Consider the following 56,895-nt stretch of genomic DNA (forward strand, 5'->3'; position numbering starts at 1 on the left):
GGACCGGCGACGCCCGCGAGTTGCTGCTGGAGACCGCGCTGACCAAGTCGCTGCTCGGCGTCGGCTCGGCGGAGGTGGCGCACTGATGGGCACCGTCATCCTGTTGACGCTGACCGGGCTCGGCCTGGCAGCGCTGTACTTCCTGGTCGCCTCCGGGCTGTCCCTGGTCTTCGGCCTGGCCGACGTGCTCAACTTCGCGCACGGGCTGTTCCTCGGTGTAGGCGCGTACGCCACCTGGTGGGCGGCGGGCAACCTGCCGGGCGCCGGTGGTGACGGGTTCGGCTTCGTGCTCGCGGTCGCGTTCGGGGTGGCCGCCGGCACGCTGGTGGCGGTGCTGGTCGAGCTGGTGCTGATTCGCCCGCTCTACTCCCGCACCATCGAGCAGGTGCTGGTCACCGTCGGCCTGTCGCTGGCCGGGGTGGCGCTGCTCCAGGCCACCTGGGGTGCGGACGCCCGACCGTTCCCCCGCCCCGACTGGACCCGGCAGGTCACCGGGATCCTCGGTGCGCAGGTGCCGAACGGCGGCCTGCTGCTGATCATCGCGGCGGTGCTGGTGCTCGGCGCGCTGCTGGCCTTCCTGCGCTGGACCCGGTACGGCCTGGTGATCAGGGCCGGAGTGGAGAACCGGGAGATGGTGACCGCGCTCGGCATCGACGTGCGTAAGGCGTTCACCCTCGTCTTCGCGATCGGTGGGGCGGCCGCCGCGCTCGCCGGTGCACTCGGCGGGGTCTACTTCGGCACCGTCTCGCCCGGGCAGGGCAGCTCACTGCTGATCTTCGCGTTCATCGTGGTGGTGATCGGCGGGATGGGCTCGGTGGTCGGCTCCGCGTACGCGGCGGTCGTGGTCGGGCTGGTCCAACAGTTCGTCAACTACTACGGCACGTCCGGTCTGGGCGACATCTGCGTGGTCGGGCTGCTGGCCGTCGTGCTGCTGCTGCGTCCGCAGGGCATCGCCGGAAAGGTGGCAACGGCATGACGAACTCCGTGGTCGACGCGCCCCCCGCGCAGGTACCCGACGAGCTGACCCCGCAGCGGGGGCGGTGGCACCGTGTCCGTCCGTTCCTGCCGCTGGTCGCGCTGGCCGTCTTCGCGATCCTGCCGTACTCGACGATCTCCCTGCCGGGGATCTTCGAGGGGCCGGTCAACTCGCCCGGCACCCTGCAACTGCTCGCCATCTGCCTGATCTTCGGCGGGCTGGCCGCCGGGTACGACCTGCTCTTCGGCCGGACCGGGATGCTCTCCTTCGGGCACGCGCTGTACTTCGCCGCTGGCGTGTACGGCACCGACATCCTGGTCACCCGGGCCGGCCTGCCGCTCTGGCAGGCGGCGCTGTTGACCGTCACCGGCGGCACGATTCTCGCCGCGCTGCTCGGCGCGGTGGCGCTGCGTACCGTGGGCATAGCGTTCGCCATGGTCACGTTGGCCTTCGCCCAGGTCGGGGCGATCCTGGTGGCACGGGACTTCGGCGGGCTGACCGGCGGCGAGGAGGGCCTGCCGCTGGATGTGTCCGGGCTGCCCGCCGGGCTGGTGGGGGTGACCAACACTGTCAACCTGTACTGGCTGGCGCTGGCGTACCTGACCCTGGTGGTCTTCGTGGTGCACCGGGTGAGCGGTTCGCCGACCGGGCGGGTGCTGGCCGGGCTGCGCGACGACGAGCGGCGGATCGGCGTGCTCGGGCTGGACCCGTACCGCTACAAGCTGGTGGCGTTCACCCTGGCCGGCGGGCTCGCGTCGGCCGGCGGGGTGGTCTACTGCCTGATCGTCGGCGGCGCGTCGCCGCACATCACGTCCTCCGAGCTGACCCTGTCGCTGCTGGTCATGGTGGTGCTCGGCGGGCCGGGCACCCGGTGGGGGCCGGTGCTCGGCGGCGTCCTCTACATGTACCTGGACCACCGGCTCACCGCCTTCGGCACCTCCGACGCGGTCGACAAGCTGCCCGCCGTCCTGAGTCACCCCCTGAGCCAGCCCCTGTTCGTCCTCGGCACCGTCTTCATCCTGGCCGTCTACTTCTTCCCCGGCGGCCTGGCCAGCCTGGCCCCCCGCCTGTCCCACCTCCGCAAATCCCTCCGCCCCTCACGCTGACCCCCCACCCCCTCACGCTGACCCCCCACCCCGTCGATCATGAAGTTATTGCCACGACGCGCCGTGGCCGAGGGCGATAACTTCATGATCGACGGGGTTCTCTGCATGGGGAGGTCGGGAGATGGACGGACGGGTTGCGGTTGTTAGTGGGGGCGGGACTGGGATTGGCGCGGCCGTTGCGGGGGTGCTCGCGGGGGATGGGTACGACGTTCTGATCGTCGGGCGGCGGGCGGACGTGTTGGCGAATACCGCCGAACGGATTTCCGCCGGCTGTGGTCGTACCGACGCCGTCACCACCGTTACCGCCGACCTGACCGACCCGGGGCAGCTCGGTCGGGTTCTCGCGGCGATCGGCGACCGGCGGGTCGACGTGGTGGTCAACAACGCTGGCGGCTACCTCGGCGGGGACACCGGCACGCTCGCCGGGACGGCCGCGCACTGGCGGGCCAACCTGGACGCCAACGTGCTCACCGCCGTGCTGCTGACCGAGGCGCTGCGTCCGGCCCTGCGTCGCCCCGGCGGCCGGGTGATCCTGGTCAGCTCGATCGCCGCCCAGCGCGGCGGCGCCGGGGCGTACTCGGCGGCGAAGGCGGCGCTGCACGGCTGGGCGTACGACCTGGCCGCGCAGTTCGGCCCGGAACAGATCACGGTCAACGTGGTGAGCCCCGGCTATGTCGCCGAGACCGAGTTCTTCGGTGCCCGGATGACTGCCGAGGGGCACGCCAAGCGGGTGGCGGCGACCCTGGTCGGGCGGGCCGGAGTGCCGGACGACATCGCCGAGGCCGTTCGCTATCTCGCCAGCCCGGCTGCCGGTTACGTCACCGGTCAGGTGCTCGGCGTCAACGGGGGCTCGGTCCTCGGCCGCTGAGCACACAAGCGTCCAGGTACGACAGAAGGGGCGGCGGCCCCCCGTGTGGCCGCCGCCCTCCCTGCGTCGTGGGTCAGTTGTTCAACATCTCGTACGCCATCTTCGGTGCGTTCGTCGCGGCGGCGCCGGTCGGAACGCTGATCTTCGGAGTGCTGCCGTAGTCGGCGTACGTGACCACGTAGTCGTACGCCTTCGCCTTGCCAGCGGCCGGGATCTTCAGCGTCAGCGAGGCCAGGTGCTTGTCCGCACCGACCACGGCGGTGAACGGAACCTTCTTGGCGGCCTCGCCGAGCGCCGCCGCCTCACCGTCATCCAGCGCCTTCGCCGCTTCCGTGTCGCTCACGTCGATGAATCCGACGTACCGCCCGGCGCTCTGCTCCTCGACGGAGGTTGCCGCCTGGATGAGCGGACCAGCGTTGCCCTGGTCCACGCCGTCGTAGGTCGGGATACTCCCGCCATCGGTCAGCTTCGTGCGGTCCAGCTTCATCCACTTGTCCGGGAACTTCGGCAGGCCCGGGCGGCCGCTGAACTTTGCCTTTATCCAGTTCTCGTCCTCGATCACCAGGAACGACATCTTCACGACGATGCCGTCGGAGTCCGGCGCCATGGTGGTGTTGAGTTCGAACGCCTTCGCCTCCGGGTCGATCCGGCCGCTGAGCGTGCTGGACGAGTCCTTGCCGCTGAACCGGAACGCCCCCTCGGTGCCATCCGGAACGGCGTCCAGGAGCGCGTCCTTCGGGCTGGCACTCGGGCTGGCGGTCGGGCTGCTCTGCGGTGCCGCGGTCAGCTCGTCCTTGGACCCGCAACCCGCGAGCAGGGTGGTCGTGGCCAGCACGGCGGCGACCGTGCCGACCGTCCGTCGGATGGTGCCGGCGGTGCCCGTTGCCTGTGTCATCGCACTTCTCTTTCTCGCTGCGTGGCTTCTGCCGACGACGAGGTTGCCGGCCGGCACGGCGGTCCGGCTGCCGATATGCTGCCGTCCGGCTGCCGGGCACTGCCGTCCGGCGCCCTCGGGGGTGTCAGGAGCGGAAACTCGCATGTCAGGAACGCTGCGTTTCGAGATCCTCGGGCCTCAGCGGGCCTGGTACGCCGACCGCCAGCTCGATCTCGGCCCCGGTAAGCAGCGCGCCGTGCTGGCCGTACTGCTGCTCTCCGCCGGTCGCTCGGTCTCCACCGGACAGATCGTCGAGGCGGTGTGGCCGGACGATCCGCCCGCGAACGGCCCCAACGTGGTGCAGAAGTATGTCGCTGGACTGCGTCGGGTGTTGGAGCCCGACCGGTCGCCGCGTACGCCGGGGCAGGTGTTGAGCCTCACCGACGCGGGTTACCTGCTCCGGGTGGATCCCGAGGCGGTGGACGCCGTCCGCTTCGAACGGGGCGTCCAGGCCGCACGGCAGCGGCACGCGGCCGGACGTACGGAGCAGGCGCTGGCCGAGCTGACCGCTGCCCTGGACCTGTGGCGGGGAGAGCCGTTCGCCGGCGTCCCCGGAGGAGTCTTCGAGGCTGCCCGGCACCGACTGGTGGAACTGCGGGCCGTTGCTCTGGAGACCCGCGTGGAGCTGGAACTGGACAGCGGGCGGCATCGCGAGCTGGTCGGCGAGCTGGTCGAGCTGGTGGCCGAGTTCCCGGTCCGGGAGCGGCTGCGCCACCAGTACATGCTGGCGCTGTACCGCAGCGGACGGCAGGCGGAGGCGCTGGCCGCGTATCGGGAGATCGACAGCTTCCTCCGCGAGGAGTACGGCATCGGGCCCGGTGCGGCGCTCCGCGAGCTGCACGGGCGGATACTGCGCGCCGACCCGACCCTCACCGCTGGCGTCCCGGAATCGGGGTGGCCCGCTTCGGCTCCCGCCGCACAGCAGGTGGAGAGCATGGTGCCCCCGGTGCCGGCGCATCCGTCCGCCGACACACATCCGACTGCCCCGGCCCTCAACCCGACCGTGCCGCCCCCCGCTTCACCGCCCGCCTCGACCGCCCCGATCCAGGCGTCGGCCCCGCCGTTCTCGGCGGCCGTTCCGCCCTACGCGGATCTCCCCTCGCCGCTGTACCCCGCGCTGGGTGGTCTGTCCGCCGGCCCGCCTTCCCCGTTCGGGGTCGACCAGCCGCGCCAGGAGCGGCACCCGCTGCCGACGTGGGTGAGCACCACGGCCACCGTCGCCGGCACCCTCCTGCCACTGCTGTCGTTCGGCACCGGGACCTGGCTGGTGATGCTGGCGTACGCGGTGCGGCGGCGCAGTCGACGGCTCGGCCTTGCGGCCGTCGGCTATCTCATCACCGCGTCGCTGCTGGTCTACATGATCGCCACCGACGACCTCGAGACGGAGGACTCGGCGGCGGAGGCGTTCTTGGGGCTCGGCGTGATCGGTCTCTGCTGGGTGGTGGGCGCCGCGCACGTGGTACTGCTCAACCGATGGGTCTGGGGACGGGTCACCGGGCGGCCGCTCGTGGCCCAGGCGCGCGACGAGGAGCGACGGGTTCGCCGCCAGCAGGCGCGGAACCTGCTGCACCGCTACCCCTCGGCGCGTCAGGAGTTCGCCATCGGCCGACCGGACCTGGCCCGCGCCTTCGACGACGGCGGGCTCATCGACGTCAACGCCGTACCCGACCACGTACTCGCCACACTGCCCGGGCTCACCGACGCGCAACGCCGGCAGGTGGCGATGGACCGGTGGGTACGCGGCCCGTACGCGTCGATGGAGGAGCTGGCCGCGCGCTGCCCGCTGCCGCTCGCGGTTACCGACGCGCTTCGCAGCGTCCTGCTCTTCCTGCCGCCACCCGCCCCGCCCACAGGCACCCCCGCGGCGGTGAAGGCGGAGCCAGCCGGGCCCCGATGATCGCGGGGTTTTCCGGTGGGGCTGGTAGAAATGCCGGGTGAGCGAAGAGCGGGCGGCGGTACGGGAGCGGGCCGAGGCGGTGCTGCGCCGGCTGGCCGGTGACCATGCCCGGCTGCGCGAAGATCAGTGGCGGGCCATCGAGGCGCTGGTGGTCGACGCGCGCCGGGTGCTCTGCGTCCAACGCACCGGCTGGGGCAAGTCGGCGGTCTACTTCGTGGCCACCGCGCTGCTACGCCAGGGCGAGCGCCCCGCCGGCCCGACGGTGATCGTGTCGCCGCTGCTGGCGCTGATGCGCAACCAGGTCGAGGCGGCCGCCCGGGCCGGCATCCGGGCCCGCACGATCAACTCGGCGAACCTCGACGAGTGGGACGAGATCACCGCGGAGATCCAGGCCGGCGCGGTGGACGTGCTGCTGATCAGCCCGGAACGGCTGAACAACCCGGATTTCCGCGACGGGGTGCTGCCAAAGCTCGCCGCGACCACCGGGCTGCTGGTGGTCGACGAGGCGCACTGCGTCTCCGACTGGGGGCACGACTTCCGGCCGGACTACCGGCGGCTCCGCACGTTCCTCGGCAACCTGCCCGAGCGCACCCCGGTGCTGGCCACCACCGCCACCGCCAACGCCCGGGTCACCCAGGACGTGGCGGAGCAGTTGGGGGACGCCCTCGTCCTGCGCGGCACGCTGGACCGCGAGTCACTGCGCCTCGGCGTGCTCGACCTGCCCACCCCGGCGCACCGGCTGGCCTGGCTCGCCGACCACCTGGACCAGCTGCCCGGCTCCGGCATCATCTACACGCTGACCGTCGCGGCGGCGGGGGAGACGGCCGAGTTCCTGCGTACCCGGGGCTACCCGGTGGCCTCGTACACCGGGCAGGCCGACGACGCCGACCGGCGGGCCGCCGAGCAGGACCTCCTGGACAACAAGATCAAGGCGTTGGTCGCCACGAGCGCGCTCGGCATGGGCTTCGACAAGCCAGACCTGGGCTTCGTGGTCCACCTCGGCGCGCCACCCTCGCCGATCGCGTACTACCAGCAGGTCGGCCGCGCCGGCCGGGCCGTCGAGCACGCCGAGGTGCTGCTGCTGCCCGGCGCCGAGGACGCCGCGATCTGGCGCTACTTCGCCTCGCTGGCGTTCCCGCCCGAGCAGCAGGTCCGGGCCGTACTGGCTGCCCTGCACAGCGACCGACCGCTCTCCACCCAGGCACTCGAACCGCTGGTCGACCTCCGTCGGGCCCGGTTGGAGCTGATGCTCAAGGTGCTCGACGTGGACGGCGCGGTCCGCCGGGTGCGCGGTGGCTGGCTCGCCACCGGCGAGCCCTGGGTCTACGACGAGGCCCGGTTGCGGCGCGTCGCCGAGGCGCGCACCGCCGAGCAACAGGCCATGCGGGAGTACGCGACCACGTCCGGCTGCCGGATGCGGTATCTGCGGGAGTGCCTGGACGATACCGGGACAGCCGACTGCGGTCGGTGTGACCGGTGCGCTGACCCGCTGTTCTCCTCGGACGTGTCGACGGCCGCGCTGACCGCCGCGCAGACGTTCCTGGGCCGACCCGGCGTGGAGATTGCCCCGAAGAAGCTCTGGCCGACCGGGCTGGACGCGGTGGGCGTACCCCTGAAGGGCCGGATCCCCCCGACGGAGCAGGCGCTGCCGGGCCGGGCCGTCGGGCGCCTCTCCGACCTGGGGTGGGGTGGCCGGCTGCGCGGCCTGGTCGGCCCGGACGCGCCCGACGCGCTGGTGCCCGACGACGTGGCCGGCGCCGTGGTGGAGGTGCTGAAGGCGTGGGCGCACGGCGACGACCCGTGGCCTCGCCGCCCGGTGGCGGTGGTCGCGGTTGGTTCCCGTCGGCGGCCCCGGCTGGTCGGCTCGCTGGCCGAGCGGGTCGCCGCCGTGGGCCGGCTGCCGCTGTTGGGCGAGGTCACCCGGACCGGTCCGGGCGGCCCCGGCGGGCCGCGCGGCAACAGCGCCCAGCGGGTACGCGCGCTGCACGACGCGTTCACCGTGCCGGCCGAGTTGGCCGACGCGCTGGCCGAACTGGCCGGGCCGGTGCTGCTCCTGGACGACCTGGTCGACTCGGGCTGGACGATGACGATGGTGACCCGCGCCCTACGCCGGGCCGGCGCGCCGGACGTGCTCCCGCTCGCCCTCGCCGTGGCCGGCTGAGCCCGCCGCGCGCTCGCGGCGGAAAAGTTCCCGGGCAGGACGGATTGCGACCGTCGCCACGCCGTCCCGACGTCGGCCGGGCCCGGCCCGGTGCGGCGGTACCGTGGGCAGCATGACCGATCAGCCCGTCGACGAGGCCGGCCACGCGTTGGACGCCGGCGGTGCCTGACCAGATCTCCGCCGCGCCGGACCGGAGCACGCTCCGACTGGCGCTGGTGGTCGGTGGGCTGGTGCTCGCGGTGCTGCTCGGCTTCGGCCTCGGCCGGATGAACGCCGACGGCGCCACCACCGCCGGTGGCTCGGCGCTGGCCGCCGACCACACCCACCCGGCGGGCACGGAGCCGCACGACCACGGCAGCGCCACGGGCACGGACCAGGGCGTGGGCAGCGAGCCGGGTGGCCTGTCGGTCAGCTCGGCCGGGTACACCCTGGCCCCGCTGGCCACCGAGTTCCTGGCCGGTCGCCCGGGGCAGCTCCGGTTCCAGGTACGGGACGCGCAGCGCCGGCCGGTCACCCGCTTCGCCGTCGTGCACGACAAGCCGTTGCACCTCATCGTGGTCCGCCGGGACCTGACCGGCTACCAGCATCTGCACCCGACCATGGCGCCGGACGGCACCTGGTCCGTGCCGCTGACCCTCGCGCAGCCCGGCGTCTGGCGGGCGTACGCCGACTTCACCGTGGTCGCCGACGACGGCGGCCAGACCGCGGTGACCCTCGGCGCGGACCTGGTCGCGCCCGGCGGGTACCAGCCCCGTGCGCTGCCGGCGCCAGCCACCTCGACGACGGTGGACGGGTTCACCGTCGGCTACCAGGGCAACCCGCAGGCCGGGGAGACGGTGCCGCTGACCTTCCGGGTCGACGCCGCTGGCGGCGCCGCACCGCTGGAGCGCTACCTCGGGGCGTACGGGCACCTGGTGGCGCTGCGCGAGGGCGACCTGGGCTACCTGCACGTGCACCCGGAGCCGGAGTTGGTGGACGGCCAGGTGAAGTTCTGGCTGACCGCCCCCGGCCCTGGCCGCTACCGCCTCTACCTCGACTTCCAGGTCGCCGCCAAGGTCCACACCGCCGAGTTCACCCTTACGGTCCCCTGACCCCGGCGGGGTAGGTCAGCCGGCGCGGCGGATGGGGCGGCGGGCCAGGTAGCGGAGGAGATCGCGGATGTGGTGCTTCTCCTCGGCGGGGACGGTGGGGTCGGCGAGCCGGTCCAGGATCGCCCGAACGTCCGCCTCGACCGGGCCCTCGTCGTTACGCCGGCGGGGTGCCGGGCCGGCGTCGGGCAGCCCGAGCGCCCGGAACGCGGCCGCGACCGGCAGGTCCAGTGCGGCGCAGAAGCCGCGGACCTTGGCCAGTTCGGGGTAGTCCTGCCAGTCACCGGCCAGCCAACGGAACACCGTGGAGCGGCCCACACCCGTGTGGGAGGCGAGGTCGGTCACCGTCCACCCGCGCTCGTCGCGAGCGTCATCGATGGCTCGCCGGACGAAGCGGGCGAACGCCATCTGCGGCGAAACGTCTGCGGAAGCCATCCTCGCGGGTCTTCTCCTCCCGGCCGGAGCACTGGGACGATGCGCCTTCCGAGGGTAGTACGCCCACAGCCGGAAACAATTGACTGACCGCACAAACTGTCCCGTTGATGGGACTTGTCTCAGGCAGCGAGCGACCGGACCCCGCCGAGGCGCCGTCCTCGTCAGGCGGCGGGCGGCTCGTCGGCGGCCAGCAGCGTCTGCAGCCGGGGAGTGACCCGCCACTGGTCCACCAGCTCGCGGTACTCCGCGCGCTGCGGGTCGGTGGCCCCGGTGCCGGTACGGCGGGCCCGGATCAGCAGGTTGCGCGGCGTGTGCTGGGAGTCCACGAACTCCACCACCTCGGCCCGGTACCCGTGCACCCGCAGCAGCCCGGCCCGCAGGGCGTCGGTGAGCACGTCGGCGAAGCGCTCGCGCAGGATGCCCTGTCGGGTCAGCAGCTCGTACGGGGCCGGGGCGGGGTGGGCGCGTAGCTGCTTCGCCAGGTCGTGGTGGCAGCAGGGCGCGGCGAGCACCCAGCGGGCCTCCCAGCGCACCGCGCGGGCCAGCGCCTCGTCGGTGGCGGTGTCGCAGGCGTGCAGCGCCAACACCAGGTCCGGTGCGGGGTCGACGACGGCGTCGGCGATCGTGCCGGCCACGAAGGTGACCCGGTCGGCCCAGCCCAGTCGCTGCGCCAGCTCGGTGTTGCGCCGCCGCTGGTCCTCCCGGACGTCCACGCCGATCAACTCGACGTCGAGCCCCCGACCGGAGAGATAGCGGTACGCGGCAAAGGTCAGGTAGGCGTTGCCGCAGCCCAGGTCGACCACCCGCAGCGGGCCGGTCAGCTCGTCGGGCAGGGTCGCGGCCAGGGCTCGCAGGAACGCGTCCACCTGGCGGCGCTTCGCCGCCGAGCCGCCGATCTCGGTGAAGATCTCGTCCCCGGGGTCCAGCAGGTACTCCTTCGCCCGGTCGTTCCCGCCCGGTGTCGCCGCCGGCCGCGCCGTCGCGGCCCGGTGCACCTGCGCTTCGCCCGACTTGGTCACCCGCAGCTGGAGCGTCGCGTCGGCCGTCTCCAGGTGCCAGTTGCCGAATGGCTCGGCCAGCAGTTCGTCGACCGCCGCGGCCGTTTCCGGTCCGGGGGCGACGTTGCGGGTGTACGGGCGGGCGCCGTCGGAGGTGGTGATCTGGAGCCGGGGCCCGGCCTTGAGCGTCACCGGCCGCAGCTCGGCCCGGACCACGGTGGGGCGGCGTCCGCGGCGGCGCCCGGCGGCGACCGCCCGGGTCAGCGCGGGGTCGAGTAGCAGCGCCCGGACCTCGGTGAGGGCGGCGTCGAGCGGTTCGGGCATCGTTCCATCTTCCAAAGGTGGGGTGGGAAGGGAACATCCCCCGTACCGCGCGGGGCGGTGCGGGGGATGTCGGGTGTGGCTGTGGGTCAGTCCGCGGTCGCCTCGGCCGGCGTACCCGCGCCGGAACCGCCACCACGGCGACGCCGGCGGCGACGCGGCTTCGACGGCTCACCGTCGGCGCTGGCGGCTGGCTCGGCCGGAGCCACCTCGGTGGAGATCACCGCGGTCGGCTCGCCCGCGACCGCCTCGCCGGCCCGGCGGCGACGCCGGCGGCGCGGGGTACGGGTGCCCTCCTCGTCGGCGGCGGTGTCCGCGGGTGCCTCGGCGGCCGGCGTGCCGGCGTCGGTGCTGTCCCGGCGGTCATCGCCCCGGCCGCGGCGCTCGCCCCGGCCGTCGCTCCTGCCCTCGCCGCGGCTCTCACCGCGTCGGGAGCCCCGGCCACCGCTGTCGCCCCGGCGGGAACGCGTCCCGCCCAGGTCCTCCTCGATCTCGGCCGAGAGCCCGGCCCTGGTCCGCTCCGCGGTGGGCAGGGTGCCGGCGACACTGGTGGAGATGAGCAGGTCGGTGTAGAGGTGCGGAGACGTGTGGTACGTCTCCGGCGGCTCCGGCATCTCCAGACCCAGGGTCTTGTCGATGATCCGCCAGCGCGGCATGTCGTCCCAGTCGACGAAGGTCACCGCGACACCGGTCGCGCCAGCCCGGCCGGTGCGGCCGATCCGGTGGGTGTAGGTGTCCTGGTCTTCCGGGCAGTCGTAGTTGATCACGTGGGTGACGCCGGTGACGTCCAGCCCGCGGGCTGCCACGTCGGTGGCGACCAGGATGTCGATCTTTCCGGCCCGGAACGCCCGCAGCGCCCGCTCGCGGGCACCCTGGCCGAGGTCACCGTGCACCGCGGCGACCGCGAACCCGCGGAAGTCGAGGTCCTCGGCGACCCGGTCGGCGGCCCGCTTGGTGCGAGTGAAGATCATGGTCAGCCCGCGCCCCTCGGCCTGGAGGATCCGGGCCACGATCTCGACCTTGTTCATCGAGTGGGTGCGGTAGACCAGCTGCTGGGTCTGCGGCGACGGGCCGGTCTCGGCGGTGTGGCCGGCGTGGATCGTCATCGGCTGGCGCAGGAAGCGCCGGGACAGGGTGACGATCGGGTCCGGCATGGTGGCCGAGAAGAGCATGGTCTGCCGATCCTCCGGCAGCATCGCCAGGATCTTCTCGACGTCGTCGAGGAAGCCCAGGTCGAGCATCCGGTCGGCCTCGTCGAGCACCAGCGCGTGTACGCGGTCCAGACGCAGGTGCTTCTGCTTGGCCAGGTCGAGCAGCCGGCCGGGGGTGCCGACCAGGACCTCGACGCCCTTGCGCAGCGCGTCGATCTGCGGCTCGTACGCCACGCCGCCATAGATCGGCAGCACCCGGACGCCCCGCGTCCGGCCGGCGGCGGCCAGGTCCTTGGCGACCTGGATGCCCAGCTCACGGGTGGGGACGACGACCAGTGCCTGCGGCACGCCGTCGCTGCCCTCGTTCGGCGCGAAGACCCGCTCCAGCAGCGGTACGCCGAAGCCGAGGGTCTTGCCGGTACCGGTGGGTGCCTGGCCGATCAGGTCGACGCCACGGAGCGCGATCGGGATCGCGTACTCCTGGATGGCGAAGGCGCGGGTGATGCCGGCCGCGGCCAGTGCCTCGACGGTCTCTTCGCGGGCGCCGAGTGCGGCAAAGGTGGGAGCCTCGGGTCGAACCGGGGCGGTGGGGGCCAGTTCCTGGCCGTCCATCAGATCTTGAGTCAGCTCGCTCATATGGATTTGGGGGTGCCCTCTCGTGGGTGCGCCCCATCATGTCCTCAGGGCGCTGTCGGTATGACGCGGGCCACACGGTCGGGGGCAGACTGCCGAGCCGGACCGGGCCGCACGCGCGCCGCGGGCTGAGCTTCGATCAGATCGGCGCCCACGGCAACTGCTCTATGCTACCTGAACAGGCAGGCACCCGTCCCGATTCCCCGTCGGGCACCCGCCACGCGGGGGCATGAGATGTGACCTGCGTCACATGGTGGGTCGATGTCTGGGTCGTACCACGCGCGGGCCACACCACCGGGCCGCGCACGGTAACCTGCGCTCGTGTCCGCGCCGACCACCCCCGGTCCCGCCGTCGCCGACCTGCTGGGCCTGGTCGCCTTCGGTGAGTTGCTCGCCTTCGAACGGATGGCCGGCGACGCCCGGCTCGCGCCCGACCTGCGCCGCCGTGCCGCACTGAGCGAGATGGCCGCGGCCGAGATCGCCAACTACCGCCGGCTCGCCGACCGACTCACCGCGCTGGGCGTGCCGCCCGAGGACGCGATGGCACCCTACGTGCGGCCGTTGCAGGCGTACCACGACTCGACCGAGCCGCGGGACTGGGCGGAGGTGGTGACCAAGGCGTATGTCGGCGACGCCATCACCGACGACTTCGTCCGGGAGATCGCCGACGCGCTGGACGAGCCCGACCGGCAGTTGGTGCTGGATGTGCTGCACGACTCCCGGTACGCGGAGTTCGCCGCCGCCGAGATCCGGGTGGCGGTCGCCGCCGACCCCCGGGTGGCCGACCGGCTCTCCATGTGGGCCCGGCGGCTGGTCGGCGAGGCGCTGTCCCAGGCCGGCCGGGTCGCCGCCGAGCGGGCCGCGCTCACCACGTTGATCGCGCAGGGCGACCGGGTCGACGTGTCGGGGCTGTTCCGGCGGCTCACCGCCGCGCATACCGCTCGGATGGCCGCCGTCGGGCTCAACAACTGACCACCCGGGCCGCCGGGTGCGGTGCCGGCCCGCGGCAGGTGGGCCAGCGCCGACCTGCCGCGACGGCCGGACCGGTCAGCGGACGGTGAAACCGACCGCCCGGGGCGACGCTTCGGCGATCTCGACGTACGCGACCTTCTCGACCGGCACGATGACCCGCCGGCCCTTCTCGTCGGTCAGGGAGAGCGTGCCGCCGTTGCCGGCGAAGGCGTCGGTCACGATCTGCTCGATCTCGGCCGGCGACTGCGCGCTGTCCAGAACCAGCTCGCGCGGCGCGTACTGCACGCCGATCTTGACCTCCACTGTGCCTCCTCAACTGGGGCGAAAGAACCGCCCTGCGAAGGCTATCCGATCACGGGGGCAGTGGTCAGGCTGACTCACCTTGCAGCGGGAAGCTCGCGATGCCCCGCCAGGACAACGCGGCCACCAACGCCTCGGCCTCGGCCTTCGGCACCTGCCGGCCGCCGGCCAGCCAGAACTGCGCCGCCGTCTCGGCCGCACCGACCAGCCCGGAGGCGAGCAGCTCGGCGTGCGCCCGGCTCACCCCGGTGTCGGAGATGATGGTGTCGGTGATCGCGGCGATGCAGCCCTGCTCGACCCGCTCGACGCGTTGCCGCACCGCTGGGTCGTTGCGCAGGTCCGACTCGAAGACGAGCCGGAACGCCTCGCTCTCGTGATCGACGAAGTCGAAGTACGCCCGCACCGACGCGCCGACCCGCTCCTTGTTGTCGTTGGTGCCGCGCATCGCGTCGTGCACCTTGGCGACGATGGCGTCACAGTGCGTGTCCAGCAGAGCCAGGTAGAGATCCATCTTTCCCGGGAAGTGCTGATAGAGCACCGGCTTGGAGACCCCGGCCCGCTCGGCGATGTCGTCCATCGCGGCGGCGTGGTAGCCCTGCGCGACGAAAACCTCCTGCGCCGCCGCCAGCAACTGCTTGCGGCGCGCGGAACGAGGCAGGCGGGTGGGCCTGCCGGCGGTCTGCGCACCGTTGCCCGCAGCGGTCATGGGTTCCTCCGAGTTCTGCGTACGAGCCGGCATTTTCCCCCCAGACCGGGCGAAGCCCGTGACCCGCGTCGTGGAAATGGCCCGCCGCTGTAACTTATCGCCACTGTCACCACACGGTAGCCTCAGCGAGGGCGACCAAGGAGCGCGCGGTGAGTGAAACAGGGCAACCCGGAGTCCCCACCCCGGGAGAGCACGGCGACGGAGCGGGTCAGCACGACGACCCGGGCCGTCCCGTCAGCGGGTGGGCGCCCTCGGCGGGCGGATGGTCCCGCGCTGCCGAGCACGAGGGTGCCCAGGAGCAGACACCGCGTTGGCAGCCCGACCCCGCGTCCGGTTGGCGCACCTCTTCCTCGCGACACGGCGACCTGCCGCCACCTGTGTCCGGGCTGCCCGACGACCTCCAGCCGCCGGCCCGGGTCAACGGCCACCACGCCAACGGCGTCCGCCACGCAGGCACCGAGGCCAACGGCGTCCGCCGCCCCGGTGCCGAGGCCAATGGCGTCCGCCACCCTGGCGCCGAGCCCTCGGCGGGCCGGCCCGCGCCGGTGAGCGCGCCGCCCGGGTTGACCGCCGAGGACCGGCCCGACCAGGCCGGCGACCGGCTGGTGGTGCCCGCCCAGCGCCCCGCACCGCCGCCGGAGCAGGGGACCGGCGAGCCCGACACCGGCCCCGCCCCGCACTCCACTGCGGACCCGGCCGGCGGCCACAGCGCCCGCTGGGCCGAGCCCGGTCTGCCGACCTCGGCGCCGCCGGACGTCCAGGTGCCGCCCGTCGGCACCGCCGCCTCGGGCTTCGAGGTCCCGCCCGGCTTCCACGCGCCCACCGCCGAGCGGCTGGCCACCGACGAACCGCCGGCCGCGCCGCGCGGCTGGCGGGATCCGCTCACCCCGGACGCGTCGGCTGAGCCGGGACGCACCCCGGACAGGGCCGGGCACGCCGAGGACTCCGATCCGGGTCGCGCCGCCAGGGGCGACCGCGGCGGGGACGTGCCCCGGGCCGGTGAGCCTCCGACCATCGAGCCGGACTGGTCCGGGCCGAGCTGGAGCCGCCCGAGCTGGGGCAGCGGCTGGGCCCCGCCCTGGTCGCGGCAGGATGGCGAGCCGGTTGGCCGCCCGGCCCGGGACGAGCCCGCGCCGGGCTTGGCCGCCGAGCCCAACCGGCCGTACGAGCCGGCGCGCGTGGAGTCACCCCGCCCCTACGAGCCCGTACGCGTCGACCCGCCGCGCGGGCGCGACATCGCCCGAGACGAACCTGAGCCCGAGGCGTCACCGGAGCGGGTCGCCAAGCGCGGCCCGGCCGATCGCCCCTCCTGGGCGGGCGGACGCCCTGCGACGAGCCCTACGAGCACAGACCCGAGTTCGTCGTCCGAGGCCGGACCGGCGGACCGGCCTTCCTGGGCGGGTGGGCCGACAGCCGAGCCGACCAGCGCGCCGCCGACGGACCGCCCGTCCTGGGCCGGTTCGGCGCCGACCGCTGTCCCGCCGGCCGATCGGTCGCTCCGGGCTGGCGGCGCGGACCCGACACCGACCAGCGGGCCACCGGTGCCGCGCGCTGCGCCGCCCGCCACCGATCGCCCCTCCTGGGCCGGCGGCCCCACGCCGATCAGCGGCCCACCGGCCGATCGCCCCTCCTGGGCGGGCGGGTCCGCTCCGACCAGTGGCCCACCGGCCGATCGCCCCTCCTGGGCCGGCGGGTCCGCTCCGACCAGCGGCCCACCGGCCGAGCGGCCCTCCCGGGCCGATTCCGCGCCGAGCAGTGCCGCACGCGCCGATCGGCCGTCCTGGGCCGGCGGTCCGGACCCGGCGCCCACCAGCGGCCCGCCGTCCCCGCCGTCCTGGGCCGGTCCGGCCCCGACCAGTGCCGCGCCGCCCGGCCGGCCGTCCTGGGCCGGCGGTTCGGACCCGACGCCGGCCAGCGCCCGGCCGTCGCGCCCGTCCTTGACTGGCGAATCAGCCCCGACTGGCGGGTCGACCCCGGCCAGCGGCCCGCCAGCCCGGGCCGGCGACCCTGCGCCCACCAGTGCGCCCCCTGTCCAGCGGCCGTCCTGGGCCGACCCTGCGCAGACCGAAGCACCGCCACCGGCGCCGCCCGAGGCGTCGGCCGGACCACCTCCGGTGCTGGCCGACGCGCCACCGGCCCCGGCCGGACCGGCGCTGCTGAGGGAGCGGCCCTCCTGGGCCGGCGGGTCGCCGACGGCCCCGACGACCCCGACCCCGACCCCGACGACCCCGATGCGGGCCGAGCGACCCGACTGGTCCGAGGGACGCATTCCGGCTGGCACCCCGACCGAGCGCCCTTCCTGGCCGGTCAGTCGGTCGGCGAGCACGCCCCGCGCGAGCGGCGCGGATGAGCCGTCCGGCCCGCTCCGGCCCGAAGCCCGGCCGGCCGCACCGTTCCGGCTTCGGTCGGAGACTCCTGAGCCGCCCCTGCCGTCCCCGGTCGAGCCGTCCCGCTCAGCTCCCTCGGCGACCGGCACGTCACCAGCAGCCATCCCGCCGACCTCGACCGGTGTCGCCCCTGCTACGAGCGGGCCCGGGCGCCGCGACCGGACCTCACCCGCGCCCGCCCCGACGAGCGCCCCTCCCTACGCGGCTCGCCGATCCGCCCCCGACCCGGCGTCGCCGACCGAACCGGCCGACGACGGTCGGTCGTCGGACCCGACGTTGGCGGTGCTGCCGCAGCGCGTCCCTGCGGAACCGGACGTGCCCGTCGTGCCGGAGCCGCCAGCCGTGGAGCCACCCGCAGAAACCCCTGAGCTCGCCCGCATCGCCACCCACCTGCGCCGCGACGACGAACCCGCACCGCTGCGGGAGCGCCCCGAGGGGTTCGACGTCAACGCCATCCTGGACGCCGTTCGGGAAGTTGCCGGCGTACGCGACGCGGCGCTGCGCCGTACCCCGGCCGGCGCGCACAGTCTCCGGCTGGACCTGTCCGACGGCGCCGACCCGGCCGAGGTGAGCCGACAGGTGGCCCGGCTGCTTCAGGAGCGGATGGGGCTGGCCGCCGCACCGCAGAACCTGCCCGGCCCGCCGACCACGCCGGTCCCGCCGGTCCGCCGTCGGGCTGTCGAGCCCCGGGCCGCCGAGCGGCGTACCCCGGAGCCCCGGAGCGCCGACCCCCGGAGCGCCGAGCCGCGCGACGCCGGTGCGGAACTCCGTACCGGCGAGGTGCTGCCCACCGGGTCGCCCACGGTCGGTCGGCCGTCGGGTGGTCGGGTCGAGGCCACGCCCGTAGGCCCTGAGCAGGAGGTCGGGGCGGACGGCTCGCGTCGGCGCCGGCCGAGCGCCCCGCACCGGGGTCGCGCCACGGTGGAGGAGCCGGGCTCGGTCTCGGCCGCGCCCGCTGGCGCGGCAACCGGCAGTCCGGCGACGGCCGGTACGTCGTACTCCGGTGGTCAGGTGACCACGACGGAGTCGGCACCGTCCCGACCGCTGGACACCGGCGGCGCGCCGGGGCCGCGGGTGGTGATCGACCACGTCCAGGTCAGCACCTTCGGCCTGGACGCGAACGTGGAGGTCCGGCTGCTGGCCGGCGGCGAGAGTGCCGCCGGGTACGCCACCGGGCCGGCGGTCGACGGCTACGTGCTGCGGCTCTGCGCGGTCGCCGCGGCCGCAGCCGTGGACGAGTTGCTGCGCGGCGCCGAGAACGCCGAGCGGGGGCGCTGCTTCGTCGAGCACGCGGCGGTGGTGCCGTTCGGCAACTGCGAGGTGGCCACCGTGGTGGTGCTGCTGGTCTGTGACGGCTGGGTCGAGCAGCTCGCCGGCTCGGCCCTGGTCGCCGGTGACCCGCGACAGGCGGTGGTCCGTGCGACGCTGGCGGCGGTCAACCGAAGGCTGGAAGCGCTGCTGTCCTGAGTGGTCCAGGGCAGACTGGAGCGATGAAGCGCGCCACCCTCTGGCCGGACCATCTCCTTCCCGAGGACCGGGTCCCGCCGCCGTGGCCGGGTCGGGAGGTCCGCCTCGACGGCGTGGTCACGTACGTGCGGGACACCCCGGCCACCGCCGTCGGCGCGGAGCCGGCGCTGTACGTGCACGGGCTGGGCGGCTCGTCGCAGAACTGGACCGACCTGGCCGGGATGCTCGCCGACCGGCTGGACGGCCAGGCCATCGACCTGCCCGGGTTCGGCCGCAGCGAGCCGGGCCGCCGCTACACCATTCCGGCCTTCGCCGATCTGGTGGTCCGCTGGATCGAGCACTCCGGTCGAGGGCCGGTGCACCTGTTCGGCAACTCCCTGGGCGGTGCGGTCGCGGTCCAGGTGGCCGGGCTCCGGCCCGACCTGGTCCGTACCCTCACCCTGATCTCTCCTGCGCTGCCGTTCCTGGATTTCCGTCGTTCGTTGCAGGGGCGGATGCTGCCGGTGCTGGCCATCCCCGGGGGTGAACGGTTGGTCGCCTGGCGGCTCACCCAGCTCGCCCCCGAGGTCATGGCTGAGCAGGTCCTGGAGGCCTGCGTCGCCGACCTCAGCCGGATCTGCGAGCAGCGTCGTGCCGAGGCGCTGGAGGAGATCCTGGTGCGCTACGAGGCGGAGCACTACGCCTCTGCGTACGTCCGGACGTTCCGCGGGTTGGTCTCCAGCTTCCTGCGGTCGTACCTGCCGGGGCCGGGCTCGCTGTGGCGGCTCGCCGCGGCGGTGCGCGCGCCGACCCTGGTGGTGGGCGGCCGGCAGGACCGGCTGGTCGACGTGCGGGTCGCGCCGCAGACCGCCCGGACCATCCCGGACAGCCGGCTGCTGATGCTCGACGGCGTCGGTCACGTGGCGCAACTGGAGGTGCCCCGACTGGTGGCCCGGGCGGTGGTCGGCCTGCTCGCCGAAACGGAGGAGACCGCCCGGCGGCCTGATCTGGCAGGCTGAACCGGGTGCCGACCCCCGCCCGCCGCCCCGGTCACCGTCAGCGGCGATTCGCGTTGATCGCCCAACTGGTGGCCGTGGTGCTGGCCGTTGGCGCGGCGGTTTCCGTGATTGCCGAAGGGCCGGGCGGGCACCCCGGCGCCGAGCGGCTGGCCGCTGAGGAGATCCGCACACCGTCGCCGGCCGCACCGCCTCCCCTGCTGGCGGCGCCGCTGCGACCGTCGGCCGACCCGTCGCCTGCCGCGCCGCCGAGCCCGTCCCCGGTGCTGCGGCTGTCCGGGGCGGTGCCGACCGCCGGCACCGGCCGGTTCGGTTACGACGACCGCGCCGGCCCGGTGCTGGGCCGCGCGGGAGAGCTGCGGCGCTATCGGGTGGCGGTCGAGTCCGGCAGTGGCGAGGACGCCGCCGCGTTCGGGGAGGCGGTCCAGACGGCGCTCGCCGGGCCGGGCAGTTGGGTCGACAGCGGCCGGCTGCGGTTGCAGCAGGTGCCCGGGGGCTCACCCCGGGACTTCACCGTCTACCTGGCCACGGCCCGTACGGCGGGCCGGATGTGCGCCGACGGCGGGGTGGACATCCGGGTCGGCGGCCGGCCGTACACGTCCTGCCGGACGCCGGGCAGGGTGATCATCAATCTGGATCGGTGGCGGCTGTCCGTGCCGCACTACGTCCAGGCCGGTGTGCCGCTGTCGGTCTACCGGACGTACGTGGTCAACCACGAGGTGGGCCACCAGTTGGGGCACCGGCACGAGCGCTGCCCGGGCTCCGGTCGGCCAGCGCCGGTGATGATGCAGCAGACCCTCTTCCTGCACGGGTGCCGGGTGAATCCGTGGCCGTACCTGGACGGTCGCCGCTACGCCGGTCCTCCGCTCTGAGCGCCTCCACGGCACCCAATCGACGCCTTTATAAGGTGTCTTGCGTTATTAGCGGTGAAAGCGGAGAAATGCCCGATTAATCTGGCAGGCTGGACGTCATGACGCCGTCGTCCCCTTACGGCCCGCCCGAATCGCCCGGCCGACCCGCATACCGGGCGTCGGGCGTGCGGCCTGCGCTGTTCCGGATGCGCCGGCGACGCCGCCGCAGTCTGCTGCTCGGTCTGGTGGTCGTGCTCGCCGTCGGCGCCGGAGTGACGCTGACGTGGGGCGGCGAACCGCCAGCCGAGGCGCCCGCCGCCACCCAGGGCCGGGTGGGTCACGGCGGGGGAGCGGGCGCGCACCCGGCGCCCACCAGCTACCCGTCGGTCGGCGCGGGACGGTTCACCGCGGCCGACGGTGAGACCTCGGTGTACGGCGAGGACGGGCCGCTGCGCCGTTACCGGGTCGTGGTCGAGCACGGCACCGGCCAGGACGCCGACGCCTTCGCCGGCACGGTGGACGAGGCGCTGATCGACCCGCGCAGCTGGATCGCCTCCGGTGAGCTGCGCGTGCAGCGGGTGGCCGATGCGGGGGCCGCCGACTTCACGATCTACCTGGCCACCCCGGTCACCTCCGAGCGGATGTGCGCCGAGGGCGGGCTGACCACCGAGCGGTACACCTCCTGCCGGCTCCCCGGCCAGGTCATCATCAATCTGGCCCGCTGGATGGAGGCGGTCCCCGACTACGGCGCGCCGCTGGAGACGTACCGCACCTACGTGATCAACCACGAGGTGGGCCACGAGTTCGGTGAGGAGCACGAGGGCTGCCCGGGCCCGGGCCAGCCGGCGCCGGTGATGCAGCAGCAGACGTACGGCCTGGAGGGCTGCGTCGCCAACGCCTGGCCCTACCTCGACGGCCGCCGGTACGCGGGGGACCTCGTCCCCTGATCGATGAGTCCGTCGGTTATTCCCCTCCCGCATTGCGGGCCACGTGTCCTCCCTCATGGCCGAGCGGTGCCCCGGCGAGCAACAATGGCGCGGTTCACACCGCCGATCCCGGGGAGTCCACCGTGTCGTTGCCCCCGCTCGTCGAGCCCGCCGCCGAGCTGACCGTTGACGAGATCCGCCGCTACTCCCGCCACCTGATCATCCCGGACGTCGGGGTGACCGGGCAGAAGCGGTTGAAGAACGCCCGGGTGCTCTGTGTCGGCGCCGGTGGCCTCGGCTCGCCCGCCCTGATGTATCTCGCCGCGGCCGGGGTCGGCACGCTCGGCATCATCGACTTCGACACCGTCGACGAGTCCAACCTCCAGCGCCAGATCATCCACGGCGTGTCCGACGTCGGCCGGTCCAAGGCCGAGTCCGCCGCCGCCTCGATCCGCGAGATCAACCCGCTGGTCAACGTGGAGATCCACAACACCGCGCTGGACCGGGAGAACGTCCGTGAGATCTTCGCCCAGTACGACCTGATCGTCGACGGCACCGACAACTTCGCCACCCGGTACATGGTCAACGACGCGGCGGTGCTGCTCGGCAAGCCGTACGTCTGGGGCTCGATCTACCGCTTCGACGGCCAGGCATCGGTGTTCTGGGCCGAGCACGGCCCCTGCTACCGGTGCCTCTATCCGGAGCCGCCGCCGCCCGGCATGGTCCCGTCCTGCGCCGAGGGCGGCGTGCTCGGTGTGCTCTGCGCGTCGATCGGCTCGATCCAGGTGAACGAGGCGATCAAGCTGCTCACCGGCATCGGTGAGCCGCTGGTCGGCCGGCTGATGGTCTACGACGCCCTGGAGATGGAGTACCGCAAGATCAAGGTTCGCAAGGACCCGAACTGCGCACTCTGCGGCGAGAACCCGACGGTCACCGACCTGTTGGAGGACTACGAGGACTTCTGCGGCGCGGTCTCCGACGAGGCCCAGGAGGCGGTGGTCGACTCGACCATCACCGCGTTGGAGCTCAAGGAGTGGCAGGACGCCGACAAGGACATCTTCCTGGTCGACGTCCGGGAGCCGGCCGAGTACGAGATCGTTCGGATCCCCGGCGCCACCCTGATCCCCAAGGGCGACATCATCTCGGGCGAGGCGCTGGCCCAGCTGCCGCAGGACCGCCAGATCGTGCTGCACTGCAAGTCCGGTGTCCGCTCCGCGGAGGCGCTCGCCGCGCTCAAGGCGGCCGGGTTCCGCGACGCCGTGCACGTGCAGGGCGGCGTGCTTTCCTGGATCAAGCAGATCGACCCCTCGCTGCCCGCGTACTGACCGGCCGGCCGGGGCGGCGCACACCGCAGCCCCGGCTCCGGCGTGGCCTGGCCGACGCCGTCCGCCGGCGAATCGACGCAAGTGACCCCGAGCAGCCCTCCGAGCGGAGCGACGCAGCCATTCCCGGCTGGCCGATTCCCCGAGGCGGAATCGTGTCTGCGCAGGTAGCGTCTCCGCCGTGGTCGACTTGGAAGCCGCGATCGGGTTCGTCGTGGCGCACGGAGATGCGGTCGAACGCGCCCGCCTCTCCTGGCTGCTCAACGGCACGCCGGTGCCCGCCGAGCTGCTGGAGACGGTCGAGGTCGCCCCGGCTCCCGACGGCGGCTGGCCGGCGACCTGGGGCGGCGAGATGGCCTCGATCGACGCCACCTGCTTTCGGCTCGCCGAGCTGGACGACCTGGGGGCGCTCGGCCGTCCCGCCGCGCGCCGGGCGCTGGACTGGCTGGCGTCCCGGCAGCAGCCCGACGGGGGCTGGGAGGAGGACCCCTCGCTGGCCGGGTCGGCTCCGGAGTGGGCCCGCCCCGGCGACCCGGAGGCGGGGCTCTTCCTCACCGCCAACGCCGGCTTCTGGCTCACCGTCGCCGGCCTGGACGCCCGTGCCGCCGGTCCGCTCGATCACCGGGTCGGCGGGGCGTACGCCGGGGTGGTGCAGGGGGCGGCCCAGTCGCTCGCCAAGCGGCTGCGCCCCGACGGCAGTTGGCCGTCCTTCCTGGCCGCCGGTTGGCTGAGCGCGGCGGTGCTGCACCGGCAGGACATGTTCCAGGAGTCGGCGCGGATCCAGGTGGTGCTCGCCGAGCGGATGCCCGGGATGTCACCGGGGGACGTGGCCTGGCTGGCGGCCACGCTGCGCCGGGTCGGCATCGACCCGCAGGACTGGATCATGGTGCGGGCGCTTCGCCGGCTGGCCGAGACCCAGCGCAGCGACGGCGGCTGGGAGAGCGACGACGGGCACCAGTTCGACGTGCACTCGACCCTCTCCGCCATCCGGGCCTGCCGGCCGGCGCCGGCCGGCTGAGGCGCGGCCAAAACCGCTAGCGCAGGTGCCCGTCCCCGGTGACCACGTACTTGGTGCTGGTCAGCTCGGGCAGGCCCATCGGGCCGCGGGCGTGCAGCTTCTGCGTGGAGATGCCGATCTCCGCGCCGAAGCCGAACTCGCCGCCGTCGGTGAACCGCGTCGAGGCGTTCACCATGACCGCCGCCGCGTCCACCCGGGCGACGAACTCGCGGGCGGCGTTCGCCGAGTCGGTGAGGATCGCCTCGGTGTGCCCGGTGCCGTAGCGCCGGATGTGCGCGACCGCCGCGTCCAGCGAGTCGACCACCGCGACGGAGATGTCCGCGGAGAGATACTCGGTGGCGTAGTCCTCCTCGGTGGCCGGGACCACGGCGGCGGAGTGTCCCGCGACCTCGGGCGAACCGTGCACGGTCACGCCGGCCTCGGCGAACGCGGCCAGCATCGGCGGCAGGAACGCGTCCGCGACGTCCGCGTGCACCAGCAGCGACTCGGCGGTGTTGCAGGTGGACAGCCGCTGGGTCTTGGCGTTCAGCGTCACCGCGACGGCCTTCGCCACGTCGGCGGCGGCGTCCACGTAGACGTGGCAGTTGCCCACCCCGGTCTCGATCACCGGCACGGTCGACTCCTCGACCACGGTGCGGATCAGTGACGCGCCGCCGCGCGGGATGAGCACGTCGACCAGCCCTCGGGCGCGCATCAGCTCCTTGACCGACTCGCGGGAGCTGGCGTCGAGCAGCTGCACCGCGTCGGCCGGCAGCCCCGCCCCGGCGACCGCGTCGCGCAGCACCGCGACCAGCGCCGCGTTGGAGTGCGCGGCCGAGGACGACCCGCGCAGCAGCGCCGCGTTGCCGGACTTGAGGCAGATCCCGGCCGCGTCCACGGTCACGTTGGGACGCGCCTCGTAGATGATGCCGACCACCCCGAACGGCACCCGGATCTGGCGCAGTTCCAGGCCGTTGGGCAGGGTCGAGCCGCGGACCACCTCGCCGACCGGGTCGGGTAGCGCGGCCATCTGGCGCAGCGCGTCGGCGATGCCGGCCACGCGGCCCGCGTCGAGGGCGAGCCGGTCCAGCACGGCCGCAGTCAGCCCGGCGTCCCGGCCGGCCGCCAGGTCCGTCTCGTTGGCGGCGAGGATCTCCGGGGTACGCGTCACCAGGGCGTCGGCCATCGCGGCCAGCGCGGCGTCCTTGGCGGTACGCGTCGCCACGGCCAGTTCCGCGGCGGCGTCCCGCGCCCGTCGGGCCTGCTCGACGACGCTCATCCTGCACTCCTCACGTGATGACAAGCTGCTCACAGCAGTACGAGGTCGTCGCGGTGGACGACCTCCCGTTCGTACGCCGGGCCGAGCGCCGCGGCGAGTTCGGAGGTGGAGCGACCGAGCAGCCCGGGCAGCTCCACCGCGTCGTAGTTGACCAGCCCTCGGGCGACCGGCGCGCCGGCGGTGTCCACCAGGTCGACCGGGTCGCCGGCGGTGAACGTCCCGTCCACGGCGGTGATGCCAGCCGGCAGCAGCGACTTGCGCCGCCCGACGACGGCGGCAACCGCGCCCGGGTCGAGGTGCAGCCGCCCCCGTGGTGAGGTGGCGTGGGCGAGCCAGAACAGCCGGGCCGCCGGGCGCTGCCGTTGCGGGTGGAACAGCGTGCCGACCGGCTCGCCGGCCAGCGCCGGGGCGGCCAGGTCGGCGGCGGTGAGCACCACCGGGATGCCGAAGCCGGTGGCGATCCGGGCGGCCTCGACCTTGGTCACCATGCCGCCGGTGCCGACCCCGGAACGGCCGGCTTTGCCGATGGCGACCCCGGCGAGGTCGGCCTCGTCGCGGACCTCCGCGATCCGCGTCGAGTGCGGGCGGGCCGGATCGCCGGTCCAGAGTGCGTCCACGTCGGAGAGGAGCAGCAGCAGATCGGCGTGCACCAGCGCGGCCACCAGCGCGGCCAGCCGGTCGTTGTCACCGAACCGGATCTCGTCGGTGGCCACCGTGTCGTTCTCGTTGACGATCGGCACCGCGCGCAAATCGAGCAGCTTGCGCAGGGTGCGGTACGCGTTGCGATAGTGCGCCCGTCGGGTCACGTCGTCGACGGTGAGCAGCACCTGCCCGACGGTCAGCCGGTGCCGGGCGAAGCTGGCCGCGTACCGGCCGATCAGCAGGCCCTGCCCGACGCTGGCGGCGGCCTGCTGGGTGGCCAGGTCGCGCGGGCGTCGGGCCAGCCCGAGCGGGGACAGGCCGGCGGCGATGGCGCCCGAGGAGACCAGCACCACCTCGCGCCCCTCGGCGGCGAGCCTGCCGAGAGCGTCGACCAGCGCGTCGACCCGCTCGTCGGCCAGCCCGCCGCTGGCGGTGGTCAACGAGGAGGATCCGATCTTGACGACGACCCGTCGGGCCGCCGTGACTGCGTCGCGCACCCGCCCATTCTGCGTGGTCGGTGCGGCGCGGCCCGGTCGCGTTCCCATATCGTGGCGGACTGTGACTCCGGACGAGTACGTCGAGGCGGTGCTGGACCTGGTCGAGCGGATCCCGCCCGGGCGGGTGATGTCGTACGGCGCGGTGGCCGACGCGCTCGCCGAGCGCTCCGGCCGTGCGTCGGCCCGGCTGGTGGGCAGCATCATGGCCCGGCACGGCGGCTCGGTGCCCTGGCACCGGGTGGTCACCTCCGCCGGTCGGCTGCCCCCGGGGCACGAGCGGGAGGCGCGGGCCCGGCTGCGCGCCGAGGGGGCACCGCTGCGCGGCGAGGGCGTGGACATCCGGGCCGCGGGTTGGTCGCCGGATGAGGGGATGTGACCGGCGCCATAACGTGAGTAACATTCGGCCCCATGAACCCGCCGCCGGGTGACGCCGGCTCGCCCGCCGCCGGTCCGCTGCCCCGGTCGGTGCACGCCGGGTACTCGCTCGGCTCACTGGCCACCGGCGCGTTCGGCACGGTGCCCGGTCTGCTGCTGCTGCCGTACCTGACCGACACGCTGGGCGTCGCCGCCGGGGTGGCCGCCCTTCTGGTGCTGCTGCCCAAGGCATGGGACGTGCTGGTCAACCCGGTCGCCGGGCGAATCTCCGACCGCACCCGGTCGCGCTGGGGTGCCCGCCGGCCGTACCTGCTCGTCGCCGGCCTCGCCCTCGCCGTGCTCTTCGCGGCCATCTTCGCCGCGCCGTTCGGCAACGGCCCGGCCGCCCCGGCGTACGTGGCGCTCGCCTTCCTCGCCACCGCCACCGCGTTCGCCTTCTTCCAGGTGCCGTACGTGGCGATGCCGGCGGAGCTGACCGACGACTACGCCGAACGTACCCGGCTGATGACCTGGCGGATCGCCGTGCTGGCACTGGCCATCCTGGTCTCCGGCGCGGTCGCCCCGCTGGTGGTGACCGCGAGCGGTGACGGCCTGCCCGGGCACCGGTGGATGGGCCTGTTCGTGGCGGTGCTGATCGCCCTCGGCGCCGTCGGCGCGTTCTTCGGCACCCGGTCCGCCCCGACCGGCACGGTGGGCGGCAGCGAGCCGACGCTGCGCGCCCAGCTCGCCGTGGCCGGCGCCAACCGGCCGTTCCGGGCGCTGCTGATCTGCTTCGTGGTGCAGTCCGCCGGGGTGGCGACCATCCTGGCCGGGGTCAACTACTTCGCCGGGCAGATCCTGCGCGACGAGCAGAGCGGCCCGACCCTGCTCTTCGTCTGCTTCGTCGGGCCGGCGCTGCTGGTGATGCCGCTCTGGACCCGGGTGGGCGCCAGGCTGGGTAAGCGAGCCGCCCTGGTCGCCGCCGCGCTGATCCTCGCCGCCGGGGCACTCGCCCTGGTCGCCGCGCCGGCGCTGCCGCCGGTCGCGGTCTATCTCCTGGTCGCGGTGATCGGCGTCGGCTACGCCGGTCAGCAGGTGTTCGCGCTGGCCATGTTGCCGGACTGCATCGCGTACGACACGGCGCGCACCGGCCGGCGGCAGGCCGGCGTCTTCACCGGCCTCTGGACCGCCGGGGAGACCTTCGGTCTGGCCCTCGGCCCCGGCATCTACGGCCTGGTGCTCCAGTTCTCCGGCTACGTCTCCTCCGACACCGGCACGGCGGCTGCCCAGTCTGACACCGCCCGCCTCGGCGTCCTGCTCGGCTTCACCGTCCTGCCCGCCCTGCTGGTAGGTCTCCCCGTCCTCCTCCTGCGCCGCTACACCCTCACCCCCGCCCTCCTCGCCGCAGCCACGCACAACCGGCGCGTCGATCATGGGGTTGTGGTGGGGGACGAAAGCCATTGACTGTCACGAGAAGGGCACCACAGGTCCATGATCGACGAGAACAGGGTGTGGGCCGGGGCGCTGTCCCGGGACGGGGTGGCGGCGGACGTCGCGTTGGCGGAGGTTCGGGAGCTGCGCGCGGGCGATCGGCCGACCCACGGCGGGCGGCTGTTCGCGTACGTCTACGACCCGGCGGTGCCGGGGCTGGACGACCTCGCCGCCGCCGCATACCGGGAGAGCGCGCACGTCAACGGGCTGGACCCGACCGCGTTTCCGTCCCTGCTGGCCATGGAGAACGCGCTGGTCGGCGCGGCCGGCCGGGTGCTCGGCGGTGGGCCGGGCACGACCGCCCCGGACGTGGTCGGCAGTGTCACCAGTGGCGGCACCGAGTCACTGATCCTCGCGGTCAAGGCGGCCCGGGACGCCCACCCGGAGCTGGCCGCACCCCGGATCGTGGTGCCGGCGAGCGCGCACGCGGCGTTCGCCAAGGCGGCGCACTACCTGCGGGTGGCACTGGACGTGGTGCCGGTCTCCCTGGACACGCTGCGCCCCGACCCGGCCGCGATGGCCGCCGCGATCCGCCCGGAGACGGTGCTGGTGGCCTGCTCCGCGCCGTCGTACGCGCACGGCGTGGTGGACCCGGTGGCGGAGATCGCGGCGGCGGCGGCCGAGGCCGGGGTGCGCTGCCACGTGGACGCCTGCTTCGGCGGCTGGACCCTGCCGTACCTGCGCCGCCTCGGTGCCCCGGTGCCGGCGTTCGACTTCGCGGTACCCGGGGTCACCTCCATCTCGGTCGACCTGCACAAGTACGCGTACGCGCCGAAGGGGGTGTCCGTGCTGCTGCACCGCGACGCCGCGCTGCGCGCCCCGCAGTACTTCGCCTACGCGGACTGGCCCGGCTACACGATGATCAACCCAGTGATCGCCTCCACCCGCTCGGGCGGGCCGATCGCCGCCGCGTACGCGACCCTGCGGCACCTCGGCGACGCCGGGTACCTGGCGCTGGCCGAGCGCACCCGGGAAGCGGTGGCCGGGCTGGCCGCCGCCGTGCGCGGGGTCGACGGGCTGCGGCTGATGGCCGAGCCGGAGTCCACCGTGGTCTGCTTCACCGGCACCGAGGGCGGCCCCGACCTGTTCGTCCTCGTCGACGAGTTGACCGCGCGCGGCTGGCACACCCAGCCGCAGTTGTCGTACGCCGGCCTGCCGGCCAGTGTGCACCTCACGGTGACCGCCGCGGTGGCGCCCCGGGTGGCCGAGTTCGGGCCGGACCTGGCCGACGCGGTGGCGGCTGCCCGGGCGGCCGGCCCGGTCCGGCTGCCCGCGGAGTTGAGCGCCGTGGTCGGCGCCCTCACGCCGGACGCGTTGACCCCGGAGTTGGTCGTCGGCCTGGCCGCCGGGCTGGGTCTGGGGGCCGAGCCGGGTCCGGACGGCGACTCGGGCCTCGGGCCGCTGCCCGAGCGGATGGCGCTGGTGAACACGCTGCTCGACGCCGCGCCGCCGGCGCTGCGCGAGCGGCTGCTGGTCGAGTTCGTCGGCCTGCTGCAACGCCCGAGCTGGTGACGGGAGCGACGGCCGTGCCGCATGCCACCCGGCGTACGGCACGGCCGTCGCGAACCCGTCGAGCGCTTCACCGATAGGCGATCCGGACCACGTTGTCGGCGTCGTGGGTGTCCAGCAGGAAGTTGAACCCGCTGTCCATCGGCCGGGCGTCCACCTCGGCGGTTCCCGTGCCCACCGTGACGCCCTGGCCGGCTCGGAAACTCAGCGTGAGCGTCATCTCGGCCCCTGCCTCCAGCCTGCCCAGGTCGCAGGTCACCGGCTCCTGGGTCGTCTGCGGCTCGTTGCGGCACGGGGCCCAGCCGTCGACGTCCGGGCGCACGACTGGGGGCACGTTCAGCCGCAGCGACACGTACGGGACCGACCCGGCGCCCCGGTTGCGGATCCGTACCGTCGTCGTACCCGTGTGGGAACCGTCCGACGCGGTGCCGAGCACCAGATCGGTGGCGGTCACGGCGAGATCCGCCGAGTGCGGGTTCGGGCCGAAGCTGGTCGGGCCGGAGACCTGGGCGAAGGCGTCACCCTGCCAGCGGTAGCCACGCCACTGCCGCTGTGACCACTCGCTGGGCCAGCCGCCTCCGGGCGCGATGTCGCCGACCTGCACCCGTACCGTGCCGTCGTCGACGACGTCGAGCGCGAACAGCCATTGCGGCTTGTCCTTGGTCGTCGCCACCACCCGACCCAGCGTGACGAGCCGGCCGGTGCCATCCCGGTCGAAGACGACCACCTGCTGCGGACCGCCGGTGCCGAGCACGCACTGCACCAGCGCCACCGTCTCCACCGCGCCGTCCCCGTCGACGTCGCCTTGGTCGAGCGCCTGGAGCCAGTTCGCGCCCTCCCTGGCGTCGGCGGTGAGCCGTACGCCCGACGTCGGGCAGCCGCGTCCGGCCCGCCACGCCGGCAGGGTCACCGGCGCGCCCAGGAGCTGCGACCGGCTGAGCCGGCCGTCGGGTCCGGGCGAGGTCGGGCTGGCGCTGGTCGCGGAAGGGCTGGCGGTCGGGCTGGGTGGGGCGCTCGACGGCGACACCGGCGCGCTTGGCGTGGGCTCGACCGGACCCGGGCGGAGCTCCGGGTCGTTCATCGCCGCGTACCCGACGGCCGACCCGCTGAACAGCGCGAGCACCACGGTGGTGGTCGCCGCCAACCGGCGACGGCCGCGCCCTCGTGCCGCCCGCCGGACGGCGGCGGGTCCGGGCACCTCGACCTCGGCCAGCACGGTACGGCGGTAGTGGGCGAACTCCTCGGCGAGGCCGAGGGTCTCCTGCTCAGACATCCCGCACCTCCTCGTTGGTGTCGCGTAGGTGTGTCGCGAGGGCAGCACGCCCCCGGTGCAGCCAGGACTTGACCGTCCCCTCGGCGACCCGTTCCTGGGCGGCGATCTCGGCGATCGACAGGTCGGCGAGGTAGTGCAGTACGACGGCCCGCCGCTGCTTTGGGGGCAACTGCGCCAGCGCGGCGTCGACGGCGACCCGGTCGGGGCTCGGCCCCGCTACGTGCGTCTCCCGCTGCCGCAGCAGCCACGCCTGGGCGGTGCGCAGCCGCCGCCAGCGGTTGTGGGCGAGGTTCCAGGCGACCCGGCGCACCCAGGCCAGCGGGTCCTCGTACCGGGCCAGCCGGTCCCACCGGGTGTACGCCCGGCAGAACGCCTCCTGAACCAGATCCTGCGCCTGCCCGCGGTCGCCGGTGTACGCGGTGAGCTGCACCACCAGCCCGCGGAAGTGGGCGTGATAGAAGTCGTCGAAGACCAGCTCGGCCGGCGGAGGGACTGTGGTTCCCGGTGGCTCGGGTGGGGGTCCACCCACCCGTACGTCTCTCGTCACAAGCACTCGTCCTCCCCGTGGTGGCCGCAGGCGGTGAGTCCGCCAGCACCGGTCACACAACCGGACGCGCCGGCCGGTTGCGCACGACGGCGGAGGTTCTATGTCGGGTGCGGGACATCCGGGCCCGGCCGTTCTCGGCGCCGTACCCCGATAGAAGTCCACAACGGCCCTCGGGGTTGCCGCCGGACGCTGTGGTTGACTGTCCAGTGGGTGACAGGAGGGGGGCGTCGTGCAGCTACCGGCAGTGCTGGGAGAGCCGATCCGGTTCGTGCTGAACTGGGGGCGCCGCTACTCGCTCTGGGTCTTCAATTTCGGCCTGGCCTGCTGCGCGATCGAGTTCATCGCCACCAGCATGGGCCGGCACGACTTCATGCGGCTCGGCGTCATTCCGTTCGCCCACGGTCCCCGGCAGGCCGACCTGATGGTGGTCTCCGGCACGGTGACCGACAAGATGGCCCCGGCGATCAAGCGGCTCTACGACCAGATGCCGGAGCCGAAGTACGTCATCTCGTTCGGCGCCTGCTCCAACTGCGGCGGCCCCTACTGGGATTCGTACTCGGTGACCAAGGGCGTCGACCAGCTCATCCCGGTCGACGTCTACGTGCCCGGCTGCCCGCCTCGGCCGGAGGCGCTCCTGCACGGCATCCTGCGCCTGCAGGAGAAGATCGCCGCCGAGCAGTCCGGCATCGGCGGGGTGCCCCGCCCGGATCTGCTCGCCGCGCCGCTGGACGCCCCGCCCCGCGAAGCCGCCGCCCCGCGTTCCGTCGACTCGCTCACCGCACCTCCGGTACGCCCGCCCACCGCTGACTGAGACGGCCCCCACCTCGCCCGGTCGGCCCGAGCGGACCAGTCGGTTGTCTGATCACCCGGGGTGGTGGGGCCGGGCTAGCCTGCGGACCATGAGCAACCCCGTGGACCAGCGGTCCGCCCACATCCTGCACGTGCTCACCGAGGAGTTCGGCGCCTCGATGGCGATCGACCCGGCCGCCTTCCGCCGTAAGTTCCGCAAGATGGCGGCGTCGCCGTTCGCGTTCTACCGGGGCAGCGCCGCGCTCTTCTACGCCGACCAGCGCGGCGACTTCGCCGACGACCGGTTCCTGGACGAGCGGACCGGCCGGGTGTGGATCCACGGCGACCTGCACGCGGAGAACTTCGGCACCTACATGAACGCCTCCGGGCAGCTGGTGTTCAACGTCAACGACTTCGACGAGGCGTACGTCGGGCCGTTTACCTGGGATCTGCGGCGGTTCGCGGCCAGCGTGGCGCTGCTCGGCTACAGCAAGGCGCTCTCCGACACGGTGATCGGCAACCTGGTGGCCGGCTTCGCCCGGTCGTACCTGACCGAGCTGCGGGCGATCGCCGCCGGTGGGGACGACGCGATCGGCTCGATCACCCTGGACAACGCCGACGGGGTGCTGCGCCGGGTGCTCCAGCAGGCCCGGCTCAACACCCGGGTCGACCTGCTCGCCACGCAGACCACCATCGACAACTACGAGCGACGCTTCTCCGTGAGCGACGGGGTCTTCGAGATCGACGGGGACACCCGGGCCAAGGTCCTCGCCGCCTTCCAGGGTTACCTGGGCACCCTGCCCACCGCCTCGGCCCGGCCGCGCCCGGTGGCGGCGCAGATCAAGGACGTGGTGCTGCGCAAGGGGGTGGGCATCGGCTCGGCCGGGCTGCCGTCGTACAACCTGCTGCTGGAGGGGCACACCCAGGCACTGGAGAACGACGTCGTCATCTACATGAAGCAGGCGCAGGTGCCGGCGGTGGCCCGGTACGTCACCGACGAGTCGGTCCGGGGCTACTTCCAGCACCAGGGCCACCGGACCGCCGAGTCGCAGCGGGCGTTGCAGGCGCACGCCGACCCGTGGCTGGGCTTCACCGAGCTGGACGGGGCCGGCCAGCTCGTCGCCGAGGTCTCCCCGTACGCCGCCGACCTGGACTGGTCCGACGTCAACGAGCCGGAGGAGCTGACCGGGGTGCTCGTCGACCTCGGCCGGGCGGTGGCCCGGATGCACTCGGTCGCCGACGACGAGTCCAGCCACGACCTGGTGGACTACTCCACCGAGGAGGCGATCGTCGCCGTGGTGGGCGCCGACGAGTCGGGCTTCGTCACCCATCTGGTGGACTTCGCGCACGCGTACGGGCTGCGCGCCCGGGAGGACCACCAGCTCTTCGTGGACCTGTTCCGCAACGGCCGGCTGCCCGGCATCTGAGCCGGCAGCGCGTTGATCAGGAGGCGAACTCCAGCACCACCTTGATGTCGTTCGCCTCGGCGGTGTACGCCTCGGCGTACCGCTCCACCGGCACCCGACGGGTGAGCAGCGATTCGAGCCAGGACTGGTCGGCGCGGGCGAGTGCCTGCGCGGCCATGGTCCAGTGCCGCCGGTTGGCGTTCACCGAGCCGAACACGACGTTGTTCTCCAGCACCAGTGCCCGGTTGAGCGCCCCGGCGTCGAAGTCGATGGTCCGGCCGCCGCTGGACACCCCGGCCAGGCAGACGATCCCGGTCGGGGCCGCCTTGCACATCACGTCGATGACCACCGTGGGCGCACCGGTGCACTCGACGACCACGTCCGGATCGAAGGGCAGGTCGTTGACCGGCACCGCGTGGTACGTGGCGCCGAGCGCGGCAACCAGCTCCGGTTTCGGCCCCGAGGTCGCCCGGTCCAGCACGTGGACGGCGAGCCCGCGCTGGGTGGCGAGCAGCGCGGCCAGCAGCCCGATCGGTCCGGCCCCGGTCACCAGGACCGTCTGCGGCTGCCACTCGGCCCGGTGCCCGATCCGCTCGATGTGGTCCCACGCCTTGGCCACCACGCTGGTCGGCTCCAGCAGCATGCCGACCCGGGCCAGTGCCGGGTCGAGCCCGACCGCGAACTCGGGCTCGATCCGCCAGCGGTCGCGGGCGAAACCGGGCAGCGCCTTGATGCCGTGCTCGGTGTACTGCCCGTTGCGGCACATGTCCCACTCGCCGACCGCGCAGTTGGGGCAGGGCACCGGGTCGGGGTGCCGGACGATCCCGGCCACCAGGTCGCCCGGTTGCAGGGTGCCGGTCGGGTCCTCCAGCACCCGGCCCAGCGACTCGTGCCCGATGATCAGGCGGTCCGCGCCGGGCGGCGCCTCGCCGTAATCCCCAGCGATGATCTCGTGGTCGGTGCCGCAGATCCCCACCGCCAGCGCCTCGACCAGGACCGCACCCTCCTCGGGCGGCGGCTCGGGCTGATCCTCGATGAGGCTCAGCGAGTTGGCGACCCCGGGTTTCACAGTCACAGCGCGCACGCCCCTCATCTTTCCCCGCCGACCGCCGTGCCGTCCGCAAAGCGGGCAGATCGCCGGGTGCCGGCGGTGGACCGGCGCGGGCCGGGCCCACGCGGGACAGACGTCCTAGGATCAGCGGCATGACTCCCGAAGAGGTCGGCGCTCGGCTGGTCGCGCTGCTCGCTCCGGTCGAGGCGACCCCGTCGGTCTCCGGCGGGCAGCGGTTCGCCCGGGCCACCGTCGACGTGCCGCCGGCGAGTTGGCCGGATGCGGTACGCGCCGCCCGCGACGACACCGAGCTGGCCTGCGACTTCTTCGACTGGCTCTCGGCGGTGGACGAGTTGGCCGAGGGCTTCGACGTGGTGGCGCACCTCTGGTCGACCCGGCTGCGGCACGGCGTGTTGCTGCGCACCCGGCTGCCCCGCGGCGCGGCCACGGTGGCCTCGGTGGTCGACGTCTACCCGGGCGCCGCCTGGCACGAGCGGGAGACGCACGAGATGTTCGGCATCGGCTTCGCCGGTCACGGCGAGCTGCGACCGCTGTTGCTGCCGCCGGAGTTCGAGGGCCATCCGCTGCGCAAGGAGTTCGTGCTCGCTTCCCGGGTGGCCAAACCCTGGCCGGGCGCGAAGGAACCGGGCGAGTCCGAGGCCGGCGGTGGCCGTCGACCGATCCGCCCGCCGGGCGTGCCGGCGCCGGGCGAGTGGGGGACCACGCCCACCCCGGCCGGCGCGGGCGGCGTGGGGGAGGGTCCGCGTGGCGGCACCCCGGCCCGGCCGGCCGGTGAGCGGCCCGCGCGGCCCGCTCCGGGGGCCCGTCCGGCGCGTACTCTCCGGCCCGCCGGCACCGCCGACGGCCCGGCCCCGGCCGACCAGCCCGCGCCCGGCGCCGGCCCGGCCCCGACGGACAAGCCCGCGCCCGCAGCCGGCCCGGGGGACAAGCCCGCGCCCGGCGCGGCCGACGGTCCGGCTGCGGACCCGCCGGCGCGCGATGACCGGACCGAGCGCGACGGGGGTACGGCCTGATGCCGCTCTGGGTGGAGCTGGTGCTGCGGGTGGGTGGCGTGCTGGTCGCGTTCCTCACCCTGCCGTTGCTGGTCGGGCAGGCCGAGCACAAGGTGATGGCGCACATGCAGGGCCGGCTCGGTCCGATGTACGCGGGCGGCTTCCACGGCTGGGCGCAGCTCGTGGCGGACGGGGTCAAGTTCGTGCAGAAGGAGGACATCACCCCCCGCGAGGCGGACCGGGCGGTCTTCCGGCTGGCGCCCGCGGTGGCCCTGGTGCCCTACCTGCTGGTGCTGCTCGTCATTCCGCTCGGCCCGAACGACCTGGTCGGGCAGCCGTTGGACATCGGCCTGTTCTTCGTGCTGGCCGTGGTCGGCGTCGGTGTGGTGGCGGTGCTCATGTCGGCCTGGGCGTCGGCCAACAAGTACAGCCTGCTCGGCGGGCTGCGCGGGGCCGCCCAGTTGCTCGGCTACGAGCTGCCGCTGGTGCTGGCCGCCGCCTCGGTGGCGATGGCGGCGGGCACGCTCAGCCTGTCGGGCATCGTCGAGGCGTGGCAGCCGTGGTGGTTGCTCTGGCAGGCGCCCGCGATGATCATCTTCTTCGTCGCCGGGCTGGCCGAGATCCGCCGGCCGCCGTTCGACATGCCGGTGGCCGACTCGGAGCTGGTCTTCGGGTACATGACGGAGTACACCGGCCTGCGCTTCGCGTTCTTCCTGCTCGCCGAGTACGTCGGCATCGTGGTGATCGCCGCGCTGACCACGGTGCTGTTCCTTGGCGGCTGGCAGGGTCCGTTCGCCGACGACCAGCTGGGTTGGCTCTGGACCCTGCTCAAGGTCTTCGCCGTGGCGTTCGTGATCATCTGGCTCCGGGTGTCCTACCCCCGGCTGCGCGAGGACCAGCTCCAGCGGCTCTGCTGGCTGGTGCTGGTGCCGGCTTCCCTCGCGCAGCTGGTGCTCACCGCCGCCGTGCGCATCGCCCTCTGACTCGGCTGCGGGTCAGCGCAGCGGGGTGTGCGCGGGGTCGACGGGCTCGGCCGGGGGCGGTGGCGGCGTGCCGTCGCCGAAGGGACGGCCACTGAGGGCTTCCCGCCCGTGCGGGGTGATCCAGTTGGACAGGTCAGGGCCGAGCGGGACGATCCCGGTCGGGTTGATGTCCAGGTGCACCTCGTAGTAGTGCCGCTTGATGTGATCGAAGTCGATGGTGTCGCCGAACCCGGGGGTCTGGAACAGGTCCCGGGCGTACGCCCAGAGCACCGGCACTTCGCTCAGCTTCTGCCGGTTGCACTTGAAGTGGCCGTGGTAGACCGGGTCGAAGCGGACCAGCGTGGTGAAGAGCCGCACGTCGGCCTCGGTGATGGTGTCGCCGACCAGGTAGCGCTGGCCGGCCAGTCGCTCGGTCAACCAGTCCAGCCGGTCGAAGAGCCGGTGGTACGCCTTGTCGTACGCCTCCTGACTGCCGGCGAAGCCGCACCGGTAGACGCCGTTGTTGACGTCCCGGAACACCATGTCGTTGACCTCGTCGATCTCCGCCCGCAGGTGTTCGGGGTAGAGCTGCGGGGCGCCCTCGCGGTGGTACGCGCCCCACTGCGTGGAGAGGTCGAGGCTCATCTGTGCGTAGTCGTTGGTCACCACCTGCCCGGTCGGCACGTCGACGATCGCGGGCACGGTGATGCCCCGCTCGTAGCCGGGGAAGCGCTTGAAGTACGCCTCCTGGATGCGCTCGATGCCGAGCACCGGGTCCCGCCCGCCTGGGTCGAGGTCGAACGTCCAGCTCCGGGCGTCGTGGGTGGGACCGGCCACCGCCATCGAGATGTCATCCTCCAGACCGAGCAGCCGCCGCACGATGATCAGTCGGTTGGCCCACGGGCAGGCCCGGCTGACCACCAGCCGGTACCGGCCCGGCTCCACCGGGTACCCGTCCCGCCCGTCGGCGGTGATCCGAGTGGCGATGTACCGCTGGTCCCGGGTGAACTCGGCACCCGGCTCGACGTACTTCCCGCGTTTTTCCTCGCCCACGTCACTCCTCCGGTTGCTTGCCGTCTCGTCCCCATCGTCGCGGATTCCGGCCCGCGCTGCGCGCCGGCGTGCGATCCGGCCACGACCGCCTCGCGATCCGACCGGTCCTGCCCGACCAGTTCGGTGCCGGCTAACCTGCCGGGATGACGGATGTGGAGGCAGCAGCCCGGCAATTCATCGCCGACGTGTGGAACGCCCGCCGGGAGGAGTCGGCGTACGAGCTGATTGCCGACGAGTGCCCCGGGCTGGGCGGCACCGGCCCGGAGGCCACGCTGGCCTGGCACCGCGAGCGGAGGGCCGCCTTCCCCGACCTGCGCTACAAGATCGTGGACGTGTTGGCCGCCGGTGAGCGGGTGGCCGTGCACTGGCGGGCGGCCGGCACCCAGGCCGGGCAGTTCGGGCCGGTGCCGCCGACCGGGCAGGTGGTCAGCTACTCCGGGGCGACGTTCCTGCGCTTCGACGCGAGCGGCCGGATCGTCGAGGTGTGGAGCTGTAACGAGCTGTTCCAGCTGCTCCAGCAGCTCGGCGTCGAGATGCTCCCGCCGACCGGAGGTATCGCCGCTACCGGCGCGTGATCCGGTCCAACGGCATGGTCAGCTCTCCCCGCGACCACGGGTACCGCCGTCGACGCACGGGTGGTGGTCGCGCGCGCCGGGGCCACAGGGCAGGATGGTCCACATGAGCGACCCCAGCGAGCACGGCGACCCGGCCGGCGCCAGCGAGCGCGGCCTTCCCGGCGCGGGCCTGGTAAAGGGGCTGGCGGTCACCCTCAAGACGATGACCAGCCGCTCGACCACGCAGCAGTACCCCGACGTCGTCCCCGAGCTGCCGCCCCGCTCGCGCGGAGTGATCGCGCTTTCGGAGGAGAACTGCACGGTCTGCATGCTCTGCGCCCGTGAGTGTCCGGACTGGTGCATCTACATCGACTCGCACAAGGAGGAGGTGGCGGTCCCCGGCGCCGCCCGCCCCCGCCAGCGCAACGTGCTCGACAAGTTCGACATCGACTTCTCACTCTGCATGTACTGCGGCATCTGCATCGAGGTCTGCCCGTTCGACGCGCTGTACTGGTCGCCCGAGTTCGAGTACGCCGAGTACGACATCAAGGACCTGCTGCACGACAAGGACCACCTCGGTCAGTGGATGGCCACCGTCCCGCCGCCGCCCGCGCACGACCCGAACGGCGATCCGGCCAAGGAGGAGACGGCGGCCGCGCGTAAGGCGGCTGCCGCACGCCCGGCCCCGCCGGCGGTACGCCCCGAGCCCGGCACCGACCCGGGTCCCGCGTCGTGACGGCGCGACGCGGGGCGGCCCGAGCTGTGAGGGCGGCCCGGTGACCGGCGCGGACCTGCTGCTGCTCGCCCTCGGTGCGGTGGCGGTCGGCTCCGGCGTACTGGTGGTGACCACCAAACACCTGGTCCGTGCCGGGCTCTACCTGGTGGTCTGCCTGGGCGCGCTGGCCGGCGACTATCTGGTGCTCAGCGCCGAGTTGGTGGCCTGGGTGCAGGTGCTGATCTACGTGGGCGCGGTGGTGGTGCTGCTGCTGTTCGCGGTGATGTTGACCCGGGCGCCGATCGGCGCCTCCGACGACCTGGACCGGCCCGGCTGGCCGGCCGCGCTGATCGGTGGCGGTGCCGGGCTGGGGCTGACCGTCCTGCTCGTCGACGCGTACCGGTGGAGCACGGTGACGCTGCCCGGGGCGGGCACCGCCGAGCGGCTGGGGGAGCAGATCTTCCGGTCCTGGGTGCTGCCGTTCGAGGTGCTGTCGGTGTTGCTGCTGTCCGCACTGGTGGGTGCGGTGGTGCTGTCCCGGCCCGATATCGGCCGGCCCGGCCCCGGCTCGGACGGCACAGCCGAGCCGGGCGAGGTCGACGTGGAGACCGGGGGCCGACGGTGAGGCCGGTCATCCCGTACGTCACCGCCGCGCTGCTGTTCGGCCTCGGCGTCTACGGGGTGCTGCGCCGGCGCAACGCGGTGCTGGTGCTGATGGCGGTCGAGTTGATGCTCAACGCGGTGAACCTGATCCTGGTCACCGCGGACACCACCGCGCGTTCCGTGCTGCCGCACTCCGGTCAGGTCTTCGCGCTCTTCGTCATCGTCCTCGCCGCCGCCGAGATCGGGGTGGGGCTGGCGATCGTCCTCCAGCTCTACCGGCTACGGGCCACCGTGGCGGTGGACGAGGTGCCGTTGACCGAGCCCGCCGAGTCGCCACGGACCGCCGGCAGCACACCGCCGGTCGCCGCTAGCGCCGGCCAGCACCCGGAGGTGGGCCGGTGACCGGGTTGCTGGGGGCGCTGCTGCCCGCCGTACCGCTGGTCGCCGGGCTGCTCGGCCTGCTGCTGCCGCCGGCCCCGCGCCATCCCACCGCTGGCGCGGGGAGCGGTGACCGGGCCCGACGGGTGGCCGTCGCGCTCGGTGTGACCGGCGCTGCCGGCGCGCTGGCGCTGGCCGTCGCGCTGCTGGTCACGGTCGACGAACCGGGGGAGACGTCGACCACCTGGGTCGACATCGGTGGGTTGACGGTGACCCTGGGGGTCCGGTTGGACGGCGCCGCCGCGCTGGTCGCGGTGGCGGTCACCGCGGTCGCCCTGGCCGTGCAGGTCTACTCGATCGGCTACCTGCGGCGCGGTCCGCACGATGACGTCGACGTCGACCACCGCTATCCGCCGTACGCCGCGCAGATCAGTCTCTTCACCGCCGCGATGCTGCTGGTGGTCGTCGCCGGCGACCTGATCATGCTGCTGGTCGGCTGGGAGGTGATGGGCCTCTGCTCGTACCTGCTCATCGCCCACGACCGCCGGCTGCCCGGCGCGCCCGCCGCCGCGATGAAGGCGTTCCTGGTGACCCGGGTCGGTGACGTCGGTTTCCTGCTCGGCATCGCACTGCTCGGCGTGTCCACGGGCAGCTTCCGGATCGCCGACGTGCTCGCCCACGACCACTCCGGTGCGACCCTGACCGCCGCCGGTCTGCTGCTGCTGGCCGGGGCGGCCGGCAAGAGCGCGCAGTTCCCGCTGCACACCTGGCTGCCGGACGCGATGGCCGGCCCGACGCCGATCTCCGCGCTGATCCACGCCGCGACGATGGTGGCTGCCGGGGTGTACGCGGTCGCCCGCCTCTACCCGCTGTTCACGGCCGCGCCGGTGACGCTGACCGTGCTCGGGGTGATCGGCGCGATCACCCTGCTGCTCGGTGCCCTCGCGGCCACCGCACAGGACGACATCAAGCGGGTCCTGGCCTGGTCGACCGTCTCCCAACTGGGCTACATGACCGGCGCGTTGGCGGTCGGCTCGCCGTCGGCGGCGCTGTTCCATCTGCTCACCCACGCCGCTTTCAAGGCGCTGCTGTTCCTCGCCGCCGGTGCGGTGATTCACGCGGTGGGCACCACGTTGATGTCGGAGATGGGCGGACTGCGTCGCAGCATGCCGGTGACCTTCTGGTGCACGGTGGTGGGCCTGGGCGCGCTGGCCGGGGTGCCGCCGCTGGCCGGCTTCTGGAGCAAGGACGGCGTGCTGACCGTTGCCGAGGCGGCCGCCCGGGAGGGCACCGGCCCGGCGCCGTCCTGGGTGGGCTGGTTGGTCTGGCTGGCCGGGCTTGTCGGCGTCGCGATCACCGCCTGGTACGCCGGCCGGCTACTGCTGCGGACCTTCTTCGGCACTCCCCGGCTGCCGCTGGTCCAGCCGCACGACCCGCCGGCGCTGCTCCGCTGGCCGGTGTTGCTCTTGGCCGTGCCGGCCGCGTTGCTCGGCCTGGCCGGGTTCGTCGGGGCATTCGCCGACCGGCTGCGGTTCCCCACCGTGCCGGTGGCGGGCGCCGAGGACGGCCTGGTCCACCTCGGGCCGGGGCTGCTGCTGCCGCTGGCGCTGCTGCTGGTCGGCGCGGGGCTGGTGGTGCTGGGCTGGCGCCGCGACCGGGCCGCCGACCCGGCGTCCGCGATGGGTCCGCTGCGGCCGGTCTTCGCCCGCGCGTTCCGGCTCGACGACGTCCAGCACGCCCTGGTCGTACGCCCCGTCCGCGCACTCGCCCGGGTCGCGCGCACCGGCGACGAGGTGGTCGTGGACGGGGCGGTCGAGGGCAGCGGCCGGGCCGCGTCCGCTCTGGGTGCCGGGCTGGCCGCCCTGCACCGGGCGGCGCTGCCCCGTGCCGCCGCCGGGGTGCTGGCCGGCGCGCTGCTGATCGGGCTGGCCGCCGCACTGATCGGAGGGACCCGATGAGCTTCGGGCAGGTGCTGCTGGTGGCCGTACTGGCGGTGCCGGCACTCGGTGCGGTCGCGGTGGCCGCGACGCCCCGGGACCGGGCTGCCCGGCTGGTCGGCACGGTCGCGGCGGCGCTGACCCTGCTGGCCGCGGTGCCGCTGGTGTTCGGCGACCGGAGTTGGTTCGCGTGGTCGGCCGGCGCGCCGGCCGTGCGCCCCTGGCACGAGCTGGACCTGCCCTGGGTGCCCGGCCTGGAGCTGCGCTTCCACCTGGGCGTCGACGGCATCTCCTGGCCGCTGGTGGTGCTGACCGCGCTGCTCACCCTGCTCTGCTGCGGCTACTCGCTGTGGCGGGTGCCGGAGGGCGGCAGCGGCCGGACGCTGGTGGCGTTGCTGCTGGTGGTCGAGGTGGGCATCCTGGGCACCTTCCTCGCCCTGGACCTGGTGCTGTTCTTCCTCTTCTTCGAGGTCGTCCTGCTGCCGATGTACGCGATCATCGCCGGCTGGGGTGGCGCTGACCGGCGTCGGGCGGCCCGCAAGTTCGCGCTCTACACCCTGCTCGGCTCGGTGCTGCTGCTGGTCGGCGTGTACGTCGTGGTCGCCGCCGCCGGCACCGCCGACATGGTGGCGCTGACCGGTGGTGGCGGGCTGTCCCGAGGCACCCAGCTCGCGGCGTTCACCCTGCTCGCGCTCGCGTTCGCGGTGAAGAGCCCGCTCTGGCCGCTGCACTCCTGGCTGCCCGACGCGCACACGCAGGCCCCCACGGTCGGCAGTGTCGTGCTGGCCGGGGTGCTGCTCAAGATGGGCACCTACGGCCTGATCCGGGTGGCGGTGGGAGTGGCGCCGGAGGGCGCCCGCTGGGCGGCGCCGGTGCTCGGCGTGCTGGCCGTCGCCGCCATCCTGGTCGGCTCGCTGGTCTGTCTGGCGCAGGACGAGGTCAAGCGGCTGATCGCGTACTCCAGTGTGGGTCACATGGGCTTCGTGCTGCTGGGCGTCGCCACGCTGACCACCACCGGCATCCAGGCGGCACTGATCGGCAACGTCGCGCACGGGGTGATCACCGGTCTGCTGTTCTTCCTGGCCGGTGCGGTGAAGGACCGTACTGGCACGGGCAGCCTCGCCGAGCTGTCCGGGCTGCGGGAGACCGCGCCCCGGCTGGCCGGTCTGCTCGCGTTCGCGGCGATCGCGTCGCTCGGCCTGCCCGGGTTGGCCGGCTTCTGGGGGGAGGCGTTCGCGGTGATCGCAGCGGTCCAGGTGGGCGGCCCGCTCTGGACCACCCTCGGGGTGCTGGCCGCGGTCGGCGGCGCGCTCACCGCTGCGTACTTCCTGCGGCTGTTGCGCCAGGTCACCCACGGTCGGCCGAGCACCGCCGTCGGCCGGGTCGGCCCCGCGCTGGCCGGTGCGGAGCTGACCGCGTGGGTGCCGCTGGTCCTGCTCGCCCTGGCCATCGGGCTGGCCCCGGCGCTCGTTCTCGGCGTCGCCGAGGCCCCGGTCGACGCCCTCGTGGGGGTGGTCTTCCCGTGAACGCGGTGCAGAGCGTGGACAGCGTGGCGCTGCTGCCGGCCTACCTGGCCGCCGGTACCGCCGTGCTCGTGCTGATCACCGACCTGCTGCTGGCCCGGCCGCGGGCCACGATCGTGGTGGCCGCGCTCGGTGCGCTCGGCACCGCCGTCGGCGCCGCCGTGGTGGGCGCGGGTGGGGAGCGACAGACGTTTTGCGTCGGCGCCGACTGCTCCTGGATCTTCGGCGGTCGAGCGGCCCTGGTCGGCGCGGTGGTGGCGCTGCTCACGCTGGGCGTGCTCGGGCTGTCCGTGCCCGCGCTGCGGGCGGGGCGGTCGCCGGTGGGGGAGTACTGCTTCCTGCTCGCCTGCTCGATGACCGGCGGCGTGGTGCTCGGCGCGGCCGGCGACCTGATCACCCTGATCGTCGCCCTGGAGACGCTGACCCTGCCGCTGTACGTACTGGTCGGCCTGCGTCGGGGGAGCCTGGCCAGTGCCGAGGCGGCGGTCACCTTCTTCGTGGTCAGTGTGGTGGCCACCACAGTGACGCTGCTCGGTGCCGCGCTGCTGTACGCGGTGACCGGCGGGCTGCACCTGGACCGGCTCGGCGCGCTGCTCGCCGAGCGGCCGGAGCTGCGCGACCTGCCGCTGACCACCGCAGCGGTGGCGCTGGTGCTGGTCGGGCTGGCCTTCAAGGTGGCGGCGGTGCCGTTCCACGCCTGGGCGCCGGCCACCTACGACGGAGCACCGTTGCCGGTGGCCGCCTACCTGTCCACGGCGTCCAAGCTGGGCGGGGTGGTCGCGCTGCTCGCTGTGGTGCAGCGGGCACTGCCGGCCGATCAGACCGGTCCGGTGCTCGCCCTGCTCGCGGTGCTCACCATGACCGTCGGCAACCTGGTCGCCCTGCGTCAGCGGCGTACCGTCCGGCTGCTGGCCTGGTCCTCGGTCGCGCAGGCCGGCTACATCCTCGCCCCGCTGGGCGCGTTGGCGCTGGCCGCCGGCCGCACGGGTGAGGCACGCGACGCCGCGTACGCCGCCGCGGTGGCGTACACCGTCTTCTTTGTGGTCCTGGAGCTGGCCGCGTTCGCCGCGGTGACCGCGCTGCGCCCGGCGGGTGCGGACGGCGGCACTCTGGACGACCTGCGCGGGGCGGCCCGCCGGCACCCGTGGCGGGGCGCCGCGCTCGGCCTCGCGCTGGTCGGACTGGCCGGTCTGCCACCCGGGCTGGCGGGACTGTTCGCGAAGGTGACCGTGGTCCGGGCGCTGCTGGACGGCGGCGCCGCCTGGCTGGCGCTGGTGGTGGCGGTGAACGCGGTGATCGGCCTGGCGTACTACCTGCGGGTGACCGCCACACTGTGGGCGCCGACGGCGACGCCCGCACCGGCCTCGACGCTCCCAGGCGGCGCGGCGGCCGTACCCGTGGTGGGCGTGGTGGCCGTGGTGCTGGCGGTGGCCACGGTGGCCACCGTGGTGCTTGGTGTCGCGCCGCAACTGGTGCTCGACCTGGCCGCCCGCTGACCCGACCGCCTCGCTCCGGGCGGCCCGTTCCCGCAGGTCTCAGTCATTTCTCAGCGTTGAGACGGATGGTTGGCGGGTACGGAGTTGTTACACCGGTCAGCGGATCCCGGCGATCCGTGCACCGAAGGAGTGATTGTGCACCACAACCGTCTGAAGACCGCCGCGCTGCTCGGCCTGCTCACCTCGCTGATCCTCGTGGTGGGCTACTGGTTCGGCGGCAGTGGCGGACTGTTCATCGCCGTCCTCGTGTCTCTGGTCATGAACGGCGTTTCCTACTTCTACTCCGACAAGCTCGCGCTGCGCTCGATGCGGGCGCAACCGGTCACCGAGGCACAGTTCCCCGAGCTGTACCGGATGGTGCGGGAGTTGGCGGCCGAGGCCCGGCAGCCGATGCCGCGCCTCTACGTCAGCCCGACCGCGCAGCCCAACGCGTTCGCCACGGGTCGTAACCCGCAGCACGCGGCGGTCTGTGTGACCCAGGGCATCACCGAGATCCTCGACTACCGCGAACTGCGCGGTGTGATCGGGCACGAGCTGTCACACGTCTACAACCGGGACATCCTCATCTCCAGCGTGGCGGCCGGCCTGGCCAGCATCATCACCCTGCTGGCGAACCTCGCCTTCTTCATCCCGCTGGGCGGCGGGGACGACGAGGATCGGCCGAACCCGGCTGTGCTGCTGCTCACCCTGATCCTGGGCCCGATCGCGGCCAGCGTCATCCAGTTGGCGATCAGCCGGAGCCGTGAGTTCCAGGCGGACGCCTCGGGTGCCGAGTTGAGCCGTGACCCGCTGGCTCTGGCCAGTGCCCTGCGCAAGATCGATGCGGTGGCCCGGCGTCGGCCGTTGCCGGCCCAGGGCCAGCTCACCAGCACCGCGCACCTCATGATCGCCAACCCGTTCAAGGGTGGCGGCATGGCCACGCTCTTCGCCACCCACCCGAAGATGGAGGACCGGGTCGCCCGGCTGGAGCAGATGGCCGCCAACGCGGGCCCGGTGCAGTTCCAGCGCTGACCTGCTGATTCCGCCTCCGCCCGTACCCGGTCGCATCCGAGTACGGGCGGAGTGCTGTGTCGGCCGCGATACGATATCCGGTTCTGCCCGCTAAGCACCCGGCGTTAGGGTCTAAAGGGCTCACGCTCATTACATTCTCGGGAGGTTCACGGTGGCCGCACTGCGCCAGTATCTGGGTGTCTGGCGGATCCCGGGGGCGCCGATGCTGCTGGTCACCGGCATCATCGGGCGGCTCGGGATCGGCATGACGCCGCTGGCGCTGCTGCTGGTGGTCGAGCAGGTGACCGGGCGGTACGCGCTCGCTGCGGTGGCGGGCGGGATCTACGCGATCGCCGGTGCCGTGCTCAGCCCGGTGGCCGGGCGGATCGCCGACCGGGTCGGCCCGAGCCCGGTCCTGCTGGTCACCGCCGTGGCCCACCCGCTGGCGCTCACCGGCCTGCTGCTGGCCAGCCGGTCGGGCGATGACGCCCTTCCCGCCATCTACCTGGCCGCCGGTGTCGCCGGTGCCACCTATCCACCGCTCACCGCCGCCATCCGTGGCGCGTGGAACGACCTGACCGGCCCCGCCTCCGGCCGGTACCCCCTGCGCAACACCGCGCTGGCCGCGGAGACCTCATTGTTCGAGATCGTCTTCGTGATCGGCCCCCTGCTCGTCGCCGGCTTCGTGCTGCTCGCCGACGCGGCGGCCGCGCTGATCGGGGCGGCCGTGGTCACCCTGGTCGGCACCACCGCCGTGGCCCTCGGCCGGGTGATGCGCGGCTGGCGTCCGCACCCGCGCGAGCACCACGCCCGGGGGCTGGGCCCGCTGCGGGTCTCCGGCTTCCCGGCCCTGCTGGTCTGTGTGGCCAGCCTCGGCATCGCGTTCGGCGCCGCGGGCGTGATCGTCCCGGCGTACGCCGGTGACTACACCGTCGACGACCCGGAGAGCCTGGCCGGGATCCTGCTGGCGGTCTGGGGGATCGGTAGTGCGGCCGGCGGGCTCTGGTTCGGTGTCCGCAGGCCGTCGCCGAACATGACCCGGCAGTTCGCCATGCTGCTCGCTGCGGTGGCCGGCAGTTTCGTGGTGTTCGCGGTGATGCCCACACCGTTGGCGCTGGGTGCCGCGCTGGTCGTCGGCGGGGCCACCATCGCGCCCGCGCTGACCCTGGAGAACACCCTGGTCGGTCGGATCGCGCCGGCCGGAATGCTGAACGAGGCGTACACCTGGGTGGTCACCATGTCGGTGGCGGCGAGCGCTGCCGGCGGCGCGGTGGCCGGCCTGATCGTGGACAACGCCGGCGGCGTGCCGTGGGCATTCCTGTTCGCCGGGGCGGCGGTCGCCGTCGGGGCCGCGGTCGCCGCGCTGCCCGCCGGGCCCATCGCCCGCGCGGAAATCTCGACGGTACGCACCGACGAACCCGTCACAGTCTGAACCGGTACGGCGCGGCTGGGCCGGACCAGCCACCCGCCGGACGCGGCGACCCGGCTTCCTGGCGCGTCGCCCCTAGCCGGGGTCTCGGCGGGATCGGGCGGTGGTCGCATCGACCGGCGGTGGGTCCGGGAACGGCAGGGGGCAGCAGGAACTGCCGGCGCACGCGATCAGGTCGTCGCAGCCGGCGGAGATCGCCGCCCGCAGGGAGTCTCGGACAGCCGTCAGGTCGGCCAGCCGCTGCTCCACCTCGGCCAGCTTGGCCGTGGCCCGCGCCGGTAGGCCGACACCGCGGTCGTTTCGGCGCCGCTCGGCGTCGAGCAGCTCGGCAACCTCGCCGAGGGTGAAGCCGAGACGCTGCGCCGTCTTGATGATCCGCAGCCGGGTGACCGACTCCGCCGGGTACAGCCGGTGTCCGCCGGGGGACCGCCGCGGTGCGGCGAGCAGGCCGCGACGTTCGTAGTAGCGCAGCGTCTGCGGGTTCACCCCCGCCGCGCCGGCCAGTTGTCCGCTCCGCAGCCACGCCCCGGCCGCCCCCGGTGCGCCGCCCGGCCGCACCCGCTCGGCCAGGCCGTCGAGGACGCCGACGTGCGAGGCCGGAACCTGTACGTCCACGGTCACCGCGTCCGGGCCGGTGCGGGTGACGCCGAAGGTGAAGAACGAACAGCACGCCGATTCGCGCGCGGTCAGGTCCCGGGCGCCGCGCTCGGCCTCCGCCGTGCCGACCAGGTGCAGCCGCAGCCGCTGCGCGGACGGCCGCTCGATTCGAAGAACCGCCTCGGCGAAGAACCGGTCGAACTCGGCGAGGCGGAGAGGCAGCTCGGCCGTGGGCAGGCGGCAGGAGTCGGGGACCCACGTGTCGTCCGCCGCTGGGTTTCGGTCGCTCACCACCTGACGGTAAGCCCGTACCCGGGTACCGGATGCAACCCCGCAGTCGGTTGAGTCACCTGCCGCGCCCAATCTGGGCGGGGTCAGCGCGGGCCCGGACCGCCGGGTGCGGGGCCGGGCCCGGATGTGGAGGCTCTAGTAGCGGGCGGTCAGTGCACCGTCGATCGCGAGGGCCGCACCGTTGATGAACGCGGACTCGTCGCTGAGGAGGAACGCCGTGAAGGCGGCGACCTCGTCCTCCCCGGCTGCTCTGCCGCTCGGCTGCTGGCTGAGGAGGTCGTTCGCGGCATCCGGGTTGGCCGCAGTGAAGTTGCGCCAGAGCGGGGTGTCCACCAGGCCCGTCACCAGGGCGTTGACCCGCACGCCCTGCTTGGCGACGTCGAGCGCCGCGGAGCGGGTGAGGCCCACGACGCCGTGCTTGGCGGCCGAGTACGCGACAGCCGTCGGATCGCCGGCCACACCGACCACGGAGGCGTTGTTGACGACGGAGCCGCCCCCGCTGGCCAGGATCGCCGGAAGCTCGTGCTTGAGGCTGTAGAAGACGCTGGTCAGGTTGAGGGCGATGGTGCGATCCCAGGTCGACGCCGCACTGTCCCGGATCGTTCCCTGGATGTTGCCGCCGCCCGCGTTGTTGAAGGCGGCGTGCAGGCCCCCGAACTCCCTGACCGTGACGTCGACCAGGTTGGCGACCTCCTCCTCGACCGTGACATCCGTCGGGACGAAGAGGACCTTGCCTCCGTCGGCCGTGATCTCCGCAGCGGTCGCCTCTCCGCGTGCCTTGTCACGTGCCCCGATCACGACGGTTGCCCCCTCGGAGGCGGCGCGCCTGGCAAACGCCGAACCCATGCCGGAGGTCCCTCCGGTAACGATGACGACCTTGGACTGCAGGCGGTTCATGCTCGCTCCACTAGTTGCGCAGTGCGGCCACGCGATCGCGGGCCAGCCGCAACGGTAGGGTTATCTGGAACGACTGCCAAAGAATTGTCGCCGTAGTCACCCATGCCTCGCGCGGCCCGCCGCTGCTGGGGTGTTCGGCGAGGCTGTTCCGGCCAGCGAAGGGGGATTCGGATACTTTGTTGATCGTTACATAATTTACGGGTCGCATGAGATGCCCGCGGGGGCGGACCGAGGAAAGTCCTGCGGGTGGCGAGTGAGGGCGCCACCCGGTCTTACCGCACGCAGACGGTTAGAAGGTGAAGTCCGAGGGCGCGCCCTCACCCACGCGGCCGTCCACTGCCTCACGGAGGATGTCGGCGTGGCCGGTGTGGCGTGCGTACTCCTCAACCATGTCCAACAACATGTCCCGGACGGTGGGGGTGCGGCCGTCCGGCCAGGTGAAGGACGCTGGTCCGTCCAGCCCGCGCTCCTTGATGACGTCAGCAACGAGCTCGCGCGACCGCTCGACAGCGTCTCGCCACACCGCGTAGACATCTTCCGGCGAGTCCAGCGCCCCGGTGCGCCATTCCCAGTCAGGGTCGGCGTCGAAATCCACGGCGTCCCACGGGGCTCCGTAGTCCTGTCCGGCGAGTTTGACGGCCAGCCAGTCCGCCTCGACCAGGGCCACATGCTTGACGAGGCCGCCGAGCGTCATCGCACTGGCGGCGGTGGTCGCGCGCAGACCCTTCTCGTCCAGCCCCGACGTCTTCCAGGCGAAGGTCCGCCGGTTGCGCTCGAGGACTGACAGCAGGGACTCGGCCTCGGTGGGAGCTGCTGATGGGGAAGGCTGGGGAACCGTCTCGCTCATGACCGGGGAGCATAGCCAGAACTCTCATCGACCACTCACCGGTAAAAAGCGGACAGATTAGCCTCGGGACGTGGCGTCCGGCTAAATGATCTTTCTAGCCGGGCCCCAGTATTCCCCTGCTGTCCTACCTGTAGTTATTGAACTGGAGGGCGACGCCGAAGTCCTCGCCCTTGAGCAGCGAGATGACCGCCTGGAGGTCGTCCCTCTTCTTGCCGGTGACCCGCAGCTGGTCGCCCTGGATCTGAGCCTGCACACCCTTGGGGCCCTCGTCGCGGATCTTCTTGCTGATCGCCTTGGCCTTGTCCGTCTCGATGCCCTGGATCACCTTGCAGTCGATCTTGAAGATCTTGCCGGACGGGCGCGGGTCGCCGGCGTCCAGCGACTTCAGCGAGATGTTCCGCTTGACCAGCTTCTCCTTGAACACGTCCAGCGCGGCGCGTACCCGCTCCTCGGTCTCTGCCTGAAGGCCGATCGCCTCCTCACCCGACCAGGAGATCTCCGCACCGGTGCCGCGGAAGTCGAACCGCGTCGCGAGTTCCTTCTCCGCCTGGCGGAGGGCGTTGTCGACCTCCTGGCGGTCAACCTTGCTCACGATGTCAAACGACGGGTTCGCTGCCATGCTTCTACTCCTGCTGTCCGGAGGTCTGGGCCTGCCGTCGGCCACCGACCAGCGGCACGACCCCCTGACCGTACCCGGTTGCGACGGGGGTGGGGTGAGCCGCTATCCTTGCTTCCGCCGCCGCGTTGCGACGCGGTGGGGTGCCCTGGCGGGTTGCCCGAGCGGCCAATGGGAGCGGACTGTAAATCCGTCGCGAAAGCTTCGAAGGTTCGAATCCTTCACCCGCCACCAGGCAACGGCAAGGCCCTTGACCTGCGGAAACGCTAGTCAGGGGCCTTCGTCGTCTCCTGCCGTTGTTGACCGCCGTTGCTCCTGATCGACCGACCGATCGGGCACGTATCGGGCACGCGAGGGGACTGGCGTCATAAGCGAGTTTGATGAGCTGGTGCTCACGATCGCGCGGCACCTTGAACTCGACTGGCAGTACGTCGAGCGTGTCGAGGCGTGGAACGCAGAGCGGATCGCCGAGGTTCGCTCGGCTGGCCGTAGAGCTGGGCGCCGGCTCGGCTACAAGATCGCTACCTTCCAGTCTGACGCGGACGATGAGGGCCGCGTCGTCGTGATCGTTGCCGTGCGGGAGGCGCCGGACGCCGAGGACGATCGCCGAATGACGGACAGGGGGATGCTGCTCATGAATGACCTCTGGTCGAAGGCTGCTACCGGGCGACGACCGCGAGTCATAGCACCGTCAGTTTGGAAGGACGAAGATCACCGCCCCGAGATGCCCGAAACGCCTGCTGGCGCTAGGGGAGTGGGTCACGACTCGTGCCCGCTGGTGCCCGTCGGGGACACCGACTACTGGCACGTGGCTGGCATGCCGCGACCGCCTGATCCGTAGCCTCGGCGAGCCTGTCCAAGACGGTCCGTCCTCGGCGTCCGTGGCTGGCCCTGCTCCTGTGGGTGTCTCCGTCCGTACTCGGTGGTCCGAGGCTGTTGCTGTCAACGGTTGCTGTCAGCTATCGCTCCCGGTCCCGGCACCTGCAGCGGTTGATAACGCCGGGGTAGGCGTCTACTCGCCCATCGAGCCGCTGTACCAGGAGATGGTCGTCTTCGTGCCAGATCGTTTCGCCAGGATGCACGAGGACCGGTCGGTCCAGTACGAAGTGGCGCCAACGATCGATCAGCGTGAGGCGGTCGGCCTGTTCCCGCAACCCTGTCCCCTCCTCTTGGCTGTGCTCTTGCTCAGCAGCATCGGCCAGCCGATAGGCGAGCTGCAACAGGTGGCCTGGCGGGTCGTGACAGAGCTCCTGGGCAGATCGCGGCGACCTGAGAATTATGAGATCAAGATGGGCGGCCCGGCGAGCTGCCCGGATGGCCTTCTAGCAGCGGAGATACCTCTCGGCACCTCTCACCACTCCCCCGCTGTCCGTCGCCCTCTTGCGGACTAGATGCGGACTGAGCCGCCTGGACTCACCCCCTGGGACTCATAGGCTCGTCTGGTGGTGTCGATGGTTGAGACGGCGGGGCTTGTTGTCGTCGTCGCGATTCTGCTGACCCTCCTGGTGCTCATGGTGATCAGTCTGTTCAGGCCACGAGACTCCCGGTCCGACGACGGGCCGCTTGACCACATGCATCACCCTCCGCCGGATGGGGGCGCGGGTGGCGGTGGAGACTAGTTTCAAGCTGTCCGCGGAACCCAGACCGTCAGTTTGGAAGGACGAAGATCACCGCCCCGGGATGCCCGAAACGCCTGCTCGTGGCTGGGGACTGGACCACGGCTCGTGCCCACTCGTGCCCGTTCGGGGCGCCGGCTACTGGCACATGGCTGGCACGCCGCCATCTGATCCGTAGATTCCCAAAAGGTGTCAATGCCGTCCGAGGCCGTCCGCCTGCTCCTGGTCCTCAGGCGCTCGGCAGCTCGATCGGTCCCGTCCCGTCCGGTCCAGTCCGCCCCGATGGCTCCCACGCGTGGCTCCCAGACTGTCAGCTTGGGAATCGCACAAGATCGGTTCGGGGCACTACGTTCTGCCTGGTCGACATGACCTCGAGCGGCCTGAAATGCCCTCCGTTGACACCGGCTTGTGGCCCGTGGATGGCCCAGCCCCGACCGTGGAGGTGGCCGGAGGCCACCCCGTAGGAGTGGCCCCCGGCACCGGCGATTCAGTTGGGTTGATCGGCCCAGGCGGTATCGAGGATTACCTGGTACGAGCTGATCCGTACCGGCGAGAGGGTCAGCAGCTCGTGGGCGAGCAGTTCCCCAGTGTTCGGGTGGAAGATCAGAAGGGACTGCTGGTTGTGCTCGCGGTCGTCGAAGGTGATGGCTACACCCTTGCGGCCGGCCCGATCGGTCACCTGGCCCCGCCACAGGAAACCGGGCACATCGGCAAGGCCCCGCAGGATCTCAGCTCGCGTCTGGCGCGGAACGACATATCGCCCGTACACCGTGCTGACTCCCTTGCTGACGGCGCCCGCGCCGTACCTGACCTTGAGCAGGTCGTTCATCTGGGCTCGACCCGACGGCAGCGGTGCGAGGTCCTCCGGTGGCAGCGGCATGTCGTCGGGCGCGGGCGTTCCGGAGGCGGAAGCCTTGGACTTGAGGTTCCGCTGCCAGTACTCCCGGGACTCCTGGTCCGGATACTGCGGCTCAAGCTGGGTCCTGACCTGCTTACCGGTCCCGTCGGCCGCCTGCCAGACCTTGGTCTCGTCGGCGAAAGCGACATGGTGGCGACCGTCGGCGGACGTCATCACCGGGTCGCCCCACGTCTTCGTGTGGTGGTACATGTACCGGCCGGTGCGGTTGTCGTACTCCGCATCGACAAGCCTGCTCGCCAACGCGCGCAGCTCGCTCCCCGCATCACGGGTGACAGAGCCGTACGCCACCGGCACGAGCACCACCCCCGGATCCGCCCCGGGCGGACCGGCGATCCCCGAGGTGTCCGGGCTGGACGGGCCGAACGTCTGGACGATTGCCGCGGCGCCGACCGCTACGGTCAGCGCCCCGGCGGTCAGAACCAGCCTGCGCGTCGGGCGTGCCCGGCGGTGATGGGCGGCCGGCTCGGCGACAGCCTCCGCGCGGACGATCAGATCGTGTGCCGACAGCCGGGGCGGTGCGATCGTGCTGTGCCGGGCCGGGTCAGCCGGACCGAGGAGGGTACGCGTTCGCTCTTCTCCGAACATCACATGGCCTTTCGAGGACTCGCCAACACCGGCTGCTGCGCCGGCGGTACAACTCGGTGCGACATGGCTTCGTTGAGGCGCCTACGGGCGCGGTGCAGACGCACGGCAGCGGTGGTGCGGGTACAGCCGAGGACCTGAGCGGCCTCGGAAACTGTCAGTTCCTCCCAACCGACCAGCCGGAGGATCTCCTGGTCGAGGTCGGCGAGGGTGGCTAGAGCGGCGTGGAGATCGGTGACGCCCACTGTCGCGTCGGCGCCGGACGAGCCCGGCTTCTGCAGAAGGCCGGCGTCGGCAATCGGTAGCACCTCCGGCGCAGCTCTCCGAGTTCGCCACTCGTTCGCCAGCAGGCGACGGGCCACCCCGTACAGCCAGGGCAGGCTGCGGTTCGGAACCTCGCGGCGACGCCGCCAGGCGACGACGAACACCTCCTGGGCTAGTTCAGCCGCCGCGTCCAGATTGCCGAGCCGACGCTGGCCGTACTTCACCACGTGTGGGTAATCGGCCGCGTAGACGCTGGTGAACCAATCCTCATTGCGTTCTCCCGGTGGACCCATCCAAGACTCCCGCCTGGTTGACGAACGTTCACCCTGGCTTGTGTCATCTCCAGCCCAATGATTACCGCCAACCACCTGCCAGAGCCGCACGCCGCGATAAAGCTGCCTCCGGCTGCAACGGCTCCGCCAGGTGGAACGTCGACGCTCCCACACGCTCAGGTCTGCTTCCAATGCCTGCGGCTCAAGTCCCCTGCGACTCAAGCGGATCTCCTCGTCGGGCAGTCGTAGACCGTCCAGCCTCCCCGGACGGGGACCAGGTGGAGCGCCCTACCGGCCGAACGACCTGGTCCCCGTCCGGGGAGGCTGGTAGCCCTTGTGGTGCCTGGCGAGGCGAGCCGCGGCGGCATCTCTGAGGAGGGCCGGGGTTCGGGGCGGAGCCCCGAGGTCTTCGTGGTCCTGGTCGTCCGTCAGCGTGGCCGGCCGGCCCGGCCGATGCCGGCCGGAGGTCGCCAGCAGGCCGGGGCCGGGCCGGCGCGGCCCGCTTGCGGGCCGCCTCGAAGTACCGATTTGACCGGGCGGTAGAGCGGGCGGGCCTGACTGACCTGATTCCGCACGATCTTCGGGCGACGCACGGGAGCTGGGTGGCTGATTCTCATGGCGTCCTGGTCGCCGCCCGCAGGCTGGGTCACTCCAACGCCAGCGTCACGACTCGCCACTACGCCCGAGCAGTCGACGGCCGGGACGCCGAGGTAGCCGCCTTCCTCGACCGGGCACGAAAGGCCGAAGATCATTCCGGAGGGGCACGCAACGGGCACGCGGGGGAGCCCAGGTCGGCCAGCCGGAGAGAAAAGCGGCCCTGACCTGCGCGAACATTCATTGACAACCTTGATAACGGGCAAAACTGTAAATCCGTCGCGAAAGCTTCAGAGGTTCGAATCCTCTACCCGCCACCAGGTGCAGAGACGGCCCCGTGAGCTGCGGAAACGCGCTCCGGGGTCTTTCTCGTGGAGTCCACGGGCGTCCAGCCCGATCTAGGCGTCAGCTCGTGATGGGTGCCGTTGAACCCTCGGTCTGACGGCGCTGCACGACCTGGAAGCCGGGCTCGCCGGTCAGGTCCGCGTCAAGCCGCCATCCCAGCCGCGGCTCCTGCCCACCGACGCCGCCCGCGATGTACGTCGCGCCGCGCGCAGGCCGGCTGTGCAATAGACCGAAGGCCAGTTCCGCCTCAGTGCGGCCAATGGCGACTGCCACCGTGACCGGCGCACTTTCCACGACAGAAGTCAGTCGGACCCGAGCACGAATTCGCGTTTCGGTACGCCGGTCGCCGGGCCGCTGCGAGACTGGGCGCGTGCCAGCCCCGCCGGCGCCCCGGCGTCGGCCGACCCGATCCGGCAGGTGGAGAACATGTCGAACGACAACGAAATCCGTCCCTTCCGGCTCGACATACCGGAAGAAGCGCTTGCCGACATGCGTCGCCGGATCGCGGCCACCCGCTGGCCCAGCCGCGAGCTGGTCACCGATCGCTCTCAGGGCGTGCAGCTGGCGACGGTCCAGGAGCTGGCCCGCTACTGGACGACCGATCACGACTGGCGCGCGTTCGAGGCGAAGCTGAACGCCCTGCCGCAGTACACGACCAATATCAACGGCGTGGAGATCCACTTCATCCACGTGCGGTCGCAGCACGAGAACGCCCTGCCGCTGATCATGACGCACGGCTGGCCGGGCTCGGTCGTCGAGCTGCTCGGGGTGATCGGCCCGCTCACCGACCCGACCGCGCACGGCGGTACCTCCGAGGACGCGTTCCATCTGGTGCTGCCGTCCTTGCCGGGCTACGGCTTCTCGGGCGAGCCGACCGAGCTCGGCTGGGAGAACGGCCGCATCGCACAAGCGTGGGCGGAGCTGATGGCCCGCCTCGGCTACACGCGCTACGTCGCCCAGGGGGGTGACGTGGGTGCCGCCGTCACGGACGCGATGGGCCGCCAAGCACCCGATGGGCTGCTCGGCATCCACGTCAACCTGCTCGCCGGGGCGATCGGTATCAAGGACCAACTGCCGGCGAAGTCCGAGCAGGAACGCGCGGCGCACGACGCGCTCAACCTGTTCATGATGGACGGCTTCGGTTACTTCCTGGAGCAGTCCACCCGGCCACAGACGATCGGCTACTCCCTGCTGGATTCACCCGTCGGGCTGGCGGCCTGGATGTTCGACCACGACACCGACAGCTACTACAAGATCTCCCGCGCGCTCGTCGACGGCAAGCCGGTGGGCGGTCTCACCCGGGACACCATCGTCGACAACGTCACGCTGTACTGGCTGACGGGCACTGGCGCCTCGTCCGCCCGGTGGTACTGGGAATTCGGACGGTTCCTGGCCGCAGCCGGTGCGTCCGGCCAGGCTCCTCCGCCGGTCTCGGTTCCGGTTGGCTTCACGACGTTCCCCGAGGAGATCTGGGCTGCCCCGCGCAGCTGGGTCGAGACGGTCTACCCCGACCCCGCGTACTTCAACGAGGCCGACCGCGGCGGCCACTTCGCCGCCTGGGAGGAGCCGGAGCTCTTCTCCGCCGAGGTGCGGGCCGCGTTCCGGCCGCTGCGGTAGTCCTGAGCCCGCTCTGGTTCGCGCCTGACCCTCCTGGTCAGTCCTATGGAGGTCACAGGCGAGGGCTGCGAAGTCAGCGCGTGGCACTCGGGTTCCTCACCGGGCGCTTGCCGCCTGCGGCATCAATCCCGTGACGCCCGTCGCGCATGATCTTGAAAGCGGTCGCAGCCGCCACGGCGCCGACGTGGTCGTGTTCGCCAGCGACGGCGGCGGCCTGCAGTACGGGCTGGCTATGCCGGCCGGATCACCGGTCTATCGCCTCCCGCCGGGCCTCGTCCTCACCGGCATCTACACCTCAGGGGAACCCGCACTTTGACGTGGCGGCTCCGGACCTGTCCACCTTCCTCGACCGCCTGCTCCAGGCCGTGAGGACGTTCGCCGCTTCGGGTACGCCACCCAGCTTGTGATCCTTCATCCCAGTGAACGGGTGGGCGGATGCCGGAACACCTGACAGGC

Annotated in this window: 51 protein-coding genes, 1 tRNA gene and 2 pseudogenes (1 of these 54 running past the window's edge); 35 read left to right on the top strand and 19 right to left on the bottom strand. The window is 72.7% G+C overall.

Going from position 1 to position 56,895, the window contains the following annotated elements:
• The 4 genes from OG990_RS32765 to OG990_RS32780 form a co-directional block, all read left to right on the top strand.
• Positions 1-86 carry the 3' portion of an ABC transporter ATP-binding protein gene (locus tag OG990_RS32765; protein WP_406078215.1) on the top strand. Its footprint begins 643 nt before the window's first position, so 86 of the gene's 729 nt are visible here — the last part of the coding sequence; the start codon falls outside the window, past its left edge; its stop codon occupies positions 84-86.
• Complete coding sequence (locus OG990_RS32770; RefSeq protein WP_328420675.1) at positions 86-976, top strand: branched-chain amino acid ABC transporter permease; 891 nt, start codon at positions 86-88, stop codon at positions 974-976. The genes OG990_RS32765 and OG990_RS32770 overlap by 1 nt, the downstream gene beginning before the upstream one ends.
• Positions 973-2,082, top strand: a complete 1,110-nt coding sequence (locus tag OG990_RS32775; RefSeq protein ID WP_328420673.1) for a branched-chain amino acid ABC transporter permease — start codon at positions 973-975, stop codon at positions 2,080-2,082. Before OG990_RS32770 ends, OG990_RS32775 begins: the two co-directional genes overlap by 4 nt.
• A 121-nt stretch (positions 2,083-2,203) precedes the next feature.
• Positions 2,204-2,950, top strand: coding sequence for an SDR family NAD(P)-dependent oxidoreductase (locus OG990_RS32780; RefSeq protein ID WP_406078216.1), 747 nt, complete (start codon positions 2,204-2,206; stop codon positions 2,948-2,950).
• Positions 2,951-3,023: 73 nt separating this feature from the next.
• Here OG990_RS32780 and OG990_RS32785 read toward each other — a convergent pair whose 3' ends face one another.
• On the bottom strand, positions 3,024-3,845 hold the full coding sequence (locus OG990_RS32785) for a hypothetical protein (protein WP_406078217.1): 822 nt from the start codon (positions 3,843-3,845) through the stop codon (positions 3,024-3,026).
• Between the two features lie 142 nt (positions 3,846-3,987).
• Between OG990_RS32785 and OG990_RS32790 the strand changes: the two genes are divergently transcribed.
• The 3 genes from OG990_RS32790 (at position 3,988) to OG990_RS32800 (ending at position 9,033) form a co-directional block, all read left to right on the top strand.
• Positions 3,988-5,781, top strand: coding sequence for a BTAD domain-containing putative transcriptional regulator (locus OG990_RS32790; protein WP_406078218.1), 1,794 nt, complete (start codon positions 3,988-3,990; stop codon positions 5,779-5,781).
• A gap of 37 nt (positions 5,782-5,818) precedes the next feature.
• Positions 5,819-7,942, top strand: a complete 2,124-nt coding sequence (locus tag OG990_RS32795; RefSeq protein ID WP_406078219.1) for a DEAD/DEAH box helicase — start codon at positions 5,819-5,821, stop codon at positions 7,940-7,942.
• 161 nt (positions 7,943-8,103) lie between these two features.
• Entirely contained in the window at positions 8,104-9,033 is a 930-nt protein-coding gene (locus OG990_RS32800; protein ID WP_406078220.1) for a hypothetical protein, read from the top strand.
• Positions 9,034-9,048: 15 nt separating this feature from the next.
• Here the strand turns inward: OG990_RS32800 and OG990_RS32805 are convergent, their stop codons facing one another.
• From OG990_RS32805 to OG990_RS32815, 3 genes are all read right to left on the bottom strand, one after another.
• Positions 9,049-9,465, bottom strand: a complete 417-nt coding sequence (locus OG990_RS32805) for a helix-turn-helix domain-containing protein (RefSeq protein WP_328420661.1) — start codon at positions 9,463-9,465, stop codon at positions 9,049-9,051.
• A 161-nt stretch (positions 9,466-9,626) separates the two neighbouring features.
• Positions 9,627-10,787 carry a class I SAM-dependent methyltransferase gene (locus OG990_RS32810; RefSeq protein WP_406078221.1) on the bottom strand — a complete coding sequence of 387 codons (1,161 nt, stop codon included), beginning with the start codon at positions 10,785-10,787 and terminating at the stop codon, positions 9,627-9,629.
• An 86-nt stretch (positions 10,788-10,873) separates the two neighbouring features.
• Entirely contained in the window at positions 10,874-12,571 is a 1,698-nt protein-coding gene (locus OG990_RS32815; protein WP_406078222.1) for a DEAD/DEAH box helicase, read from the bottom strand.
• A gap of 318 nt (positions 12,572-12,889) precedes the next feature.
• Here OG990_RS32815 and OG990_RS32820 point away from each other — a divergent pair, with 318 nt between their 5' ends.
• On the top strand, positions 12,890-13,540 hold the full coding sequence (locus tag OG990_RS32820; RefSeq protein ID WP_386987907.1) for a ferritin-like fold-containing protein: 651 nt from the start codon (positions 12,890-12,892) through the stop codon (positions 13,538-13,540).
• A gap of 75 nt (positions 13,541-13,615) precedes the next feature.
• Here the strand turns inward: OG990_RS32820 and OG990_RS32825 are convergent, their stop codons facing one another.
• A complete protein-coding gene (locus tag OG990_RS32825) occupies positions 13,616-13,843 on the bottom strand; it encodes a DUF3107 domain-containing protein (RefSeq protein WP_030329796.1) in 228 nt (75 codons plus the stop codon).
• A gap of 64 nt (positions 13,844-13,907) precedes the next feature.
• Positions 13,908-14,546 carry a TetR/AcrR family transcriptional regulator gene (locus OG990_RS32830; protein ID WP_328420650.1) on the bottom strand — a complete coding sequence of 213 codons (639 nt, stop codon included), beginning with the start codon at positions 14,544-14,546 and terminating at the stop codon, positions 13,908-13,910.
• A gap of 1,601 nt (positions 14,547-16,147) precedes the next feature.
• On the opposite strand from OG990_RS32830, the gene OG990_RS32835 reads away from it, so the two are divergent.
• From OG990_RS32835 to OG990_RS32860, 6 genes are all read left to right on the top strand, one after another.
• Positions 16,148-18,400, top strand: a complete 2,253-nt coding sequence (locus OG990_RS32835) for a hypothetical protein (protein ID WP_406081961.1) — start codon at positions 16,148-16,150, stop codon at positions 18,398-18,400.
• Positions 18,401-18,423: 23 nt separating this feature from the next.
• The gene (locus OG990_RS32840; RefSeq protein ID WP_406078223.1) at positions 18,424-19,398 is read left to right on the top strand and encodes an alpha/beta fold hydrolase; all 975 of its coding nucleotides are present in this window, start codon (positions 18,424-18,426) and stop codon (positions 19,396-19,398) included.
• A gap of 5 nt (positions 19,399-19,403) precedes the next feature.
• A complete protein-coding gene (locus tag OG990_RS32845) occupies positions 19,404-20,267 on the top strand; it encodes a DUF3152 domain-containing protein (RefSeq protein WP_406078224.1) in 864 nt (287 codons plus the stop codon).
• 164 nt (positions 20,268-20,431) lie between these two features.
• The gene (locus OG990_RS32850) at positions 20,432-21,193 is read left to right on the top strand and encodes a DUF3152 domain-containing protein (protein WP_406078225.1); all 762 of its coding nucleotides are present in this window, start codon (positions 20,432-20,434) and stop codon (positions 21,191-21,193) included.
• Between the two features lie 122 nt (positions 21,194-21,315).
• On the top strand, positions 21,316-22,497 hold the full coding sequence (gene moeZ / locus OG990_RS32855) for an adenylyltransferase/sulfurtransferase MoeZ (protein WP_386987895.1): 1,182 nt from the start codon (positions 21,316-21,318) through the stop codon (positions 22,495-22,497).
• Between the two features lie 127 nt (positions 22,498-22,624).
• A complete protein-coding gene (locus tag OG990_RS32860; RefSeq protein ID WP_406081962.1) occupies positions 22,625-23,512 on the top strand; it encodes a prenyltransferase/squalene oxidase repeat-containing protein in 888 nt (295 codons plus the stop codon).
• 16 nt (positions 23,513-23,528) lie between these two features.
• Here the strand turns inward: OG990_RS32860 and OG990_RS32865 are convergent, their stop codons facing one another.
• On the bottom strand, positions 23,529-24,770 hold the full coding sequence (locus OG990_RS32865) for a glutamate-5-semialdehyde dehydrogenase (RefSeq protein WP_406078226.1): 1,242 nt from the start codon (positions 24,768-24,770) through the stop codon (positions 23,529-23,531).
• 29 nt (positions 24,771-24,799) lie between these two features.
• On the bottom strand, positions 24,800-25,957 hold the full coding sequence (gene proB, locus OG990_RS32870) for a glutamate 5-kinase (protein ID WP_328420640.1): 1,158 nt from the start codon (positions 25,955-25,957) through the stop codon (positions 24,800-24,802).
• A 13-nt stretch (positions 25,958-25,970) separates the two neighbouring features.
• Between proB and OG990_RS32875 the strand changes: the two genes are divergently transcribed.
• The 3 genes and pseudogenes from OG990_RS32875 to OG990_RS32885 all read left to right on the top strand — a co-directional run bounded on the left by OG990_RS32875 (position 25,971) and on the right by OG990_RS32885 (position 29,266).
• Complete coding sequence (locus OG990_RS32875; protein WP_328420638.1) at positions 25,971-26,285, top strand: MGMT family protein; 315 nt, start codon at positions 25,971-25,973, stop codon at positions 26,283-26,285.
• A 32-nt stretch (positions 26,286-26,317) separates the two neighbouring features.
• A pseudogene (locus OG990_RS32880) lies at positions 26,318-27,758 on the top strand (MFS transporter).
• On the top strand, positions 27,755-29,266 hold the full coding sequence (locus OG990_RS32885; protein WP_406078227.1) for a pyridoxal phosphate-dependent decarboxylase family protein: 1,512 nt from the start codon (positions 27,755-27,757) through the stop codon (positions 29,264-29,266). Before OG990_RS32880 ends, OG990_RS32885 begins: the two are co-directional and overlap by 4 nt.
• A 67-nt stretch (positions 29,267-29,333) precedes the next feature.
• Here the strand turns inward: OG990_RS32885 and OG990_RS32890 are convergent, their stop codons facing one another.
• Together OG990_RS32890 and OG990_RS32895 are read right to left on the bottom strand one after the other, a co-directional pair.
• Positions 29,334-30,536: a hypothetical protein gene (locus OG990_RS32890; protein WP_406078228.1), complete on the bottom strand. Its 1,203-nt coding sequence runs from the start codon at positions 30,534-30,536 to the stop codon at positions 29,334-29,336.
• Complete coding sequence (locus tag OG990_RS32895; protein WP_386987882.1) at positions 30,529-31,089, bottom strand: RNA polymerase sigma factor; 561 nt, start codon at positions 31,087-31,089, stop codon at positions 30,529-30,531. Before OG990_RS32895 ends, OG990_RS32890 begins: the two co-directional genes overlap by 8 nt.
• Before the next feature lie 223 nt (positions 31,090-31,312).
• On the opposite strand from OG990_RS32895, the gene OG990_RS32900 reads away from it, so the two are divergent.
• Positions 31,313-31,894 (top strand): NADH-quinone oxidoreductase subunit B family protein, encoded by a 582-nt coding sequence (locus tag OG990_RS32900; RefSeq protein ID WP_355601401.1) that lies wholly within the window; start codon positions 31,313-31,315, stop codon positions 31,892-31,894.
• 88 nt (positions 31,895-31,982) lie between these two features.
• On the top strand, positions 31,983-33,299 hold the full coding sequence (locus OG990_RS32905) for a DUF2252 domain-containing protein (protein ID WP_328420628.1): 1,317 nt from the start codon (positions 31,983-31,985) through the stop codon (positions 33,297-33,299).
• Positions 33,300-33,315: 16 nt separating this feature from the next.
• On the opposite strand, the gene OG990_RS32910 is transcribed toward OG990_RS32905, so the two are convergent.
• A complete protein-coding gene (locus OG990_RS32910) occupies positions 33,316-34,362 on the bottom strand; it encodes a glucose 1-dehydrogenase (protein ID WP_328420626.1) in 1,047 nt (348 codons plus the stop codon).
• A 119-nt stretch (positions 34,363-34,481) separates the two neighbouring features.
• Here OG990_RS32910 and OG990_RS32915 point away from each other — a divergent pair.
• Positions 34,482-35,078 (top strand): annotated as a pseudogene (locus OG990_RS32915) (NADH-quinone oxidoreductase subunit C); the annotation flags it as partial.
• A 284-nt stretch (positions 35,079-35,362) separates the two neighbouring features.
• On the top strand, positions 35,363-36,325 hold the full coding sequence (locus tag OG990_RS32920) for a complex I subunit 1 family protein (protein ID WP_210917475.1): 963 nt from the start codon (positions 35,363-35,365) through the stop codon (positions 36,323-36,325).
• 12 nt (positions 36,326-36,337) lie between these two features.
• Here OG990_RS32920 and OG990_RS32925 read toward each other — a convergent pair whose 3' ends face one another.
• Complete coding sequence (locus OG990_RS32925; protein ID WP_406078229.1) at positions 36,338-37,357, bottom strand: glutathione S-transferase family protein; 1,020 nt, start codon at positions 37,355-37,357, stop codon at positions 36,338-36,340.
• Between the two features lie 143 nt (positions 37,358-37,500).
• On the opposite strand from OG990_RS32925, the gene OG990_RS32930 reads away from it, so the two are divergent.
• The 9 genes from OG990_RS32930 to OG990_RS32970 all read left to right on the top strand — a co-directional run bounded on the left by OG990_RS32930 (position 37,501) and on the right by OG990_RS32970 (position 46,985).
• The gene (locus tag OG990_RS32930; protein ID WP_355601397.1) at positions 37,501-37,932 is read left to right on the top strand and encodes an ester cyclase; all 432 of its coding nucleotides are present in this window, start codon (positions 37,501-37,503) and stop codon (positions 37,930-37,932) included.
• A 94-nt stretch (positions 37,933-38,026) separates the two neighbouring features.
• Positions 38,027-38,647, top strand: a complete 621-nt coding sequence (locus OG990_RS32935) for an NADH-quinone oxidoreductase subunit I (RefSeq protein ID WP_328420615.1) — start codon at positions 38,027-38,029, stop codon at positions 38,645-38,647.
• Positions 38,648-38,687: 40 nt separating this feature from the next.
• On the top strand, positions 38,688-39,251 hold the full coding sequence (locus OG990_RS32940) for an NADH-quinone oxidoreductase subunit J (RefSeq protein WP_406078230.1): 564 nt from the start codon (positions 38,688-38,690) through the stop codon (positions 39,249-39,251).
• The gene (gene nuoK, locus OG990_RS32945; RefSeq protein ID WP_406078231.1) at positions 39,248-39,631 is read left to right on the top strand and encodes an NADH-quinone oxidoreductase subunit NuoK; all 384 of its coding nucleotides are present in this window, start codon (positions 39,248-39,250) and stop codon (positions 39,629-39,631) included. Before OG990_RS32940 ends, nuoK begins: the two co-directional genes overlap by 4 nt.
• A complete protein-coding gene (locus OG990_RS32950; protein WP_406078232.1) occupies positions 39,628-41,565 on the top strand; it encodes an NADH-quinone oxidoreductase subunit L in 1,938 nt (645 codons plus the stop codon). Before nuoK ends, OG990_RS32950 begins: the two co-directional genes overlap by 4 nt.
• Positions 41,562-43,070, top strand: a complete 1,509-nt coding sequence (locus OG990_RS32955) for a NuoM family protein (protein ID WP_406078233.1) — start codon at positions 41,562-41,564, stop codon at positions 43,068-43,070. The genes OG990_RS32950 and OG990_RS32955 overlap by 4 nt, the downstream gene beginning before the upstream one ends.
• Positions 43,067-44,563, top strand: a complete 1,497-nt coding sequence (locus tag OG990_RS32960) for an NADH-quinone oxidoreductase subunit N (protein ID WP_406078234.1) — start codon at positions 43,067-43,069, stop codon at positions 44,561-44,563. Before OG990_RS32955 ends, OG990_RS32960 begins: the two co-directional genes overlap by 4 nt.
• Before the next feature lie 135 nt (positions 44,564-44,698).
• Positions 44,699-45,574, top strand: coding sequence for a zinc metalloprotease HtpX (gene htpX / locus OG990_RS32965; protein ID WP_328420603.1), 876 nt, complete (start codon positions 44,699-44,701; stop codon positions 45,572-45,574).
• 151 nt (positions 45,575-45,725) lie between these two features.
• On the top strand, positions 45,726-46,985 hold the full coding sequence (locus OG990_RS32970; protein WP_328420601.1) for an MFS transporter: 1,260 nt from the start codon (positions 45,726-45,728) through the stop codon (positions 46,983-46,985).
• A gap of 72 nt (positions 46,986-47,057) precedes the next feature.
• Here OG990_RS32970 and OG990_RS32975 read toward each other — a convergent pair whose 3' ends face one another.
• The 4 genes from OG990_RS32975 to OG990_RS32990 all read right to left on the bottom strand — a co-directional run bounded on the left by OG990_RS32975 (position 47,058) and on the right by OG990_RS32990 (position 50,233).
• A complete protein-coding gene (locus tag OG990_RS32975; RefSeq protein ID WP_406078235.1) occupies positions 47,058-47,870 on the bottom strand; it encodes a MerR family transcriptional regulator in 813 nt (270 codons plus the stop codon).
• A 135-nt stretch (positions 47,871-48,005) separates the two neighbouring features.
• Complete coding sequence (locus OG990_RS32980) at positions 48,006-48,767, bottom strand: SDR family NAD(P)-dependent oxidoreductase (protein ID WP_406078236.1); 762 nt, start codon at positions 48,765-48,767, stop codon at positions 48,006-48,008.
• A 289-nt stretch (positions 48,768-49,056) separates the two neighbouring features.
• A complete protein-coding gene (locus OG990_RS32985) occupies positions 49,057-49,614 on the bottom strand; it encodes a DinB family protein (protein ID WP_406078237.1) in 558 nt (185 codons plus the stop codon).
• 124 nt (positions 49,615-49,738) lie between these two features.
• A complete protein-coding gene (locus OG990_RS32990) occupies positions 49,739-50,233 on the bottom strand; it encodes a YajQ family cyclic di-GMP-binding protein (protein ID WP_328420594.1) in 495 nt (164 codons plus the stop codon).
• 147 nt (positions 50,234-50,380) lie between these two features.
• Between OG990_RS32990 and OG990_RS32995 the strand changes: the two genes are divergently transcribed.
• Together OG990_RS32995 and OG990_RS33000 are read left to right on the top strand one after the other, a co-directional pair.
• Positions 50,381-50,464, top strand: a tRNA-Tyr gene (locus OG990_RS32995).
• Positions 50,465-50,618: 154 nt separating this feature from the next.
• Positions 50,619-51,071 (top strand): hypothetical protein, encoded by a 453-nt coding sequence (locus tag OG990_RS33000; RefSeq protein WP_406078238.1) that lies wholly within the window; start codon positions 50,619-50,621, stop codon positions 51,069-51,071.
• Positions 51,072-52,333: 1,262 nt separating this feature from the next.
• On the opposite strand, the gene OG990_RS33005 is transcribed toward OG990_RS33000, so the two are convergent.
• Entirely contained in the window at positions 52,334-53,350 is a 1,017-nt protein-coding gene (locus OG990_RS33005; RefSeq protein ID WP_406078239.1) for a CU044_5270 family protein, read from the bottom strand.
• Entirely contained in the window at positions 53,350-53,904 is a 555-nt protein-coding gene (locus tag OG990_RS33010) for an RNA polymerase sigma factor (protein ID WP_406078240.1), read from the bottom strand. The genes OG990_RS33005 and OG990_RS33010 overlap by 1 nt, the downstream gene beginning before the upstream one ends.
• A 482-nt stretch (positions 53,905-54,386) precedes the next feature.
• On the opposite strand from OG990_RS33010, the gene OG990_RS33015 reads away from it, so the two are divergent.
• The gene (locus OG990_RS33015) at positions 54,387-54,704 is read left to right on the top strand and encodes a tyrosine-type recombinase/integrase (protein ID WP_406078241.1); all 318 of its coding nucleotides are present in this window, start codon (positions 54,387-54,389) and stop codon (positions 54,702-54,704) included.
• Positions 54,705-54,882: 178 nt separating this feature from the next.
• Here the strand turns inward: OG990_RS33015 and OG990_RS33020 are convergent, their stop codons facing one another.
• Entirely contained in the window at positions 54,883-55,116 is a 234-nt protein-coding gene (locus OG990_RS33020) for a hypothetical protein (RefSeq protein ID WP_328420586.1), read from the bottom strand.
• A 132-nt stretch (positions 55,117-55,248) separates the two neighbouring features.
• Between OG990_RS33020 and OG990_RS33025 the strand changes: the two genes are divergently transcribed.
• Both OG990_RS33025 and OG990_RS33030 read left to right on the top strand, forming a co-directional pair.
• Positions 55,249-56,439 carry an epoxide hydrolase family protein gene (locus OG990_RS33025; protein WP_328420584.1) on the top strand — a complete coding sequence of 397 codons (1,191 nt, stop codon included), beginning with the start codon at positions 55,249-55,251 and terminating at the stop codon, positions 56,437-56,439.
• Positions 56,440-56,569: 130 nt separating this feature from the next.
• Entirely contained in the window at positions 56,570-56,755 is a 186-nt protein-coding gene (locus OG990_RS33030) for a hypothetical protein (RefSeq protein WP_406078243.1), read from the top strand.
• Positions 56,756-56,895 lie beyond the last annotated feature (140 nt).

This window comes from Micromonospora sp. NBC_00858 (genome assembly GCF_045207365.1).
Classification (GTDB): domain Bacteria; phylum Actinomycetota; class Actinomycetes; order Mycobacteriales; family Micromonosporaceae; genus Micromonospora.

Bases quoted from the DNA above. Each gene is read 5' to 3' on its own strand.
- OG990_RS32840 (WP_406078223.1), top strand. From the start codon at position 18,424: ATGAAGCGCGCCACCCTCTGGCCGGACCATCTCCTTCCCGAGGACCGG.
- proB (WP_328420640.1), bottom strand. From the start codon at position 25,957: ATGGGAACGCGACCGGGCCGCGCCGCACCGACCACGCAGAATGGGCGG.
- OG990_RS32810 (WP_406078221.1), bottom strand. From the start codon at position 10,787: ATGCCCGAACCGCTCGACGCCGCCCTCACCGAGGTCCGGGCGCTGCTA.
- OG990_RS32770 (WP_328420675.1), top strand. From the start codon at position 86: ATGGGCACCGTCATCCTGTTGACGCTGACCGGGCTCGGCCTGGCAGCG.
- OG990_RS32955 (WP_406078233.1), top strand. From the start codon at position 41,562: ATGAGCTTCGGGCAGGTGCTGCTGGTGGCCGTACTGGCGGTGCCGGCA.
- OG990_RS33010 (WP_406078240.1), bottom strand. From the start codon at position 53,904: ATGGGTCCACCGGGAGAACGCAATGAGGATTGGTTCACCAGCGTCTAC.
- OG990_RS32775 (WP_328420673.1), top strand. From the start codon at position 973: ATGACGAACTCCGTGGTCGACGCGCCCCCCGCGCAGGTACCCGACGAG.
- OG990_RS32990 (WP_328420594.1), bottom strand. From the start codon at position 50,233: ATGGCAGCGAACCCGTCGTTTGACATCGTGAGCAAGGTTGACCGCCAG.
- OG990_RS32920 (WP_210917475.1), top strand. From the start codon at position 35,363: ATGCCGCTCTGGGTGGAGCTGGTGCTGCGGGTGGGTGGCGTGCTGGTC.
- OG990_RS32790 (WP_406078218.1), top strand. From the start codon at position 3,988: ATGTCAGGAACGCTGCGTTTCGAGATCCTCGGGCCTCAGCGGGCCTGG.
- OG990_RS33025 (WP_328420584.1), top strand. From the start codon at position 55,249: ATGTCGAACGACAACGAAATCCGTCCCTTCCGGCTCGACATACCGGAA.
- OG990_RS32885 (WP_406078227.1), top strand. From the start codon at position 27,755: ATGATCGACGAGAACAGGGTGTGGGCCGGGGCGCTGTCCCGGGACGGG.
- OG990_RS32865 (WP_406078226.1), bottom strand. From the start codon at position 24,770: ATGAGCGTCGTCGAGCAGGCCCGACGGGCGCGGGACGCCGCCGCGGAA.
- OG990_RS32905 (WP_328420628.1), top strand. From the start codon at position 31,983: ATGAGCAACCCCGTGGACCAGCGGTCCGCCCACATCCTGCACGTGCTC.
- OG990_RS32830 (WP_328420650.1), bottom strand. From the start codon at position 14,546: ATGACCGCTGCGGGCAACGGTGCGCAGACCGCCGGCAGGCCCACCCGC.
- OG990_RS32985 (WP_406078237.1), bottom strand. From the start codon at position 49,614: ATGAGCGAGACGGTTCCCCAGCCTTCCCCATCAGCAGCTCCCACCGAG.
- OG990_RS32980 (WP_406078236.1), bottom strand. From the start codon at position 48,767: ATGAACCGCCTGCAGTCCAAGGTCGTCATCGTTACCGGAGGGACCTCC.
- OG990_RS32805 (WP_328420661.1), bottom strand. From the start codon at position 9,465: ATGGCTTCCGCAGACGTTTCGCCGCAGATGGCGTTCGCCCGCTTCGTC.
- OG990_RS32890 (WP_406078228.1), bottom strand. From the start codon at position 30,536: ATGTCTGAGCAGGAGACCCTCGGCCTCGCCGAGGAGTTCGCCCACTAC.
- OG990_RS32780 (WP_406078216.1), top strand. From the start codon at position 2,204: ATGGACGGACGGGTTGCGGTTGTTAGTGGGGGCGGGACTGGGATTGGC.
- OG990_RS33005 (WP_406078239.1), bottom strand. From the start codon at position 53,350: ATGTTCGGAGAAGAGCGAACGCGTACCCTCCTCGGTCCGGCTGACCCG.
- OG990_RS32785 (WP_406078217.1), bottom strand. From the start codon at position 3,845: ATGACACAGGCAACGGGCACCGCCGGCACCATCCGACGGACGGTCGGC.
- OG990_RS32930 (WP_355601397.1), top strand. From the start codon at position 37,501: ATGACGGATGTGGAGGCAGCAGCCCGGCAATTCATCGCCGACGTGTGG.
- OG990_RS32935 (WP_328420615.1), top strand. From the start codon at position 38,027: ATGGTCCACATGAGCGACCCCAGCGAGCACGGCGACCCGGCCGGCGCC.
- OG990_RS32815 (WP_406078222.1), bottom strand. From the start codon at position 12,571: ATGAGCGAGCTGACTCAAGATCTGATGGACGGCCAGGAACTGGCCCCC.